This window comes from Rhizobium sp. Pop5, assembly GCF_024721175.1.
In the GTDB taxonomy this organism is placed as follows: Bacteria; Pseudomonadota; Alphaproteobacteria; order Rhizobiales; family Rhizobiaceae; genus Rhizobium.
Genome location: NZ_CP099400.1, coordinates 285,882 through 343,552, shown reverse-complemented (window position 1 = coordinate 343,552; position 57,671 = coordinate 285,882). Strand labels below are relative to the sequence as shown.

The window sequence follows — 57,671 nt, the reverse complement described above, 5'->3', positions numbered from 1 at the left end:
AGCGCATCATCGTCATCGAAGACACCTCGGAACTGCAGATCCGTAAGGAGCACGTGGTCTATCTCGAAGTGACCAAACCCGACCGCTTCGGCCGCGGCGGCGCCAGCATCCGCGACCTGTTCCGATCGTCGCTGCGTATGCGGCCAGACCGCATCATCGTCGGCGAGTGCCGCGGCGGCGAGGCGCTCGACATGATCCAGGCGATGACCTCGGGCCATAGCGGCAGCCTCTCGACGGTGCACGCGAACACGCCTTACGACGCTCTGCACCGGCTGGAGACCTTAGCGCTGATGTCTGATATCGACATGCCGCTCCGGCCGCTGCGCGCCCAGATCGCGTCGGCCGTCGACGTCGTCGTGCAGATCGCCCGCTTCAAGCGCACTGGCAGACGCCGGGTGATCGAGATTTCCGAGATCAAGGGCCTGAACGACGACGGCCAGTATATCGTCGAGAGCATCTACAAGCTGGAAGGCGACGGCCATTCCAATTCCGATGGGGCTCTGCTCTGGACTGGTGTCGTGCCGAGCTTCGCCACCGATGCCATCGAAGAGCTGCAAGGCGCCGAGCGCTCGGAGTGGATGAAGGCCGAAGCCGCCGCGCGGGCAACGGCTTGAAACCTGTTGGCGGACGCGGCCTGGGAACTGTCTGCCCGGCATGGTTCGAGGGAAGGCAAGCCTAGTTGCCTTCCCCGTGTTTACTGCCGCTTTTTGCGCCAGGGTGCGTTCTTCTGCCAGTCGCCGGCCATGATGCTCCCGTAGGGGATCACTTCGTCGACCACTTCGGCCAAGCCGTAATGCTCGATCTGTGCCCGCACGTTCGCAGCATTCTTGTAGGCACTCGGCAGTTCCGACACATCGGCGAAACCAGAGAAAAACTGCGCGTCGAGACCGCTTGTTTCCTTCTCCATAATGGCCGCGATGTTGTTCGGGCTGAGCCCTCGTGAATCCGCTCCATACTCCGCAGACAGCTGCCTCATATGCGCGCTGCGCGAAAAGTTGCGACCGGCACCATGCGGCGAGAAGCCGAGACCATGGGCAGCGTTCGAGCCCCGAACGATCAGGATCGGTTCCGCCATATTGAGCGGAATGATGGTCAGATCGGTCGCGTCATGCGCCCAGTTGTCGAAGGCAGGGGTCGCACCCTTTCCGTGGTAGAACAGCCCATCCGACTTCCGGAAGACGAAATTGTGTTCGTTCCAGAAGCGGTCCGCGACCTTGGCTGAGAGCTTTTCCGCCGCCATGTCGTGAAGGATATAGTGGTTTTCCCTGGTCCACTGGCGGATCGTCTGCAGCGCCGACCAGTAGAAGTCACCTTCCTCGGTATCCGCTGGAATCCAGGCATTTTCCCTATGCGTCTCAGGCGAGATGCGTTCCCGAAACCGGTTGGCGACCTTCATGCCCCTGTCGTAGAGCCGTGCCCCCGGTGCTCGCGATCCATGATGGGTCACAAGCGCGGTTTCGCCGGTCGACTTCATCGTCCCGACATAGGCGAAATGATTGCCGTCGCCCTGGGTCGCGAAATGCTCGATCCCAGCGCTCAGCACACCCTCGCGCAGATAAGGATTCTGCTGGAAGGCCGAAAGCGTTGCCTCAGAAGGCTTGAGTTGTGCGCCGCGCGGACGGCCGCCGGGACCGAAATGCGTCACGGCATGCACAGCGTCCAGAAGCGACTTCGGATCCACGCTGGGAAAGATCGAGATCGCCATGGAGCAGCAGATATCGGCCGAATGCATGCCCGGATGGATCGCTTCGGACGCAACCACACCACCGACCGGGATCGTTCCGACAGGACCTGCCGGGCAAGCGTCCGGCATGATCGCAGCGGCCCGGACGACGGGTGTGCGCACCAGCGCGCGCATCGTCGCGTTGACCTTCTCGACATTATCCTGCTCAAAGGCATTCTCGGCACGGATGTTGGAATAGATCTCGATGTCGTTATCGGCCCTCAAGGCAAGCGTCGGCCCGGGCTGGAAAGCTTTTGCCGCTTCCAGCGCATCCGTTACCGAGCCACCCTTGCTCAAAACCGCGTTGGCCGCGTCGAGAGCCGGGCGAAACCATTTCCCCTGGCTCATTCCGGCGTCGATCAAATCCTGTCCGCTCATTACCGCTATCATTGTCTTTTCTGCGTCTGCAGTCCTTCTTGTTCAGTTGCTTTTCTTCACACCGCCTGGGCGACGAGCATTGCCGGAGATCTATCTCACCGCACGCATTCCATGATCATGGCGCGATGCGGCCCCTGTAGTCACCGGCGGCATTCGCCCAGGGCTTTCTTCATCATCCCGGCGACGAGACATGGCAGGACAGTTTACTGAGCTACGTGTGCCCGACCTGAGACATAGGTGACGTTTTGTACCGGAGACATGGGTAACACTTTTCGGTTTTGGCGGGAGGTGTTGATGCCGTGGAAAGAGACTTCGGTGATGGAGGAACGTCTACGTTTTGTCGCCCGGCTGCTTGAGGGCGAAGGCATGAGCGATGTGTGCCGGGAGTTCGGCATCTCGCGCAAGACCGGTTACAAGATCTTCAACCGCTACAAGGATGATGGCCTGGAGGCGCTGACGGATCGGTCTCGCCGGCCGGTGCGTTACGCCAATCAACTGCCTGAGCCGGTCGAGGCGATGATCATCTCGTGCAAGAAGAACAAGCCGCATTGGGGTGCCAGGAAGATCAGAGAACTGCTGGTCAAGCGCCTGGCCGGCGATGTGCGCATTCCCGCCAAGAGCACGGTGCACGCGGTGCTCGACCGGCACGGGCTGGTCGCTCATGCCCGCAGGCGACACCGCTTTCGGGCTGAGGGAACGGCCCTATCGCAAGCATTGCTGCCGAACGATCTGTGGTGTGCCGACTTCAAGGGCGAGTTCAAGCTCGGTGACGGCCGATACTGTTACCCGCTGACGGTCACCGACCAGATGTCACGCTTCCTGCTCGCCTGCGAGGCCTTCGAATCGACAAAGGAGGTGGGTGTGTTCGAGGCGTTCCGCCGATTGTTTGCCGAACGCGGTCTGCCGGATGCCATCCGCAGCGACAACGGCCTGCCATTCGCCAGTCCCAACGGCCTCTACAATCTGTCGAAGCTGTCGGTCTGGTGGCTGCGGCTCGGCATCGGCCTCGAGCGCATCAGGCCGGGCCATCCGCAAGAGAATGGCCGGCATGAGCGCATGCACCTGACGCTGAAGAAAGAGGCGACGCGTCCACCCGGCAAAAATATCCTACAGCAGCAGGCCCGCTTCGATGCATTCGTCAGCGAATTCAATACCGAACGGCCGCATGAAGCCCTGGCGATGAAGGTGCCGGTCGATCTCTACACGCCATCGGCGCGCCGATATAACGGGCTACCGGAGATCGATTATCCGTTCCACGACCGTGACGCACTGGTGACCAATTGCGGCCGCATCTGCATGCACCGCAAGAAGATCAATATCTCCACCGTGCTGGCCGGACAGAAACTCGGCATCAAGGAAGTCGACGACGGTATTTGGCTCGTCAGCTTCATGCACTATGATCTCGGATATATCGACCTGGAGCAGAGGACCTTACAAACCATCGACAACCCGTTCGGCACGAGGTTGTCACCCATGTCTTAGGTACGATCTGTTACCTATGTCTCCGGGCTGGACAGTCCATGAACTGGAGGACCCGACGGGATTCGAACCCGCGACCAGGAGATTAACGATCTGTAGTTTCATCCGGCATTCGTCACGGCTCCCCGCGCCGTTCACGGCGGCGCGAGGATATTGCTTCCTGTGAGCCCGTCAGAGCTCGATTGCCTCGATCGCTTTGACCCAGCCATCCGCTCCCTTGCTATTGGCCGCGAAAGCCGTGATCACCCCATAGACGGCATCCGAGAAGCCACCGATATTGAGCACGTCTTCCCGCGTCGGCGCCTGCGTCGTCGCGTGGGGCTGGATGTCGAGGCAGACCAGCTTTGCAGCCGGGTTGACCCGCTTGATCCTTGCCCATTCCGTCATCACGGCCGTCGGCTGGCCGCTCCCGCGCGCATCCACCCAGGACTCATTGTCCGAGATGAACACCACCAGATCGACCTTGGCCCTCTCGTTTGCCAGCTTCTTCAGCGGTGCGGAGCAGTTGGTTCCGCCGCCGCCGATTTTCGCCAGCTTACCGGCATTGGTCATCACCGAATCCCGCTTGTTGAGGCTGACGCGCACCACGTCATTCTCGAACGGCAGCACCCGCGCCTTGGGGTTGCGCTGCAGGAATGCCGCGGTCATCAGGCCGGCGACATCAATGCAACGAACCGAGGACGTCGCCCCCTTCCGGTAACCGGTCACGGGCGAGCCCATGGAGCCCGACACGTCGGGGCACAGCACCACGTTGCCCGTCAGGGACGGTACGTTGGCGATGGCGATGTCCATCGCGTCCTGAAGCGCATCCCGCACGACATCCGGAACCTGGCCATCGACCATCTTCCACGCCATCATCAACTGATAGGGGAAGACCTTTGCCTTGCGGATTTCGTCCGGATCGGCAAGCCGCGCCGCCAGCGCCTCGGCAAAACCCTCAACCTCGAACACGCCGTTGCGTGCAAAGGTATTGAGGTTCTGCCGCACCATCTGCCAGCCGCCCTTGCGGGCGATGTCGACCCAATGCTCCCGCGTCAGCGGCAGCGAGGTCAGCATCTGGAACGGGACATCGGGCACCGGCGCCCTCTGGTCACGGCGGAACGCTTCCAAAACCTTGACGAGCTCAGGCAGTGCCGCGTAGTCGTACGGCTTGCCGATCGCCCAGGCATAAAGCGCCTTGCGCTCCTCCGTCGCCGGCTTCGGATGCACCATGCGGATGACGTCGGCGAGCGAGGGATCGTTTCCGACCATTGCACGCAGGATCTGCTCGGTGCTGGCCCGTTCGAGCCACGCCTGCACCACCTTTTTCGGGCGTGTGCCGAGCGACTTCCGACCCGTGGCGCCGGAGCGCATGACCTGGACGAAGCCGCGCAGCATCTTGCCGCTCTTTACCGCCCGCGGGAATGCGCGGGCGAAGGCATCGCTCTGAAGTCCGGAGAGCATGGCGAGCAGCGTCACCGGCATGTCCTTCATGTGACCTTTTTCAGCGGCATAAACAGCCACCTTGGCGAGAAATTCCGGCTCGACCTGAAGGGCAAGGGACTTTATCGCGTCGAGCTGCTCAGCTCCTTCAGCATAGAAGGTGCCGTTGAAGGTGCCGGTCACAGCATATTGCGCCAGCGCCTCGCGCGGCGTCAGCCGGTAGGCCGGGGCCGCTTCATGATTTTTTGTATCCGTTCCCGGGAGCAGCTTCCCGAGGTAGGTTTTGAAGATTGCCTTGTTGACCATGACAGCACCTGTTGTTTGGTTCGTGCCAGATACATTTCAAGACGCGTGCCAGTTTGGAGAAAAGAGCGGGAGATACGCGAGATTTTCCTTCATCTATCTGCTTTTAAAAGAGAAATTTTTATGCCTTTGCCGAACGCAATCATGAATTGCGAAAATCCGATCCCGATTATATTATCGCAAACTATCATGCTTTATAATTTTGGATAAGAGTGATGAAGCGCCGCGTCGCCATCAGCATATTGGGAACCACCTTAGATGCAGGGAAATGGGAAAATCGCTGGAGCCGCTGGCGGCCCAATATCGCGCTTTGCCAGCAACCGGGCCTGTTCATCGACCGACTGGAACTGATCCTCGACAACCACTCGCAAGCTCTCTGTCACCGCATCGTTGCCGACATCGAAGCCGTGGCGCCGGCAACGGAGGTGCGGAGCAACGTCATCAACTTCAAGGACCCCTGGGATTTTTCGGAGGTCTATACGAACCTCAGGGACTTTGCCCGCAACTACAACTTCGATCCCGAAACGGAAGACTATCTCGTCAACATCACCACCGGCACTCATGTCGCACAGATCTGCTGGTTCTTGCTGACCGAAGCCCGTATCATTCCCGGCCAGCTGTTGCAGCTCTCGCCGCCGCGGGACCGCGAACCGGAGCAGAATTTCGCCGGCACGCATCGGATCATCGACCTCGACCTTTCCCGCTATGACGAGATCGCCAAGCGCTTCGCTTCCGAGCGGGAAGACGCCGCCTCTTTTCTGAAATCGGGGATTTCGACCCGCAACGCCGCCTTCAACAGAATGATCGACGAGATCGAACGGGTGGTGATCCGCTCGACGGCGCCCGTTCTCCTGACCGGGCCGACCGGTGCCGGCAAGTCGCAGCTCGCCCGCAGGATCTACGAATTGAAGAAGAGCCAGCGCAAGGTCAGCGGTCCGTTCATCGAGGTCAACTGCGCGACCCTGCGCGGCGACCAGGCCATGTCCACCCTGTTCGGCCACGTAAAAGGAGCGTTTACCGGCGCTGCCGGCGAGCGTGCCGGCTTGCTCAAGTCCGCTGACAAAGGCGTGCTGTTCCTCGACGAGATTGGCGAACTCGGCCTCGACGAACAGGCCATGTGCCTGAGCGCGATCGAGGAAAAGAAGTTTCTGCCTGTGGGCGCTGATCGGGAGGCGTCCGCGGACTTTCAGCTGCTTGCCGGCACCAATCGCGATCTTGGCGAGGATGTCCGAAAAGGCAGGTTCCGCGAAGATCTCTATGCCCGCCTGAACCTTTGGACTTTCCAGCTGCCGGCCCTGCGCGAGCGCAAAGAGGACATAGAGCCCAATCTCGACTTCGAGCTCAGGCGCTATCTGGAACGAGAAGGCGAAAATGTTACTTTCAACAAGGAAGCTCGCGACCGCTATCTTACTTTCGCAACTGGCTCAAATGCCGTCTGGAGCGCCAACTTTCGCGACCTGTCGGCTTCGGTTACCCGCATGGCGACCCTCGCGCCGCATGGACGCATCACGACCGACGTCGTTGACGATGAAGTCCGACGGTTGAATGCGTTTTGGCGCAGCTCAAGTGACGACGGCAGAGTGGATCTGATCATTGAAGAAGTGCTGGGCGCGGAGGCTGCTGCTCGCCTCGATCGCTTCGACACAGCACAGCTTGCCACTGTTCTTCATACCTGCCGTCAACATGCCACGGCAAGCGCGGCGGGCAGAGCCTTGTTTGCGATCTCGCGACTGGAGAAAAAGAGCAGCAACGACGCCGATCGCCTGAGTAAATATCTCGCGCGCTTCAGCCTCAGATTCGAGGACATCAAGAAACCCGGATGAGGGCTTGTGTTGGGAATGACGCCAATCATCTCTTTCGCTCATGGGACAAATTGGCCGTTGCCGGGCCAAAGCTTCCAACCGAGAAGACCGAGCCTCCAACCTGAGTCATAGGTGAATACATATCAACCTAGACAGTGGCTCCGTTGCCGATTTCCCACTGCACCTGTGCGTCTTGTCGTCCAAAACTCGTCAGCGGGTTTGTTTTCGAACCTGATCCCATTATTTCTCGCCCCTTGATAGATCCGTAAATTCAACTTGTCCGCGAACACCGAAAGCCACTGAGAGAGCAATAGGGTCTGCCGAAAGCGGTTTCTTAATCTCGCACCCCATAAAGAAGCTCACATTTGGAAGCCGATCGCTTTCTGTCACCTCTATTCTGGAGCAATTCGCAAATTGCATCCGATCAACTTCTCCGGATTCAACAAGGTATTTTTTTAATACATCCATCGTCTGTTCCTCCGGACTCTTATGTGATTGGAGAGTTTCTCCATATACATATAAAGCCATCATAACGAATACGAAGGACACTATTATCCAGCGATACTTTCGAGACGGAAATTTTTACCTGCAGATGCGACGGTTTACGAGGGCGCATATTTTCCGCAAGCTCCGGTTTAATCCTCAAGTCAACTTGCTTAAAGCTGCCAAACAACAAAACGGGCTCGCTAGCATAGCGGCTATATTCACTGTGGCCTAACATCTTCCGCTCTGAACGGACCTTTGCCGAAACAGCAGGCTTTTTGCCGGTGATCCCGTGAACTCGGTCTTCACAGCCCAAATTTTAGTTTCTGCAAAAAAGCCCTAGCCCCCATCCTCTTCCGATGTAGCGAATTTCTCGTGTTGGCTCAATCGTTGACGGCTGTATGTCCCCGCCAGAAAATTGAACCTTCTAGCTAATTTCGGACAATCGTCGATCTTTGTGCCGGCAAGGCTGCCCTCTTATGCGCCGCCGTCCTTTTCAGCGCTCGCCGCCATATGCCTGAGTTCGTCCCACAGGCTTTCGGCGAAGCTGCGCAGAACCGTGAGCTCGAAGCTGTCGTCGCCGGTACGGGCGATCTGCACGGAGATATGACCGACCATCGTCATCACTGAGCGGCCCTGCGGGAAGACGGCGGCATCGAGATCGACGGCTGTGCCCCTGGCAAGGAGCGCGCGGGAATATCGGCCGGAAACGCGGATGCGCACGCGCCCGTGGCTCTGATCCATGACGAAGGCTTTTCCGGCGAGCGCGGTGGCCAGGGCGTAGATACTTGCCGGCGGAAGTGGCTCGTCGCCGGCGACGAACCATTGCCGGAAGCCGGCCTCACGGATCGCGCTTTTCGCAAAGCCCGCTTTCGCCAATTCCTGGCCAAGTTCGGCGGGCACGATGGCGCCGAGCACATGCAGCAGATGGCCTTCCGGCAGGGCTTCCAGCCGGATGCCTGCTCCGAGGATGCCGTTATGTGCCGTCCCGACAAGAACCGGTCTGTGCTGGGGAAGATCAGGCATGGAGCTTCTCGTTTTCAGGGTCGATGAAGACGGGATGGCAGAGCACCGCCTCGGTGAATTCGTTGCGCAGCCCATTCCAGACAGTCACCTTTTCGCCGATGCGTTCCGGCCCGCGCTTCACGAGCGCCAGGCCGATCGTATGGCCGAGCGTCGGCGAAAAGGCGCTTGATGTGATGTAGCCCTGGTCGTTTTCGAGCGTCGCCGCAGCGCCGTCGGCAAGGATATGCGAGCCGGTGCGGAAACCGCTTGCCGGATTAAGCGGCTTGACGCCGACGAGGCGCGGGCGCTCGGGATCCTGCAGCCCCTCGCGGGCCAGCATCGCCTTGCCGATGAAATCCGGCTTGGTGGATGAAACCATTCGACCGAAGCCGAGATCGCCTGGTGTGACCGTGCCGTTGATCTCGGCGTGGGTGACATGGCCCTTCTCGATGCGCATGACGCCGAGCGCTTCAACGCCATAGGCTGAGATGCCGTGCTTTTCACCTGCCGCCATGATGGCGTCGGCAACGCCTTCGCCGTAACCGGCCGGCACCGCCAGCTCATAGGCAAGTTCGCCGGAGAAGGAGATCCGGAAAAGCCGGCCTTCGAGGCTGCCGCCGAAGAGAGACACCTTGCGGGCGCTCATGAAGGGGAAGGCGGAGTCCGATATGTCCTCGTCGACGATTTCCGAGAGGATGGCGCGTGACTTCGGACCGGCAACCGCCATCTGCGCCCATTGATCGGTCGAGGAGGCGAAGCAGACATCGAGTTCCGGCCAGAGCGTCTGGGCGCAGAATTCGAGATGGGTGAGTACGCCGGCGGCAAGGGCTGTCGTCGTCGTCATGAAGAAATGATCGTCGCTGAACCGGCTGGTGGTGCCGTCATCATAGATGAAGCCGTCTTCGCGCAGCATGATGCCGTAACGCGCCTTGCCCGGAGCAAGCTTGGCGAAGCCGTTACAATAGATCCGGTCGAGGAAGGCCGCGGCATCCCTGCCGAAGATCTCAATCTTGCCGAGCGTGGAGACATCGCAGAGGCCGGCATTCTTCCGGATATTCAGCACCTCGCGGTCGACGCTTTCGCGCCACGTCGTCTCGCCGGCGCGCGGGAACCAGGAGGAGCGGTACCAAAGGCCGGTTTCGACGAAGACGGCGCCATTCTTCTGAGCCCAGCCATGCAGCGGCGATTTGCGCGCCGGCTGAAAATGTTTGCCGCGCGATGCCCCGGTCAAAGCGCCGAAGGAAACCGGCGTATAGAAGGGCCGGAAGGTCGTCGTTCCCACCTCGGCGGGCGACACACCGCGCGCCTCGGCGAGAATGCCGATGGCGTTGATGTTGGAAAGCTTGCCCTGGTCGGTCGCCATGCCTGATGTGGTGTAGCGCTTGGCAAGCTCGACATGGCCGTAGCCTTCACGTACCGCAAGGCCCAGATCCTTGAGGTGCACGTCGTTCTGATAATCGACAAAAGCCTTGCCCTTCGAGCCTTTGATCGACCAGAGCGGCTTTGCAGTCTGGGTCGTCTCGGTGACTGAGGCAAAGGCCGGTTTCGCGGCAAAACCGATCGCCTGCAACACGGCGGCAGCCTTTGCCGCACCATTGCCGAGGCAGGTCGCGATTTGCGCAAGGCCGGCCGCCGCGCCCGCCACGGCAAGGCCTTCCTGTGCATCCGGCGCCAGAAATGCCGAGGCCTCCTCCGACCATTGCGGTTTGCCGCCACGATGGCAGGCGAGATGGATGACCGGGCTCCAGCCGCCCGACATGGCGAGCGCATCCGCATCGATCCGGCGAATGCCGCCTGCGGTCTGGACGCTGACGCCGCGCAGGCGCTTACCCCCCTCTGCATCGATGACCCGGGCGCCCCGCAGAACCTCGGCGCGGCCCTGCCAACTCTTGCCGCCATCGGCGCGGCTGTCGACGATCGCTGCAACTTGAAGGCCGGCGGCTTCAAGATCGGCGGCGGTGTCATAGCCGGTATCGTTGGTGGTAAAGATCACCGTGCTTTGGCCCGGCGCGACCGCCTGCCGATTCAGATAGCTGCGCATGGCGCCTGCCATCATCACGCCGGGAATATCGTTGCCGCCGAAGACGAGCGGCCGCTCCTCCGCCCCCGTCGCCAGGATCGCCTGGCGGGCGACGATGCGCCACAGCCGTTCGACCGGACGATCCGGATCGGGCATCGCCACATGCTTCTGCACGCGTTCAACCGCGCCGAAAACATTGTCGTCATACCAGCCGAAAACAGTCGTGCGCGGCAGGCGACGTACATTTTCCAGCTTTTCGAGTTCGGCAAGCAACTCGCCGAGAAGGCTACCCGCCAGCACGCCTTCGATGGCACCGCTTTCCGAAAGTAGGCTGCCGCCGAGTTCGGTCCCCTCGTCGGCGAGGATGACACGAGCCCCAGCACGGCCGGCCGTCAGCGCTGCGGCAAGACCGGCAGGGCCGGCGCCGATCACCAGCAGATCGCAATGCGCCCAGCATTTCTCATAGGAATCGGGATCAGCGTCGTAGGAGGCCCGCCCGAGACCCGCCGCCTTGCGGATCACCGGCTCGTAGAGCTTTTCCCACAGCGCCGCCGGCCACATGAAGGTTTTGTAGTAGAAGCCGGCGCTGAGGAAGGGCGAGAGCAGCCCGTTAACGGCGCCGACATCGAAGCCGAGCGAAGGCCAGCGGTTCTGGCTCTTCGCCGTCAGCCCCTCATGAAGCTCGATCATCGTGGCGCGCGTGTTCGGTTCGGTGCGCCCGCCGCCACCTGTCGTCACCAGCGCGTTCGGTTCGGCAGCGCCCGCCGTCAGGATGCCGCGTGGGCGGTGATACTTGAAGCTGCGGCCGACGAGCTTGATACCGTTGGCAAGCAGCGCCGAGGCGAGCGTGTCGCCCGGATGGCCCGCGAGTGCCTTGCCGTCGAAGGTGAAGCCGAGCGAAGTGGCGCGGTCGATGCGGCCGCCGGAGGAAAGACGGAAGCTCGTCATGCTATTTCTCCGCCAAGCTTGGAAAGCGCGGCATCCCGCACGTCATGGACGGCATGGGTGATGGTATCGCGTTCGACGATCAGCCAGCGGCGGCATCCCGAGGAATGGTGCCAGTATTCGCTGTGCCGGCCCCTCGGATTGTCACGGAGATAGACGTAGTCGAACCAGGCGTCTTGACCGGCATCCGGCGCCGGCCTGACAAGCCCGGCATCGCCGCGGATCGAGAACTCTTCCTTGGGCCGGACGCCGCAATGGGGACAGGAAATCAGGCTTGCCATCGTCGAATGTCCTCAGTGCAGATTGGGCTGGGCGCCGACGCCCTTTTCGTCGATCTGATAGCCGCGCGCGAAACGGTCGAGCCGGAAGGCGCGGGCCGTCTGGTGCGGCGTATTGCGGGCAATCAGATGGGCGTAACAGAAGCCGGAGGCGGGGGTGGCTTTAAAGCCGCCATAACACCAGCCGGCGTTGAGATAGAGATTGTCGATATGGGTGCGGTCGATGATCGGCGAACCGTCCATGCTCATATCCATGACGCCGCCCCAGGAGCGGAGGTAGCGCACGCGCGATAGCGACGGGATCATTGCGAGCCCAGCCTCCGCGACGTGTTCGACGGTCGCCAGATTGCCGCGCTGGGCATAGGAATTATAGCCGTCGATATCGCCGCCGAAGACGAGGCCGCCTTTGTCGGACTGGGACACGTAGAAATGTCCGGCGCCGAATGTGACGACATTGTCGATGAAGGGTTTCAGCCCTTCGGAGACGAAGGCCTGCAGCACATGGCTTTCGATCGGGAGGCGAAGGCCGGCCATATCGGCGACGACGGTGGAATTGCCGGCCGCCGCAAGCGCCAGCTTGCCGCAGCCGATGAAGCCCCTGCTGGTTTCGACACCGGTGACCTCACCGTTTTCAGTGCGGATGCCGGTTACCTCGCACTGGGTGATGATGTCGACGCCGCGGCTGTCCGCGCCGCGGGCATAACCCCATGCGACCGCATCGTGGCGCACCGTCCCGCCGCGCTGTTGGAGCAGGCCGCCCATGACCGGGAAACGAGCATTGTCGAAATCGAGGAAAGGCAACTTTTTGCGCACTGCCTGCCGGTCGAGAAGCTCGGCGTCGACGCCGTGCAGCCGCATAGCATTGCCGCGGCGGGTATAGGCATCGCGCTGCGCGTCCGAATGGAAGAGGTTGAGGACGCCGCGCTGCGAGACCATGGCGTTGAAATTGAAGTCCTGCTCCAGCCCCTCCCAGAGTTTCATCGACAGTTCGTAGAAGGGATTATTGCCCGGCAGCAGGTAGTTCGAGCGAATGATCGTCGTATTCCTGCCGATATTGCCGGAGCCGAGATAGCCCTTTTCGAGGACGGCGACATTGGTAACGCCGAACTCCTTGGCAAGATAGTAGGCGGTGGCAAGGCCATGACCGCCGCCGCCGACGATGACGACATCGTAGTGCGGCTTCGGCGCGGGATCGCGCCAGGCGGGTGCCCAGCCTTTGTTGCCGCGAAGGCCGTTCAGGAAAATCGAAAGAGCGGAATAGCGCATGGGTCAACCCGAAAAGAACAGGTGCATGATGCCAGAACAGTCGCAATCGACTTGCACAATTGGGACATTAGCGATTAGAAAAGAGACATGTCCGCAACCGATACCAGACCCGATAGCAGAAATGCCCAGGAGATCGGCTTCATCCTGATCCCGGGATTCGCGCTGATGTCTTACGCCTCGGCGACGGAGCCGCTCAGGGCAGCCAATCTTCTGGCCGGACGCGAGATCTATCGGCTGTCAACCTTTTCACCGGACGGCGAGCCGGCGCTTTCCTCCTCCGGCGTCAGCGTTCCGGCCGAACCTCTTCCCGTCAGAGGGGCAGGCCTCGGCACGGCTTTCGTCTGCGCCGGCGGCTCACCGCGCGACTGGCGATATCCCGGCGTGCTTGCATGCCTGAGGCAATTGTCGCGCGAAGGTGTCAGGATCGGCGGCATATCGGGCGGTCCCTATCTGATGGCCGCCGCCGGTCTGCTTGGCGGTCGCGACTTCACCATCCATTGGGAGCATGCGGCCACCCTCCTCGAAGCTTTCCCGGATCTCACGCCGCGCCAGGCCCGCTTCGTGATCGACGGCAACCGCATTACCTGCGGCGGCGGCATTGCGCCGCTCGATATGATGCACGTGCTGATCGCCGAACGCATGGGACCGGATTTCGCGCGCAGGGTCAGCGACTGGTATCTTCACACAGAGGTCAACGAACCCACCGCCCCACAGCGCGCCTCGCTCGCCGAGCGTTACGGCGCCCATCATCCCGGCCTGCTCAGCGTTCTCGAGCGGATGGAAGAGACGATCGAGATGCCGCTCGACCGCGCCGCCATGGCGCGCATTGCCGGCGTCACCCCCCGCCATCTCGACCGGCTCTTTGCGGTTCACCTCGGCACGACCTTTCTCGACCAGTATCATGGGATCAGGCTTCAGCATGCCCATCGCCTGCTGAAGCAGAGCCCGCTTTCCGTCTCGGAAATCGCGGTCGCCACCGGGTTTTCCAGTTTGAGCCATTTTTCCCGCATGTTCCGAGCCGTTTACGGCATGGCTCCGCGTGAGGCGCGTCGGGATTGAGTTTTCTTCAAGGTTGAGGAAATTTCACTACCACGATAGGATTGCCTTCGAACGAAAGAGAAGGCGACAGCGGAAAATCCATGAAATCCAAACATGAAGCGGAAAAGCAACCGGAACCGGCGCATGGCGGACGCGCTCCTTTTTCGCAGGATCCGCATGCCGTCCGTGAGCCGAAAGAAAACAACCTCGAAATGGCGATCGGCCATGAGGTGCGCGCCTACCGCAAGAAACTCGGCATCACGGTCACCGATCTGGCGGCCGCGACCGGCATTTCGCTCGGAATGCTATCGAAGATCGAGAACGGCAATATTTCGCCGTCGCTGACGACGCTGCAATCGCTGTCGCGGGCGCTCGGCGTGCCGCTGACGGCCTTCTTCCGCCGATTTGAGGAACCGCGCAATGCCGTCTTCGTCAAGGCGGGGCAGGGGGTCGAGCTCGAACGGCGCGGCACGCGCGCCGGCCATCAATATAATCTGCTCGGCCATATCGACAACAATACCAGCGGCGTCATCGTGGAGCCCTATCTCATCACGCTGACGGCCGATTCCGACACGTTCCCAACCTTCCAGCACGAGGGAATGGAGTTTCTCTATATGCTCGAAGGCGAGGTCATCTACCGGCACGGCGACCAGCTTTTCCAGATGCAGCCGGGCGACAGCCTGTTCTTCGACGCCGACGCGCCGCATGGGCCGGAGCAGTTGATGAAGCTGCCCAGCAGATATCTCTCGATCATCAGCTATCCCCAGCAGAACTCCAAGAGCTGACTTGCCTTAGAAGAAAAGTTTATTCCTCCCAGTTGATGTACTGATATAGACCTGCTAGTCCTTTCTCAACATGAAAGGAGGCACAGGCTATGTGCGGCATTGTTGGATTGTTCCTCAAGGACAAGAGCCTTGAGCCTCAGCTCGGAAACCTGCTTTCGGATATGCTGATAACCATGACGGATCGCGGACCGGACTCGGCCGGTATTGCGATCTATGGCGGCTCTGCAGAGGGCAAGGCGAAAATCACCATCCAGTCCGGCAATCCGGGCGTGGACTTCGAAGGCCTAGCCGGCGACCTCGAAAATGCGGGCATCAAAGCCCACGTTTGGATCAAGAGCACGCACGCGGTCATCGAGCTGGATGCGTCCAAGCTTGGAGACGTGCGCGAAGCGCTCGAACGGATCCGCCCGGCAGTCCGCCTCATGGGCTCGGGCGAAAGCGTGGAAATCTACAAAGAAATCGGCCTCCCGAAAGACGTCGTTGCCCGGTTCGGCGTCCGCTCGATGAGCGGAACCCATGGCATCGGCCATACCCGCATGGCGACCGAATCCGCCGTCACCACGCTCGGCGCCCATCCGTTCTCGACCGGCGCCGACCAGTGCCTCGTGCACAACGGCTCGCTCTCCAACCACAACAACCTGCGCCGCGAACTGGTCCGCGAAGGCATGACCTTCGAGACGCAGAATGATTCCGAAGTCGCCGCCGCCTATCTGACGGCCGAAATGGCCAAGGGCAAGGATCTCGGCCAGGCGCTGACGGGGGCGCTGGACGATCTCGACGGTTTCTTCACCTTCGTTGTCGGCACCAAGTCCGGCTTCGGCGTGGTGCGCGATCCGATCGCCTGCAAGCCCGCCGTCATGGCCGAGACGGAGCAATATGTCGCCTTCGGTTCCGAATATCGCGCGCTGGTCAACCTTCCGGGCATTGAGAATGCCCGCGTCTGGGAGCCGGAGCCGGCAACCGTCTACTTCTGGGATCACGACAAGGCCGCCTGAGCGATGCCGGAAAAGCAGGAGGCGGCTCAGCCGTCTCCCGACCAACGAGGATTAAATGCCGACATTCGATCTTTCCAACACCCCTCTCCGCGAACTGAACAGCGCGCTGCACGCCCTTTCCAAAGGTGCCAACGACACTGAATTCGAAGTCATCAACCCGCGCGGCAGCCATGCTGTCGCCGTTGGTATCGACAGCCCCGTGACGGTCGCTGTCCGAGGATCTGTCGGCTATTACTGCGCCGGCATGAATGATGGCGGCAGGGTTACCGTTCATGGCTCGGCCGGCCCGGGCGTCGCCGAAAACATGATGTCCGGCACCGTCGTCATCGAGGGCGACGCGAGCCAATATGCCGGCGCCACGGGCCGAGGCGGCCTGCTCGTCATCAAGGGCAATGCGGCCTCGCGCTGCGGCATCTCGATGAAGGGCATCGACATCGTCGTTCATGGCAGCATCGGCCACATGTCGGCCTTCATGGGCCAGTCCGGCCATCTCGTCGTCCTTGGCGACGCCGGCGACGCGCTGGGAGATTCGCTCTACGAAGCCAAGCTGTTCGTCCGCGGCGAGGTCAAGAGCCTCGGCTCCGACTGCATCGAGAAAGAGATGCGGCCGGAACACCTGGAGAAGCTGGCCGAGCTGCTCGAGAGCGCTGGGGTCACGGGCGTCAGGCCGGAAGAGTTCAAACGCTACGGTTCTGCGCGCAAACTCTACAGTTTCAACATCGACAACGCCGACGCGTACTGAGGCGAGGGACACCCATGAGCTATCACAACCCTTACACCCCGCCCCGCAAGTCCGCGACGTTCGACGACTATACGCTCGCCGAAATCCGCCGCGCGGCCGCGACCGGGATCTATGACATCCGCGGCGCCGGCACCAAGCGCAAGGTCCCGCATTTCGACGACCTGCTGTTTCTCGGCGCCTCCATCTCGCGCTACCCGCTCGAAGGCTATCGCGAGAAGTGCGACACCACGGTGGTGCTCGGCTCACGTTTCGCCAAGAAACCGATCACGCTCAAGACGCCGATCACCATTGCCGGCATGAGCTTCGGCGCGCTTTCCGGCAATGCCAAGGAAGCACTCGGCCGCGGTGCGACGATATCTGGCACGTCGACCACGACGGGCGACGGCGGCATGACCGATGAGGAACGCGGCCATTCGCAGACGCTCGTCTACCAATATCTGCCGTCGCGCTACGGCATGAATCCTAGGGATTTGCGCCGCGCCGATGCGATCGAAGTGGTCGTCGGCCAGGGCGCCAAGCCCGGCGGCGGCGGCATGCTGCTCGGCCAGAAGATCTCCGATCGCGTCGCCAATATGCGCAATCTGCCGAAGGGCATCGATCAGCGCTCGGCCTGCCGCCATCCTGATTGGACCGGGCCCGACGATCTCGAAATCAAGATCATGGAGCTGCGCGAGATCACCGATTGGGAAAAGCCGATCTACGTCAAGGTCGGCGGCGCGCGCCCGTATTACGACACCGCTCTTGCCGTGAAGGCGGGCGCCGATGTCGTCGTGCTCGACGGCATGCAGGGCGGCACGGCGGCGACGCAGGATGTCTTCATCGAGAATGTCGGCATGCCGACGCTCGCCTGCATTCGTCCTGCTGTTCAGGCGCTGCAAGATCTCGGCATGCACCGAAAGGTGCAGCTCATCATTTCCGGCGGCATCCGCTCGGGTGCCGACGTGGCGAAGGCGCTGGCGCTCGGCGCTGACGCAGTCGCGATCGGCACGGCGGCGCTGGTCGCCATCGGCGACAACGATCCGCACTGGGAAGAGGAATATCAAAAGCTCGGCACGACGGCCGGCGCCTATGACGACTGGCATGAAGGCAAGGATCCGGCTGGCATCACCACTCAGGATCCGGAGCTTTCAAAACGCCTTGACCCGGTTGTGGCCGGCCGCCGCCTCGCCAACTACCTCAAGGTCATGACGCTCGAGGCCCAGACCATCGCGCGGGCCTGCGGCAAGAACCACCTGCACAATCTCGAGCCGGAAGACCTCGTCGCACTGACGATCGAGGCATCGGCCATGGCGCAGGTGCCGCTTGCCGGCACCAACTGGATTCCCGGCAAGGGAGGCTTTTGATTTCTACCGGCCGGGCAGCGTCCCGGCCGTTTCATATCCATAACCAAAGTGTCTCCAAGAAATCCAAAGGGGAACAAGAATGACACTGGACCTTGCTGCTTTTGCCAGAGACAAAGGCATCAAATATTTCATGATCAGCTATACGGACCTGTTCGGCGGTCAACGCGCCAAGCTGGTCCCGGCAGAAGCCATCGCCGACATGCAGAAGGATGGCGCCGGTTTTGCGGGCTTCGCAACCTGGCTCGATCTGACGCCCGCACATCCTGACCTGTTCGCGGTTCCCGATGCTTCCTCCGTCATCCAGTTGCCCTGGAAGAAAGACGTCGCATGGGTCGCTGCCGACTGCGTCATGGACGATCGGCCTGTCGAACAGGCGCCGCGTGTTGTGCTGAAACGACTGGTGGCTGAAGCTGCGAAGGAAGGGCTCCGGGTAAAGACCGGCGTGGAGCCGGAGTTCTTTCTCATCTCTACAGACGGCTCGGTGATTTCAGACCAGTTCGATACGGCCGAGAAGCCTTGCTATGACCAGCAGGCCGTGATGCGTCGGTACGATGTCATCGCCGAGATCTGCGACTACATGCTGGAGCTCGGCTGGAAGCCCTATCAGAACGACCACGAGGATGCGAACGGCCAGTTCGAGATGAACTGGGAATATGACGATGTCCTGAAGACCGCGGACAAGCACTCTTTCTTCAAGTTCATGGTCAAGTCGGTCGCCGAAAAGCACGGCCTTCGCGCCACCTTCATGCCGAAGCCCTTCATGGGCCTGACCGGAAATGGGTGCCATGCCCACATCTCGGTCTGGGACGTCGACGGCAGGGTAAACGCCTTCGCGGACAAGGAAATGGCCTTCGGGCTCTCGGCTCAGGGTAAAACCTTCCTCGGCGGCATTATGAAGCACGCCTCCGCGCTGGCTGCGATCACCAATCCGACGGTCAATTCCTACAAGCGCATCAACGCGCCGCGTACGACCTCGGGCGCGACATGGTCGCCGAACACCGTGACGTGGACGGGCAACAACCGCACTCATATGGTGCGCGTGCCGGGACCTGGACGCTTCGAGCTGCGCCTGCCGGACGGCGCGGTCAACCCATACCTCTTGCAGGCGATCATCATCGCGGCTGGCCTCGACGGCATCCGCAGCCAGGCAGACCCCGGCCCGCACTACGATATCGACATGTATGCCGAGGGGCACCTGGTGAAGGACGCGCCGCGCCTGCCGCTCAACCTGCTCGATGCGCTGCGCGCCTTTGATGCCGACGAAGGCTTGAAGGCGGCAATCGGGGCTGAGTTTTCCTCCGCCTATCTCAAGCTCAAGCACCGGGAATGGAATGCCTACTGCTCGCATTTCACCCAGTGGGAACGCGACAGCACGCTCGATATCTGAGCGGCCGGACCGATGTCTTCCGCCATGCCGGGTTGGAGAACTCGGCATGGCCGGATTCTCACCACCTGAAAGGCGAAGGGGCATGAAGAGCTTCGTACTCACCGTATCCTGCAAATCGACACGCGGTATCGTGGCGGCGATTTCGAGCTATCTGGCCGAGAAGGGCTGCAACATCATCGACTCCAGCCAGTTCGACGATCTCGATACCGGCAAGTTCTTCATGCGCGTCAGCTTCATTTCCGAGGAGGGACTGTCGGGCGCCGAGATCAGCGCCGATTTTTCAGCCGTCGCCGCACCCTTCGAGATGGACTACGAATTCCACGACAGCGAGAAGCGCATGAAGGTGCTCTTGATGGTGTCGCGCTTCGGCCATTGTCTCAACGACCTGCTCTACCGCTGGAAGATCGGCGCCCTGCCGATCGACATCGTCGGCGTCGTCTCCAACCATTTCGACTACCAGAAGGTCGTCGTCAATCACGACATTCCCTTCCACCATATTCCCGTCACCAAGGCCAACAAGGTGCAGGCCGAGGCGCGGATCATGGAGGTGGCCGAGCAGACCGGCACCGAGCTGATCGTGCTTGCCCGCTACATGCAGATCCTGTCGGACGAAATGTGCCAGAAGATGTCGGGCAAGATCATCAACATCCACCACTCCTTCCTGCCGTCCTTCAAGGGCGCCAACCCTTACAAGCAGGCCTATGGCCGCGGCGTCAAGCTGATCGGGGCGACGGCCCATTACGTTACCGCCGATCTCGACGAGGGTCCGATCATCGAGCAGGACACGGCGCGCATCACCCATGCGCAGTCGCCCGACGACTATGTCTCGATCGGCCGCGATGTCGAAAGCCAGGTGCTGGCGCGCGCCATCCACGCCCATATCCATCACCGCACCTTCATCAACGGCAACCGCACCGTGGTCTTCCCGGCAAGCCCCGGAAGCTACGCATCCGAACGCATGGGCTGAGAAATGGTCGAGATCATCGACGGCAAGCTTGTTGCTGCATCCGTAGTCGCGACGGTAAAGAGTGCGACGGCGGCGCTGGAAAAGGTAAGCGGCGTCACCGCCGGTCTTGCGGTCATCATCGTCGGCGACGATCCGGCAAGCCATGCCTATGTCGGCTCCAAGAGCCGCATGGCCAGGGAATGCGGTTTCAAATCGGTCCAGCACACGTTGCCGGCAGACACCCGCCAGGCGGAGCTGGCAGCCCTCGTCGCCACCCTCAACGCCGATCCGTCGATCCACGGTATTCTGGTGCAGCTGCCGCTGCCGAAGCCGCTCGACAGCGAACCGATCATCCAGTCGATCCTGCCGGAAAAGGATGTCGACGGATTGAGTGTCGTCAATGCCGGCAAGCTTGCCACCGGCGACCTGAAGACCGGGCTGGTCTCCTGCACCCCAGCCGGCGCCATGGTCTTCGTCCGCCGCACCCATGGCGAGGATCTCTCCGGCCTCAACGCCGTCGTCATCGGCCGCTCCAATCTGTTCGGCAAGCCGATGGCGCAATTGCTGCTCAATGCCAATGCGACGGTGACGATCGCTCACTCCAGGACCAAGAACCTCGCCGAGGTCTGCCGCAATGCCGATATCCTGGTGGCCGCCGTCGGCCGGCCGGAGATGGTGAAGGCCGATTGGGTCAAGCCGGGTGCGACTGTTATCGACGTCGGCATCAACCGCGTACCGGCTCCCGACAAGGGCGAGGGCAAGACCCGGCTGGTCGGCGACGTCGCCTTCCGCGAAGTCTGCGAAGTCGCCAGCACCATTACCCCGGTTCCCGGCGGCGTCGGCCCGATGACCATCGCCATGCTGATGGCCAATACCGTCATCGCCGCCCATCGCACCGCCGGGCAGACCCCACCGAAGTTTTGATTGGAATGCAGCTGGGCGGGCTTGCCACGGCGCGAAAGACTTATATAGTCAGGAAATAAATATTCCGTAGAGGAAATAAGAGGGAACGGAAATGGCTTTATCATGGCGTTTCTCCGCCTTGGCGGATCGGCATCGCGCTCTGGGATCGAAGCTTGAGGACTGGAGCGGCATGGGAACCGCCTGGACCTACGACAAGGACATGTCGGAAGAGCATGTCGCGGTCCGCACCAAAGCCGGCATCATGGATGTCTCGGGCCTGAAGAAGGTGCATCTGGTCGGCCCGCACGCCATCGCCGTCCTCGACTACATCACCACCCGCGACCTGACGAAGATCTATCCCGGCCGCTCGGTCTATGCAACCATGCTGAATGAGCGCGGCCACTTCACCGACGATTGCATCGTCTATCGCACCGGCCCGAATTCGTGGATGCTGGTACATGGTTCCGGCTCCGGCCACGAGGAGGTCGTCAAACAGGCGGCCGGCCGCAATTGCGCGGTGCTCTTCGACGACGACCTGCACGACCTGTCGCTGCAGGGTCCGCTTGCCGTTGATTACCTCGCCAAATATGTGCCCAGCATTCGCGACCTCAAATATTTCCACCACATGCAGACGACGCTGTTCGGCGCGCCCGTGATGATCTCGCGCACCGGCTATACCGGCGAGCGCGGCTACGAGATCTTCGTGCGCGGCCAGGACGCCGTCATGGTCTGGGACCGGATCGTCGAAGAAGGCAAGGAGATGGGCATCATCCCCTGCTGCTTTTCGGTTCTCGACATGCTGCGCGTCGAAAGCTACCTGCTGTTCTACCCCTACGACAATTCGCAGATGTACCCGTTCGCAGACCAGCCGCCCGGCGACAGCCTCTGGGAACTCGGCCTCGACTTCACCGTCAGCCCCGGCAAGACCGGCTTCCGCGGCGCCGAGGAGCATGCGCGCCTGAAGGGCAAGGAACGCTTCAAGATCTTCGGCATGCTGATCGATGCCGACGGCCCGGCCGATCTCGGCGACGAGGTCTTTGCCGATGGAAAGAAAGTCGGCGTCATCACCTGCCCGAGCTATTCGGCGCTGACGAAGAAATCCATGGCGATTGCCCGTCTCGACGTTGACAAGGCGGTGCACGGGGCGAAACTCGAAGTGCGCGGCAAGACCGTCAAGGCAAGCGCCACCGCCCACACGCTTCCCTTCGACGATCCGGAGAAGAAAAAGAGGATTGCCGTAGGTTAAGGAGCACGCGAATGCTCGTTGCAGGCATCAAGAGCCGACCAGTCTACAAGGGCCTGACCATCCAGCCGACCGCCCGGCGGCACGTTTTCGCGCTTGAAGGGGAGGGCGCCAAGGCTCTCCTCGACCAGCGTGCAGCCCTTGACGAGGCTGCTCTTTCCCGCAGCGAAATCCTCTATGTCGCCCGTGGCTCTCAAGGGTCCGGCCTGGACGAAGCACTCCGCCATCTTGGCGCCGACATGTTCTTCACGGCGCCGACAATCGCGACGCTGCTTTTCCGATTGAAGGGTTCGCTCGCCACCGCCCATATGGGCACCCGGCTTTACATATCGGGCACGGAAGGCTTCATCGGCCAGGCGATGCTGGTGGCGCTCGAATACGGCATGGACCATGCCTCTCTCATCACCGAGCATCGCGGCTCGCTGGCCAGGCGCGTGCAATGCGTCCATTGCAAGGGCATCACGGATGACGTCACCACCAGCCCCTTTGCCTGCAGCCATTGCGGGCTGACGCTTCTGGTGCGTGACCATTATTCGCGCCGGCTCGCCGCCTTCCAGGGCGTCAACATCGACGCGGAAGACCCCGGCAGCGCGCCTGAGCCAGAGGAGTTGTTCCTTTGAGCGGCGGCACTGAAATTCCCGTTCGCGTGACGCGGATCACGCCGATTGCCGAGCGCGTCAAGCGCTTCCGCTTCGAGCGCCTTGATGGCAAGCCGATGCCCTATTTTTCCGGTGGTGCCCATATCATCGTCTCGATGAACGATGGCGGCCATGTCAGACGCAACGCCTATTCGCTGATGTCACCGCCGCATGATTGCGCCGCCTATGAGATCAGTGTGCTGCATGTCGAAGATTCGCGCGGCGGCTCCACCTTCATGCATGAGAAAGTGAGCGAAGGCGACGAGCTGAAGGTCAGCTATCCCGTCAACCTCTTCCAGCCGGACTGGCGCGGGCGCAAGCACCTTCTGATCGCCGGCGGCATCGGCATTACGCCCTTCATCGCGATGATGGAGCAGTTTTCCCGCGAAGGCGCCAATTTCGAACTGCATTATGCCATACGCACGCGCGACCGCGGCGCCTACTGGCGGGAACTCCAGGAGCGTTACGGCCAGCATCGCATCAAGATCCATTGCGATGTCGAAGGCGGGGCCATTCCCCTGACGCGCCTGCTCGACAGCCAGCCGCTCGGCACGCATCTCTACGTCTGCGGCCCCTCCGGCATGATCGACGGCGTGCTGAAAACAGGGCTTAACGCGGGCTGGCCGGAACAGAACCTGCATTCGGAACGGTTCCTGTCGTCGCTGCCCGGCAAGCCCTTCGCGATCGAACTCCTGCGGTCCGGCAAGACCGTGAAGGTCGGGCATCACGAAAGCATGCTGGAGGCGATCGAGGCGGCGGGCGTCGATGCGCCCTTCCTCTGTCGCGGCGGGGCCTGCGGTCAATGCGAAACCGGGGTCGTCACCTGCGACGGCAAGCTGCTGCACAATGACGTCTATCTAACGAGCGAAGAAAAGGCATCCGGCCGCAAAGTGATGATCTGCGTTTCCCGTTTCGAGGGAAACACGCTGCATCTTGATCTCTAGCGGCGCCGGGAAAAGCGGAACAAGGAGACCGGATATGGCAATCGTCTTCAAACAGGAAACCTTCCGGAACGATTTCAGCTACCGGAACAGCCCGGAAAACATCCGGCGTTTCCCGTTTCCCTTCGACCGCGACGAATACATGTATTCGGTCAATATGGAGCCGCATGTGCACGGCCGGGCGGGAACGGTCTACGAAAGCCTGATCGATGTCGACGAACACTACGTCGCCGAGATGCACGACCGGGCGCTGGTGCTGAAGGAAGATCCGCTGCGCTACCAGGCGCTGCCGCACATGATGAGCGCGCAATGGGATACGCTCGAACTTTTGATGGAAGAGCAGGCGGCGGGTTATCCCGATCACTTCACGCTGATCCGCAACGGCGACCAGTGGCGCTGGATCAATCGCCCGCTCGGCATCGACGACAGCTTCACCTTCGGCGACGCTTCGACGCTGCCCTATGAGCCGTTCGAATATATTACCCGCCAGGCCCAGGGCGATTTCTGCATCGTCGACCAGCGCGACGGAAATCTGTGGATGGATGCCGGCATGGTGACGACGCAGGCCGACTGGTCGCTCGATTTCGACATCGGCATGAATTTCATGGAATGGCACGGGCCGGTGCCGCTCGCCCATCAGATCGGCGTCTTCGACCGAGCGCTGAAATTCCTCCTGAACCTGCAGCAGGGCAAGCCGACGCGGCGCTTCAACTGGACGATGACGATCAATCCGCGGCTCGACACCAGCCCGGAGAATTATCACAAATGGGGCCCCGACCGCACGACGGTGACATCAGACAATGTCGGCGAGAAAGTGCATCTGCGGGTCGAGCTGCAAAGCCTTTGGCGGCTGCCGCGTTCCAACGCGATCCTCTTCGTCATCCGCTGCTACCTGATGAACATGGAAGAACTCGCCACCGTGCCGAAATGGGCGCGGCGCTTCCCACGCGTGCTGAAGACGCTGCCGCCGGAGCTCATTGACTACAAGGGCCTCACCCGCTTCCGCGAGACCACGATCGACTGGCTTTCCAAATACGACGATGGGGCGCCGACCAGCCCCGGCATCTATCCGGACTGAGGCGCGGGGATGCGCACCAGCCGTGCGTCTTCTCACACGCCCAAACCAAGCAATGACATATAATCAAGAGGGGAATGCTTCATGACAAGAGTAGCCGTCATCGGTGCCGGTCCTTCCGGGTTGGCGCAGCTGCGCGCCTTTCAATCGGCCGCCCAGAAGGGCGCCGAAATCCCGGAGATCGTCTGCTTCGAAAAGCAATCGGACTGGGGCGGGCTCTGGAACTATACCTGGCGTACCGGCCTCGACGAATATGGCGAGCCGGTCCACGGCAGCATGTATCGCTATCTCTGGTCGAACGGCCCGAAGGAATGCCTCGAATTCGCCGACTATTCCTTCGAGGAGCATTTCGGCAAGCCGATCGCCTCTTATCCGCCACGCGCCGTGCTCTGGGACTATATCAAGGGCCGCGTCGAGAAGGCGAATGTCCGCCACTGGGTGCGCTTCAGCACGCCGGTGCGCATGGTCCGCTTCGACGAGGCCACGAAGAAATTCACGGTGACGGCGCACAACCGCGTCGAGGACCGGATGTATGACGAGGAATTCGACTATGTCGTCGTCGCCTCCGGTCATTTCTCGACGCCGAACGTGCCCTATTTCGAGGGTGTCAGGACCTTCAACGGCCGTGTGCTGCACGCCCACGACTTCCGCGACGCACTGGAGTTCAAGGGCAAGGACATCCTGCTCGTCGGTCGCAGCTATTCGGCCGAGGACATCGGTTCGCAATGCTGGAAATATGGCGCAAAATCGGTGACGACGAGCTACCGTTCAAAGCCGATGGGCTTCAACTGGCCAGAGAATTTCGAAGAACGGCCGCTGCTGACCCGGCTCGAAAACCGCACAGCGCATTTTCTCGATGGCTCGAGCAAGGAAGTCGACGCCCTGATCCTTTGCACCGGATACCAGCACCATTTTCCTTTCCTGCCCGACGAACTCCGGCTGAAGACGGCCAACCGTCTATGGGCCGACAGCCTCTACAAGGGCGTGATCTTCGACAAGAATCCGCAACTCTTCTATATCGGCATGCAGGACCAGTTCTACACCTTCAACATGTTCGACGTGCAGGCATGGTGGGCGCGCGACGTCATGATGGGCCGCATCACGCTGCCGCCGGAAGACGAGCTGAAGGCGAATTTCGACATGTGGCGCGCCCGCGAGGAGACGCTCGAAGATGCCGAGCAGATGATCTGGTATCAGGGCGACTATGTGAAGGAACTGCTCGTCGAGACCGACTATCCCTCCTTCGACATCGAGGGCACCAACCGGACCTTCATGGAGTGGGAACATCACAAGGCCCACAATATCATGGGCTTCCGCGACCATGCATACCGTTCGCTGATGACCGGCAACATGTCGCCGACGCATCACACGCCCTGGGTCGAGGCCCTCGATGACTCCATGGAGGAATATCTGCGCAACTGACGGTCGGCTGCTGCATAATTCCTTAAATTCGAATCGGATTGCAGGATAGAATTACTGCAATTCAAAGTGCAGCGTCCTTTGCGGCTCTGGAAAAGACCCGCGGCGCTGCAGGTTCCACGTATCAAGAAGAGAGCCGTTCGTCGCGGCTCCTTCCAGCGTAAAAGTGAAGCGAGTAATCCGATCTCGCAACTCCTCTTCTCGAGCGAGGCCTTCATGGATTTTCAAACGAGCATTCTCGGGCGCATGAGCGGTTTTCTCTATCGCTGCCGCGCCGATGAAAACTACACAATGCTTGAGATGACAGACGGCATCGAGCGCATCTTCGGTTATCCCGCCGACGAAATCATCGGCAACCGTACGCGGACCTTCACCTCGATCATGTACGAGGAAGACGTGCCTCTGATGGACGAGATCGTCGGGCAGGCGCTGGAGAAGCGCACGGACTGGACGATGGAATATCGCATCCGCCACGCCATGGGTCATCTCATCTGGGTAACAGAGACCGGCGGCGGCATCTGGGATCAGAAGGGTGAGCTTCTCTATCTCGAAGGAAGCATCATCAATATCGAATCGCTCTATCAGCGAATCGACGAACAGACCGCCGACATGCGCGTCACCGCTTCGAAGACCAACGAGATCCTGCAGTCGCTTCGCTATCTCAAGCTGCTCGCCGTCAATGCCGGTATTGAGGCCGCGCGCGCCGGCACCGCCGGATCGGGCTTTGCCGTGCTTGCCGCCGAAATGCGGACGCTCGCCAATTCCTCTGAAGAGGCCGCACGTGCCATTTCCGAGGCCCAGCGCAAGGCGCAAGGCTGAGCATTACCCAAGCGCCAGTTGATTTGCGGCTCACGATGAAAGCCGCACGATTAACTGTGCAGGGCATCTTCTAATTGCGATGCATTTACAATGACTTGTTGTGATTTCGGCCGCGAAGAATCTCGTGCAGCTGCAGGTAATGTTAGGGCCACGTTAACCATTTGTTAACCATACCGGCGGTAGACATGGTCAACGATTTCTTCACATAGATGACCAAAGTGCTAACAGACGCTCGCTCTATCCGCATCAAGGGCCGCTCTTTCCTGGCGGTCATGCTGTCCCCAGATCTGCCGATCGATGATTGGCTGAACAGACTGGACGATCTGGCTGCTCGTTCGGCCGGCTTCTTCCTTGGACGGCCTGTCGTGCTCGATTTGACGGACTTGCAAATCGACCGGCCGCAGCTGAAGGACCTCATCGCCGAACTTGCCAAGCGCAATGTCAGCATCATGGGCATCGAAGGCGCCCGGCCGTCTATCCTCGGCGCGGGCATGCCTCCGGCGCTCAAAGGCGGCCGCTCCGCTTCCGATATCGAGGTTCAGTCGAATGAGGCTGCAGATCCGGTGGCCAAGCCGGCAGCGCCCGAGACCCGCCCGGCAACGACAACACAATCCATCGTCATCAGGGAACCGGTGCGCTCGGGGCAGTCGGTGATCTTCCCGGAAGGCGACGTCACCGTCATAGGATCTGTCGCATCGGGCGCCGAGGTCATCGCCGGAGGGTCGGTCCATATCTACGGCGCGTTGCGCGGCCGGGCGATGGCAGGCTCCATCGGCAACGCATCGGCGCGGATCTTTTGCCGCAAGCTCGAAGCCGAGCTGGTGGCGATCGACGGCATCTACAAAATGGCGGAAGACATGGCCCCCAATCTTCGCGGACAGGCTGTTCAGCTCTGGCTCGAAGAGGACGCGATCATGGCGGAAAAACTGATCTGACCCGGCTGCGGCCACGGCAAAGGAGAGAGAAATGGGGAAAGTGATCGTCGTCACGTCAGGTAAGGGCGGGGTCGGAAAGACGACCTCTACCGCCGCTTTGGGAGCGGCGCTGGCGCAACGCAATGAAAAAGTAGTCGTCGTAGATTTCGACGTCGGTTTGCGCAATCTCGACCTCGTGATGGGCGCCGAACGCAGGGTCGTCTACGACCTGATCAATGTCATCCAGGGCGACGCTAAGCTCACGCAGGCCCTGATCCGCGACAAGCGCCTGGAGACGCTGTTCCTGCTGCCGGCTTCTCAAACCCGCGACAAGGACAATCTGACGGCCGAGGGCGTCGAGCGCGTCATCAACGACCTGAAGCGCTACTTCGACTGGATCATCTGCGACAGCCCCGCCGGGATCGAGCGCGGCGCAACGCTTGCCATGCGCCATGCCGACGTTGCCGTCGTCGTCACCAATCCGGAAGTTTCGTCGGTGCGCGATTCCGACCGCATCATCGGCCTGCTGGACGCCAAGACCGCCAAGGCCGAACGCGGCGAGCGGATGGAAAAGCATCTGCTGCTCACCCGTTACGACGCCAACCGTGCCGAACGCGGCGATATGCTGAAGGTCGACGACGTCCTGGAAATCCTGTCCATCCCGCTGCTCGGCATCGTGCCTGAGAGCATGGATGTGCTCCGGGCCTCCAATATCGGTGCGCCGGTTACGCTGGCGGAAAGCCGCAGCGCGGCTGCGATGGCTTATTTCGACGCCGCCCGCCGGCTCGCCGGCGAGTCTTTGCCGATCGCGATCCCTGAGGAAAAGCGGAATATCTTCGGCAAGATCTTCGGAAGGAGAGCGGCATGAATATTTTCCGTCTCTTCAACAAGCAGCGCACAGCGCCGGCCGCCCGCGAACGCCTCCAGGTACTCCTCGCCCACGAGCGCTCCTCGGCGGGATCGGACCTCGTCTCCCTGCTGCGTGAGGAAATCCTTGCGGTGATCGCAAAGCATGTCGAACTCGACCACGACAAGGTGCAGGTGACGATCGATCGCAACGAATATGTCTCGACGCTCGAGATCGATGTCGAAATCCCCTTGAACGCAGCCGTACAGGCCGCTTGAGGGCAACATCCAGGAGACGACGACGGAACCGATCGCCGTCTCCTGAACGAAAAACGGGTTACGAGCGCGGCCGTGTCTTCTGCGGATCGTAATGCGAAAGCGGCACGATCGTCGCCGGCAGGCGCTTCTGGTGGCCGTCGAGCTTGCCGATCTCGACCTCGGTGCCCGGGTTTGCATGCATCACGTCGATGCGGGCGAGCGCGATCGTCTTGCCGAGAACAGGCGAGCGCGTGGCGCTGGTGACGACGCCGACCTGGGCGCGGCCGATATGGATGCAGTCGCCATGGCCGACCGCCTCGTTGGCCTTGATGTCGAGGCCGACGAGCAGATGGCGCGGATGTTCCTTGCGCCGGATCAGCGCTTCGCGACCGATGAAATCGTCCTGTTTGGATTTCAGCGGCACGGTAAAGCCGACGCCGGCCTCGAAAGGGTCCGTCTGGTCGGTGAATTCGTGATGGGCAAAGATAAGGCCCGCCTCGATGCGGACCATGTCGAGCGCCTCCAGCCCCATCGGCTTCAGCCCGTGCGGTTGGCCTGCCTCCCAGACGGCGTCGAACACCGTCAACGCATCCTTCGGATGACAGAAGATCTCGTAGCCGAGCTCGCCGGTGTAGCCGGTGCGCGAGACGACGACCGGGGCGCCCTCGAAGCCGCCGATGCGACCGACGGTGAAGCGGAACCATTCGAGCTCGCCGATCGCGGGCTGGCGCGGCGCCGTCCAGATGATCTCCTTCAGGATGTCGCGGCTCTTGGGGCCTTGCAGCGCGATATTGTGCAGTTGATCGGTCGATGAGCGGACCCAGGCCTTGAAGCCCTTCTTCTCGGCCTGTTGACGCAGCCATATGCCGCTGAAATCATCGCCGCCAATCCAGCGGAAGTTCTTGTCGCCGAGCCTGAAGAGCGTGCCGTCATCGATCATTCCGCCATTTTCGTAGCACATCGCGGAATAGACGACCTGGCCGGTCGAGAGTTTACGCACGTCGCGCGTCAGGCAATATTGCAGCAGTTCCTCGGCATCCGGACCCGTCACTTCGAACTTCCGCAGCGGCGAGAGATCGATCACGGCGGCGCGCTCGCGGCAGGCCCAGTACTCCTCGACCGGACCTTCGGACGAGAAGCGGTTCGGCAGCCAGTAGCCGCGATATTCCGTATAATCTCGCGTCAACGCCGAAAGGCGGGGATGGAAGGCGGTTTCGCGCGTCAGTTCGGCTTCTGCATCTGGTGTCATGCGATAGGCTACCGCTCGTGAGAATTTCTCTTTTCCGGAAAAGGTGCGGACGTGGATATCCGTCGGATCCCAGCCGTTCGCCGCATCGATATCGTCAGGGCAAGACGATGAGACGCAGACGAGATCGGTCAGCGCCCGCATCAGCACGTAATCGCCGGGACGCGACCAGGGCTCGTCGAGATAGAGCTGGTTGTTGTGGTCGATATTGGTGTTGTAGAAATAATTCAGCGCTTCCCAGCCCTTGCGCCCGGCAATGCCGTAAGGCGCCAGCGCCGCATTGAAATTGTCCGTGCAGTTGACATGACCGGGATAACCCATGTCGTCGTAATAGCGCGAATTACAGGCGGTCGCGAAAGCGTCGTGGCGGCCGACCGTATCCTGGACGATCTCGACCAGCGGCTCGAAGTCGCGGTCGAAGGCCTTGGACGGCAGGCCGGGCGTGGGATAGCTGCGACCGAGCAGCGTGCGGGTGACGGTCGAATCGAGCGCGAGATCGAGACCCTTGTCGACCTTGCGGGCGGCAAAGGCCTGGAAATCGGTGCACTGGCGCCCATAGACGTCGATGATCTGAATGAATTCGCCGGCGCGTACGAAATAGGCGGCGGCACTCGCCGCCCGAATGCGGATATCCTCGATCGGATCGGCGACCGGCTCCGGCAGGGCCGAAGCGTAATCGCGGATGAGGAGGCTGCGCTTGATCCTGATCTCGATCGGCGTCGCCGTATCCTGCGCCTCAGGCGACATGGCGCCGGCGGGTGCCGCGACGATCAGCAGGCCCTTCATGGCGATCGTGAACTCTGCCCGGCTGCCCGGGCTCGACCCCGCCCCGAAGATACTCAGCGCTCCGGCCGCCGCAAGATCGGCGCCGCGCCGCTGAAGCGCCACGCGCATGCGGGCCGCACTCTCATCGTCCATCTGAAGAATGGTCTTCAAACCCTCGGCCGAATTGGTGAATGCCGTTCCGAGACCGGCTGCCTGGAAGCGACCTTTTTCGTCAAGGAAGGAGAGTTCGCAAATCTGCCCGCCTTCGCTGTCGATGACGCTCACGCGGTCGCCCGCCTCGACGCGCACGACGACCGACCCGCCGCCCTTTGCCCGGTAGCGTTCAGTGCCCTCAGGCAGGGCTGGAATACCGGGATAATGGACGAGGCTCGGAACGACCGTACGCAGGCTCGGCATGGCAGGATGAAGTTCTCGCATTCTACCCTCATGGGGGATCTGCACGCCCTTCGGCACACACCCATACAGGTTACAAAATGCCTGGGGAAAGTAAAGTCATGTTGACTAAAAAGAAAATATCTTCACTATGCATAAAGAGTTCAGACTCGGAGAATCCGTCGGGAGCGCGGATCGCCAAAATCATCCGAGCGGGCTTGAGACTGTCAGGGAGACACGTTCAGGGAGACGTACAGAGATACGTCCGGAACAATCGAATGGGGAATTTCACCGATGACAGATGTTGTGGAGGCCGGAATTGCATCCGGCACCGAAGGTAAGCTTATACGCGCGCTCGACTGGAAGGGCGCATTCTGGGTGGCCGCGGGCGTGCCGCCTCTCGTTCTTTTCTCCATTGGCGGCATCGCAGGCACGACGGGCAAACTCGCCTTCGTCGTCTGGATCATCTCGATGGTGATGGGTTTCCTGCAATCCTTCACCTATGCAGAGATCGCCGGCATGTTCGGCAATAAATCCGGCGGGGCCTCCGTCTACGGTGCCACCGCCTGGCTGCGCTATTCGAAATTCATCGCGCCGCTGTCGGTCTGGTGCAACTGGTTTGCATGGTCGCCGGTGCTTTCGCTCGGCTGCGCCATCGCCGCCGGCTATATCCTCAATGCATTCTTCCCGATTCCGGCAGCGGATCTCGCAAATGGTCCTCGACTGGATCGCAGCGCATGCCGCTTCCGTTACGGCCGATAGCCCCCGCGTCGCCGAATATATTGCAGCCCATGCCGGCACGACGCCTGATGATGCCGTCAAGGCGCTGCTCGGCGCCGACGGCGTCGCGGCGCTGACGCCGGCGATCCGCAGCTGGTCTCTCGCAAGCTTCAGCATCCCCTTCCTCGCCACTGCCAACATCAACGCCACCTTCTTCATCGGCGGCATCCTGATGCTGATCATCTTCGCGATCCAGCATCGCGGCATCTCGGAAACGGCAAGCGTGCAGAAATGGCTGGCGATCATCGTGCTGGTCCCGCTGCTGATCATCGGCCTCTACCCGATCATCAGCGGCCAGGTCGTCGCCGCCAACGTCACTGGCCTCGTGCCGCCGACGGCCGCCTATACCGCCTCCGACGGCACCTGGAGCAACGGCGGCTGGACGCTCTTCCTCGGCGGCCTCTATATCGCCGCCTGGTCGACCTACGGCTTTGAGACAGCCGTCTGCTACACCCGGGAACTGAAGAACCCGAAGACCGACACATTCAAGGCGATCTTCTATTCCGGCCTTGCCTGCTGCCTGTTCTTCTTCCTCGTACCCTTCGCTTTCCAGGGCGTTCTCGGCCATGCGGGCATGCTCGCGCCCGGCATCGTCGACGGCACGGGTGTCGCCGAAGCGCTCGGCGGCCTGATCGGCGCCGGCCGGGTCATCACCCAGCTCCTCGTCGTCCTCATGATCATGGCGCTCTTCCTTGCCATCATGACGGCGATGGCCGGCTCCTCGCGCACGCTCTATCAGGGTTCGAAGGACGGCTGGCTGCCGAAATATCTCGACCATGCCAACGAGCACGGCGCCCCGACGCGGGCCATGTGGACCGATTTCGCCTTCAACCTCTTCCTTCTGGCGATCGCCTCGGACACCGGCGGCTATTTCTTTGTGCTGGCCGTCTCGAATGTCGGCTACATCATCTTCAATTTCCTGAACCTCAATTCCGGCTGGATCCACCGGATGGATTCCGGCCATATCGAACGCCCGTGGAAGGCGCCGCGCTGGCTGATCGGCCTCAACACCGTGCTCGCTTTTGTCAACGCGCTCTTCCTCGGCGCCGGCGCCAAGGTCTGGGGTTACTCCAATGCGCTCTGGGTCGGTTTCATCTTCGCAGCCCTCATCCTGCCGGTCTTCGCCTATCGCCACTATGTGCGTGACGGCGGCAAGTTCCCGGCAGGCGCGATGGAGGATCTCGGCCTCATCGGCCAGGATCTCGGCGTCAAGAAAGCCGGCATGCTCCCCTATCTCGCACTTGTCGGCGGCCTGGCAATCGTCCTGATCGCCAACTGGATCTTCCAGCTTCCAGCCTGAAGTGCCTCCCAAGGCCAAAGAGCCGCCATGGAAACATGGCGGCTCTTTGCGTTGTTGGCGAAGATCAGCGGCCACCCTCGATCTTGCGGTGGCGCTGGTTGATGCCGCCCTTGCCATAGGGATAGTCTAGAGGTTGCGGGGCGCTGACCTCGTTGAGCCTCGCCATCTCCTCCTTGGAGAGTTCGACCTTCATCGCGCCGAGATTGTCGGCGAGTTGTTCGGGCGTGCGGGCGCCGAGGATGACCGAGGTCACGGCCGGCTGCGCCGCCGTCCAGGCGAGCGCCACCTGAGCCATGCTGACGCCGCGGATTTTGGCGATTTCCTCGACGGCCGCGATGATCGCCCAGGTCCGTTCCTGCGCATTGCGCGGCGCATAGGATTCACTGCCGCGATTGGGGTTTTCGCCGAGGCGGGTGGCGCCGGTCGGCATCTCGTCGCGCTTGTACTTGCCGGTCAGCCAGCCGCCGCCGAGCGGCGACCAGGGCAGCAGGCCCATGCCGGCATCCTGGCAGGCCGCGACGATTTCAAGCTCGATGTCCCGCGCCAGAAGACTGTATTGCGGCTGCAGCGTCACCGGGCGTGTATAGCCGCACGCCTTGGCGATCTCCGAAGCCTTGGCGATATGCCAGCCGACATAGTTGGAGAAGCCGTAATAGCCGATCTTGCCGGATGAAACCGCATCGTCGAGGAAGCGCAGCGTCTCTTCGATCGGCGTCAGAGCATCCCAGGCATGCATCTGGTAGAGATCGATCTGCTCGAGGCCGAGACGGCGCAACGAATCGTCGAGCGCCTGGCCGAGATGGCGGCGCGACAGGCCGATATCGTTGGGTCCATTGCCCATCGGAAAACGCCCCTTGGTCGCGACGATCGCCTGGCGGGCCTCGGTCGGGCGGGCCTTCAGCCAGCGCCCGATGATCTCTTCCGACTTGCCGGAACTATAGACATCGGCGGTATCGATGAAATTGCCGCCCCAGGCGAAATAATCGTCGAGCAGTTTGTGCGAGGCGGCCTCGTCGGCCTCCGCGCCGAAGGTCATGGTGCCAAGGCAATAAGCGGTGACGACGGTCCCGCTGGGACCGAGCTTGCGATAATCCATTTCTTCCTCCTGATGCGGATACCCGCAGCCGACGCAGAAAGCCGTCGGGGTAGAAGCCGGGGCTCCTGCAATCGATGACAATATCGTGCTTGAGGCGGCCGCTTGCCGCCGGATGACGTATGGCGCTCTGTGCTCTCAGCACAGGGGCCGAGAGGGAAGATAGCCAATCCGGCCCGCGCGACAAGTGAGAAAAAAATATTCCTGCCGACCGTCGCAGTCCGCGACGATCACGAAATTTGCGGAAACGATCCGGCGATCAGATCGGCTGCGGCGACGCCGGTCTCATAGGCGCCGTGCGCCGTCGAATAACGCGAGCGCGAGCAGGCTTCGCCCGCAAAGAAGATCCGTCCGTCATGCGGCGCGGCGAGACGGCCGCGCAGATCGGAGGCACCCGGTTCGGCGTAGGAATAGGAGCCACCGATATGAGGTATGGCCGCCCAGGCCGACATCGCCGCCACTGATAATCCTTTTTTGATATCCGCGCCGAAATGCGCCGCCAGTTCATCTCCCGCTAGGGAAAAGGCGGCATCTCTGCCTTCCCGCTCAAGATCATGCGCGAGGTCGCCGGCAAAATAGGCCTCGACGACAGGTGCGCTGAACGGCCGGAGCTGATAGGTGCCGGTCGCACCGCGGCTGGTGGAGCCGAGCATATGCGTATCCGCCGGCAACGCCTCCGGATGCGCGAGCCTCAGGAAGAGCTTGTCGGCAAGCCCGAGCGGCAAACGGGCGGCCGCCTCGGCCTTCTCGGGCAGGGGAGGGTCGAAGGTAATCTTCTCTAAAGCAAGCACGTTCGTCGATACGGTGACGAGCACGGCGCGGGCGCTGAGCGTCCCCTGGTTTGTCTCGATGTCGATACGGCCGGCACGGCGATGGTCGATGCGCCGGACTTCGGCGCCGAGCCTTGCCGGAACCGGCTTGCCGTAAAGGGAGACCAGTGTTCCGTAGCCCTCGCGCACCCGCCAATCCGGACCGGGGCCGGGATCATATCTCTTATAGTCGACGACCGAAGAGCGTTCCAGTTCGGCGCCGGTGATGTAAGTACCGATCGCCCGGATCTGACCGTTCCAGGGATTGCCCGGCTCCAGCATCCCGGCCATGTCGATGTCGCCGCCCTCGTGGCTTTCGAGCCGTTCGAAATAGGCGCCGATCGCCTCCTGCGCGGCATGGACATCCGCCTCATCCCGCTTAATCTGACGCCCGCCGTTCCAAGGTGCTGGCGTACGGTCGACCGTCAGCCCGACGTCTCCGGCGATATCAGTCCAGGCATTGGTCCGCGCGCCATGCAGCCAACCGCAGCCGAGATCGAGCGCGACATCGACAGTTCCCGCCAGCCCGACCGTCCAGGCCCTGCCACCGAGGCGATCGCCGGCTTCAAGCAGGAGGATGGAAAGATCCGGACGAAGCGTCTGCAGGCCGCGGGCGGCGGCAATGCCGGCAGCACCGGCGCCGATGATAACGACATCCTTATCGACGACCTTTCCGGTATCACCTGACATGCATTCTCCTTCGTCCGCCCATTCGCTTGGCACGGGATGCTATGCTGAAGCCATCTCCTTCTGCCAGGCGGAAAGCCTGTCCTTCAAATCCGGAACGAACCGTTGAATGCTATCGTCCGGCACGCTGAATTCCTCGATCTGCCGGAACATCGCCCAGCGCTGTTCGGCATCGGCCGGGAGTTGCGGTCCGCGCGCATTGGATCCGTTGACCTTCGCGGAAAACTCCTCACGCGAGCGCGTGTAATAATGATTGAACCGCACGGTATCGGCCTTGAGCTTCAAGGGATCTTCCCTTGGGAAACGCGGCAGCGGGTCGCCATCCTCGTTCACGCCAATCTTGTTCGTGCCCTTGAGGTTGAACCAGTGTACGCTCTCGATCGATCTGATCTGAGCCGGCTGAACGATCGACTTGACGTTCAGAAGCTTCGGATGTTCGCGCTGGAGGTCCATGGGAACCGCCTGCCGGTAATTCTCCGTAACCAACCCCTCGGGCCTGACGGCGTGGCCGCTCGTTCCAAAATTGACCCCAGTGACGCAGATCGCCTGCTGCTGCTCTCGCGCCTGCAAAAGCTCGGTCAATGAAGCGGCATGCACCGGAAACATGAATTCATCGAGATCAAAGAAGGCCATCCATCGGCTGCCCGCCCCAAAATTGCTGACGGCATGGGCATAGGCCATATTCTGTGTGTTCGCCCAAACGCTGAAGGGACGCCAAGGTACCACGGTCACGATACCTGCCTTCTCATAGGCTCTCAGCACCGATAGGGACTGATCCGTCGATCCGTTGTCATAAATATAAAAATGCGAAATGCCGACCAGCAGATGAAACTGAATCCACTCGTCGAGATAGGCGCCCTCGTTCTTTGCGATGGCAACACAGGTCAAATAATGATCGGGCTGCGTTGCCGCCGCGGATTGCGGGACAACGATCGGCTCCCTGACGAGAATTTTTTCGTTACGGGCCTGCCGGCGTTTTCTCAGCGCGGCCTTAAACCCGTGCCATACATGCATTTTTCTCTCCTGACAGGCGGGCCACGCGCGGAGCATCGAGCCTGAAATCAAACAGCTAAGCTCCATATCCGTTAAACGCAAGAGGTGCGCGACTTGCCGTTCCGCATTGACAGCCACGCCGGTCAGCAGGCCGCCTGCATTGGAAAAACAAGCGGTGAACTAACCACCTGTCAGGGTCGGCTGCGATGGATTCGACCGCCTCTCCGTGACATATAGATCCGATGAGCGTGCACAGAGATTCGCAACTCGATATGTTTGCCAAGGCATCGCCCGCGAGCGCCAAGACGCATGCTCCCTCGCGCCGGCGACCGTCGCAGCCGGCCGCACGCTCCGATGAAGAGATGGCGCGGACGCTCGAAGAGAGCGGCAACTATCGTATCCTCAGAAGATTGGCGCCCCGGCCGATTGCGGCAGTCCGACGGCCTGGATTTTCGCAGATCGGCGTCATTCTCGATACGGAGACGACAGGCCTCAGCCATCGGAGCGACGAAATCATCGAAATCGGCGCCGTCGCTTTCACGTTCAGCGATGACGGCGCAATCGGCGATGTCGTCGGCATCTATGGCGGCCTGCAACAGCCGTCCCGGCCGATCCCGCCCGAGATCACCCGACTGACGGGAATTACCGACGAGATGGTCGAGGGACAGATCATCGACATCCGGGCACTGAACGCCTTGATCGAACCGGCTAGTCTGATCATTGCCCACAATGCCGGTTTCGACCGGCCATTCTGCGAGGCATTCTCGAAAATCTTCGCCGGCAAGGCCTGGGCCTGCTCGGTTTCGGAGATCGACTGGGGCTCGCGCGGCTTCGAGGGCACCAAGCTCGGCTATCTCGTCGGTCAGGCCGGCTATTTTCATGAGGGCCATCGCGCCATCGACGATTGCCATGCGCTGCTTGAAATCCTCGACCGAGAGCAGCGCGACGGCGAAAGCCCGTTCGCGGAACTCTACCGCGCCAGTCAGCGCTCCCGCATCCGCATCTTCGCGGAACACAGCCCATTCGAGATGAAGGACCATCTGAAGGCGAGGGGCTATCGCTGGTCGGATGGAAGCGACGGCCGCCTGAAGTCCTGGTGGATCGAAATCGGCGAGGAGGATCTCGGCGATGAGCTTTCCTATCTGCGCGCGGAAATCTACCGGTGGAAAGAGGCCGATCCGCCGATTGTGCGGCTGACGGCCTTCGACCGGTTCAAAGCTTGAATCCTTCTTCTTTTATAAGGATCTATGCATGCGCTGCATAGGTGCACTGACGCATTGGCGCTGCAACAATCGCGAGTCCCGTATTATATGAAGCTCATCGAAGCGAACGAAGCGCCACGGACTGGCAGCTAAGCTTCGAAAGCCCACGGAAAGGGGATCATTATGAACGTAGCACGCTCTTTTAACAACTGGCGCAAGTATCGTCAGACGGTCGCTGAACTGGGCCGTATGTCCTCTCGCGAACTGGACGATCTCGGCATCGGCCGCGGCGATATCCACGCTATCGCCCGCGCGGCCATCGCCCGCTAACGGCCATACAGACCAGCCATCTCAGATGATTTTGCCGGCGCCTGCTTCCTCCCAAGCGGGCGCTTTGCTTTTGGGCTAGCGGCCGCTGCATCGCCATCGCAGAGCCCTCAGCTTTTCGCATAACGCATAGCTGCCCTGCAAAGAAATGCCTATCAACTGAGCAGGAAATAAGTATGATTATTTCAATCGAAGCGATGCACCTCCTCCCGCATCCCTTCGAGCATGCAGGCGCCCATCCTCCTCCCAGGGCCGCTTGCGGGAACGACAGCACTCCTCCTCCCAGCTGTCGTTCGGTTTTATCGAAAGCCTGCCGCACCTCCTCCCGCGGCAGGCTTTTTTTCGTTTTGGCCAATGAAAAGCTAGGCGCACCGAGAGTGGCCCGCGATTATCGCTTGGCTGTGAATACCCTCACAATCTCTCCATTTCTCCCGATCCGCCTCCGCGCTTCAACGGCCTCGCGTTCCCTCAAAGCGGACACCGGATAAAGCTGTTGACACCCAACTTGTCGTACAACTATGTAACTGGTCGGATACCACCGCAGCGGAGGATGGCCGCCGAGACCGGCTTCCGCGATAGCGTCAATGCTTGATGACAACGAAGCTGAAGGAAAATTGACATGCAGATCGACGTGAGGCACGCCTCCCACCCCGAGGCCGTGCGTGCTTTCGACACGGAGACGCTGCGGCGTCACTTTCTGGTGGAAACCATCTTCGAAGGCGGCAATATCCGGCTCACCTACTCCCATTACGATCGCATGGTCATTGGCGGAGCAATGCCGCTCGGCGCTGGGCTGACGCTGACGGCGCCGACGGCGATCGGGCAGGAAACCTTCCTTGCCGAGCGTGAACTCGGCGCGCTGAACATCGGCGGTGCCGGACGCATCGTCGTCGACGGCGCGAGCTACGATCTTGCCAAATATGATTGCCTCTATGTCGGCAAGGGTGCGCGCGACATCCGCTTCGAAAGCAGCGACGCCGCCGATCCGGCGAAATTCTACCTCGTCTCGACCCCGGCGCATGCCACGCATCCCACAGTGCTGCTCGCCCGCGACAAGGCAAGGCATCTGAGCCCCGGCGACCCTGCAACCTCCAACAAGCGCTCGATCTACCAGTATCTCCATCCGGAGATCTGCCAGTCCTGCCAGCTGACCATGGGCCTGACCATGCTTGAGACCGGCAGCGTCTGGAACACCATGCCGGCCCACACGCACGACCGGCGCATGGAGGCCTATCTCTATTTCGATCTCGAGGCCGACCAGCGCGTCTTCCACTTCATGGGCGAGCCGCAGCAGACCCGTCATATGGTCGTGGCCAGCGAGCAGGCGGTCATCTCGCCGCCGTGGTCGATCCATTCCGGCGCCGGCACCCGCAACTACAGCTTCATCTGGGCGATGGCCGGCGACAATAAGAGCTTTACCGACATGGATCACATCGCCGTTGCGGATCTGAGGTAAGCGCCGTGGCCAATCCCTTCGACCTTTCCGGCAGGACTGCCGTCGTCACCGGCGCCAACACTGGTATCGGCCAGGCCATATCAGCCGCGCTGGCGGAGGCCGGTGCGGCGATCGTCGCCGTCGGGCGTTCCTCGATGGACGAAACCGAAGCGCTGGTGAAGCAGGCGGGAAGCCGCTTTCATGTCATCAAGGCCGATCTTTCCACCATCGAACCGGTCAAGGGGATCGTCGATGAGACGATCCGCACCTTCGGCGGCCTGGATATCCTCGTCAACAATGCCGGCATCATCCGCCGCGCCGATGCGCTCGACTTCACCGAAGAAGACTGGGACGCCGTGATCGACGTCAACCTGAAGACCGCCTTCTTCCTGTCGCAGGCGGCCGGCCGTCACATGGTCGAGAAGGGCAGGGGCAAGATCATCAACATCGCCTCGCTGCTCTCCTTCCAGGGCGGCATCCGCATTCCGTCCTACACTGCCTCGAAAAGCGGGCTTGCCGGACTGACCAAGCTGCTCGCCTGCGAATGGGCCGGCAAGGGCGTCAACGTCAACGCCATCGCGCCCGGTTATTTCGTCACCAACAACACCACGGCGCTGCGCGAGGACCCGGACCGCAATGCCGCCATCCTTGCCCGCATTCCAGCCGGGCGCTGGGGAAAGCCGGCCGAACTCGGCGGTGCCGCCGTGTTCCTGGCGTCGTCGGCATCCGACTACGTGCACGGAACTGTACTGCCTGTCGACGGCGGCTGGCTGGCGCGATGATCCTTCCCGGTCGGCTGACCGGGCACGGAGCCGTTGTGGCTTACGCCGCTTTTGCCTTTCCCGCCGGCATGCGCTAGCAACAGGAGAACAGCCGGCGCAGCCGCATCGACACGCAGGACTTTGGGGATGACGGACAGGGACAAGGCGGTCTTCAACACCATTCGACAGCCGGCGAACCTGCGCAGCGGTCTGGCAGATACGTTGACGGCACAGATCGAGTCCGGCGACCTGCAGCCGGGCCAGCGCCTGCCAACCGAACAGGCGATCATGGCGGCGAGCGGGGTCAGCCGGACGATCGTGCGCGAGGCGCTCGCCACGCTGCGGGCGAAGGGGCTGATCACCACCCGCCAGGGCCTGGGGGCGTTCGTCTCGAACGACCCGAAGCCGAGATCCTTCTCCATCATTCCGAACGACCTGCAGTCGATCGACGAGGTTCTGCGCGTGCTGGAGCTGCGCATGGGCATCGAATACGAAGCCGCCGGCCTTGCCGCTTTGCGGCGCACGCAGGAAGACTTAGACCGGATGCAGGATCGCCTCGACGCCCTCGACAAGGCGCTCGAAGACGGCGGATATGGTGCGCAGGAGGACTACGCTTTTCACCGGTCCATTCTGGTCGCGACGCAGAATTCCTACTATGGCCGCCTCTTCGATACCTTTGGTAACATCATGGTGCCGCGACAATGGGCGCGCCTGGACAAGATGACATCAGCCGAGCGCAAGCGTCATGCGGCGCGCATGCGCAGGGAACACCACGCCATATTCGCAGCGATCCGCGATGGCAACGAGTCCGCCGCGCGCCGCGCCATCCGAACCCACCTGTCGAAGAGCACCGCGCGCTTTGAAGAGCTGCGCGACGCCAGCGCCTCGTCCTGAACCTCTCCTTATCGCTTCATCATCCGCCGCCAGGCGGCATGATCCGTTTGCAGATCGATAGCGGCATGAGCTTCGGGAAGAAGCGGTATGTGCCTGCGCCGGCCGAAGCGCCGTTTGAACCCGAGGATATTTTCGACGAAGCTTCGGGTATAGAGCCCTGGGCCGCTCGAATAGATGCGCCATCCACCATCGACGGCGATCTTGCCCGCCTTGACGCGCTCCCATTTCGCCGCCGCCTGATAGCGGTCATGGAAAGCGGCATCGCTGCTGCTGAAATAGGTATTGCGCTGGCGCAGCGAGGCATGCGGCAAGGACGTCGTGACGGCAATCGGATTGACGATCGCAATTGCCTTCCAGAGTTCGCCCGCCTCAGCTTCCAGCGCGAGGGTCTCGCAGTAGCGCAGATGCGCATGCACATACATCAGCCCAATCTCACGGCCAACGAAAGAGGAAGATTCAGCCCGGCGAAACAGCGTCTCAGGCCCGCCGGCATAGGTCGCCGGCTTCTCCATCAGCCGCACGCCGTCGGGGAACAGCAGGTGCTCTTCGATCAGCTTCATATGATCCCGCCTCTGGGCCGGCGTGAAGAGCTTGCCGAGCATCGCCTGCGTCATCGAGATCAGCGAGAAGTGCAGGCCCGTGCGCCGGTCGCTCGGATGCAGCAGCAATTCGACGCCGTCATGCTCGGGATCGAAGATGCCGTAGCCGGCGACAACACCGTCACGGATGAGATGGCGGTTGAAATCCCGACGCATCGCCGTGGCGATCTTCCTGAGCGCCTTGCCCTTTTTATCGTGGCCGAGGCGGCGCAGGATGGCGGAATAGCGCACGACTTGCTCGTAAAGCAGGGCAACGGTCCAGCTGCTCACCATCCAGTCGCGCAGGTGCGGATCGGCCGGCTGCAGGGAATCGTTCCAGTCTCCCTCGCCGTAGCGGATCAGATGCGTTCCCGGAATGAACTGTTGGCGAACGGTATCGAGCAGCTTCTCGACATGGATGGCGATGCTGTCGGTCTCGGGCGCCTTCTGCATGGTCTTTTCATCGCGCCAGGAGACCTTCTCGTCCAGAATGGCGAGATCGCCGGTCGCCTCGATATAATCGCAGAGCGCCTTCAGCGGCCAGACCACGATGTCGCCGTGGCTGTCGCCGGCCCGGATGTTGGAATAGGGCTCCAGCATGAACCATTGCGGCCAATCGCCTTTTTCCAGGTACTGTTCGCTGAAGATGGTCTTCAGCACCTCCTTGGCCTCGCGATCATGCTCGTAGGCGAGCATGAATTCGATCGGGCCCTGACAGGCATCGCGTGTGCCCCAGGCCGCACCCGTATATTGCTCGAGCCCGTGCGGCACGCTCAGGTGCACGATGGCGTCATGCGCGAGCCACGGCAGGAGGGTCGCCTGTGCGGCAAGATCGGGCGACGTGCTGCTGTCGATCGTCATGCCGCGTACGGTGTTTCGCCAGAATTTCGATGCCGGAGCCAGCATGGCCTCAACGGTGACGCCGGCCTCATAGCGTTGCGCCAGGCGCTCGGCCTCCGCCGCATCGGTCATCGAGCCGACGACCGCGAAGGAGAGAGCCTGCGTCGGCCGGGATCGAAACGCCACGTAGGCACCGTTGCGGGAAACGCCGTTTGTGTAGAGCAGTTCGTCGCCGCCGATTTCCTCGATTATATCGGGGGTCGAACTCACCAACCAGTAGCTGGCATCGGGATAACGCTCGCCCCATAGCCAGGCCGGGTCAGGCAGGAAGCGGATGCGCTTGCCTGACGTATCGAACTCGATCCGGCCGCCCGCATCATATTCGCGCTCGCCAAGGATGACATGGCCGAACACCAGGAAGCGGCAAGGCTTGCCCTCGACCTCGACGGTCCATTGCATCGCCGCATCCTCGCCGGAAGCGGCGGCTGCAACGGTGATTGTGCGATCGGCGCAACGATAGATCCAGCGGCAATCGCTGAGCCCCATTTCGAAGGCCGACGGCACCGCCAGAAGCTGCCAGCCTGCGCCGAGATCGGCCATGATGCGCAGCCCGCAGGCGCGCATCAGATTGTAGGGGTCGCGGGATACGGAAAAGAGCTTGTGAAAGGAGGTATTGCCGATCGTCAGCTGCGCGGCGAAAATGCCCTGCATCCAGCAGGTCGCGGCAAGCGTGGAATCATCGAGCAGCATGTTCTGGCCGCTGCGCACGATCGCTCCGTGGCGGCGCGCCACCAGGAGCTCCTTTTCGCTGAGAACGATGTGGCGGTTTAACGCACCATCCGGCACGAAAAAGGAAAGAAGCTTTCCGCCGGCGCGTTCTTCCAGGCTCCGTTCCGGATAAAGCCGGGCGATCGCCTTTTTATCGAACGGCTCGGCCGCGAGCAGGGCGGCATCCTGCAGCAGGCTGCGAACCGGTGCAGCTTCATCGACATCGCCACCGGCACCTTCCGTGGTCGCAAGCCCATCAAGCCGCGAAAGGTCGGCATCGTTCGACGCTTCGGGATGATCGGCGACGAACAGCGCAAAGAAGGTCGCGCTCGCGCCGTCTGCCGAAACCGAGAACGTTTTCGATTGAATGGCGGGACATGCCGTCTCCTGCTGCCGCCGTTCGCTCGGCAGGCTGGCACCGAAAGGACCGACCAGCAGGTCGCCGATGCGGTCTTTCGCCTGCACCAGCTGGATCGCATCCGTGGCATAGGCAGCTGCGCCGTCGAGGCAGCCTTGCGCGAGCCAGGGATTACGGCCCCCCGCCTGCTTGAGATTTTGCCGGTTCATCACGACAGCACCGAATGTCTTATGATCGGCGATGTGGTGATCGACATATTGCGAGGCATAGGCTTCGCTGTTCATCAGGAAGCCGCGGTCGCCGATGCCGACATCCTGGACCAGCACCAAGTCGGCCGGAAGCGCCCCCTTCTTCAGATGCCGGATCGAGGCGCGCCAGAACCACGCCGTTTCGGAAGGATGAAGCTCGAGGCGGACGTTATAGCCGATATCGCCTGTTTTGCCGCTCCAGGAGAAGCTCGTTGCATCCCGCCCGAAGCTGCCATTGGCGCGCGGGCCGACGATCTCGACGACCTCAGGCGCAGCACCGCCGATGCGCAGATAAAGGCGGCCAATGCCGCCAAAGAGGGGCGAGCCCTGGATCTGATTGATCTGTACCGATCCCTTGTCGTCGGCATATTCGATGGCAAACAGCGTGCCGTTCGGCAAGGCCGAAATCGACAGGCCGGAACCGTTGCTGATCGTGAACAAGCCAAGCTCTTCACGTCGGGGCATTTGCAAACTGCGCTTCAGGTCCAGGGCCATTGAAATCTCGTCGATTGGCTTCAAGGGGAATTGGAGGATGACGCAAAAAGATTGAGAGAAATCCTACCGGCGATCGGCAATCTGTCACAGGTGACGAACTCAAATTAGAACGTACCAAACACTGCTCTAAAGCGAAACTGATTCAACCAAAGCGAAGCGGAAAGCAAAATATATCACTTTGATTTCCCTCATTAGAATTTTAGGTGGAATTTCCGCCTGAGAAGGCCAGGGATCGCAGGGCGACCAGTCAACGGGCGGCTGACCATCAGCACCTAAGGCCAGGCTAGTCTCGCAACCTGAACATCGCCGTGAAATCGGTCCCGGGGCCTGAATAACTACCGCCATTTCTCGATGAGAAGTCCCGACCGTCCTTGAACGGGATCGGTATCGGGCAGGAGTACTGACGAGATTTTCGTCAGCATTTCGCTTGAAGCAGCCGAAGTCTGAATGTCTGCATGCTGTCCCTTGGGATATGCGCCGATTACCTGAAAGTCCGACGTGCAGCCGAGATTTTGGTGCCCGGTCCCGGCAGGAAGTACCAAGCAGTCTCCCGCTGCCACCTGCAGCGGTTGACCGCCGGGGCCGCCGATCAAGAGTGTGGCGCTACCACGCGCAATTCCCAGCACTTCATGGGCACCGGAGTGGTAATGCTGATAGTCGAAGACACCATTTGTCCAGATACCAGTCCAACCATTTGCCGCGAAGCGACCTTCGAAATCACGAGGTCCACCGTCGGCAAAAACATCCCGGTAAAGCAATACGGGAAGGCGCGGGTTGTTCGGAACCCAGCCGCTCTCTTGGAAAATAATCGTCTCGGTATTCATGCTGAAATCCCCCCGTAGGCAATGATGGCCGCGACACGATAGTCTGCGAGCCACCTGTGCTGGTGAACGAGTTCGATACGTTTCCCATTGAACTCATATCCGATGATGGCTTCACAAGGCTAAACCTTGGCGGCCGCCAGCGGTTCCTTCACACGATGAAGCCTCGCTATGACGGTTGTTTTCAACAAGACGCTTTTTGCTTGGCGAATTGGCGTGACTCTAGGTAAGACCCTCTCATTTGAGAGAGGGCAACATGCGAAAATTATTATCGATTCTGTTCAGCTCAGTCATTGTGGCGGGAACAGCGCACGCTCAAGCGAGAGTCCAGGCCACCCACAGCAACCACTTGATCGAGAGCTATCGCGCGTATATCGGCGATGCTGATCTTTACAATTCAAACGGGGATCGGCTTACCCAGCCGTGGCAGATCATCCGACAAGACCGGGCGAATTTTCATAAGTACCATGTGCGCGATTCTGACGATCAATCAGACTCGTTCTTCGCCGATCCGGCAAATCGCCAAGCTCTGGAGCAGATGCTTCAGAACGGAACGATGACGCGAGAGGCCGCCAATATGATCGTGCGTGGAAACGTATGGATTGACGTTGATATCTACGGTGGCCAAGGAACCGGTCGATGGATCGACGTTTCTGTATCTGATTGATATCTCCGGCAACAGGTAGCCGCTCTATGCCGCCGGCCGCCTGGCGAAGGGCACGGAGAGCAGGGCGCAGCCGGTCAGGACGGCGACGACCATCCAGGCTTCGTTGATGGCCTGAACGCTTGCCGCCGTCTGGACCAGCGGATCGAGCATTGCCGTCGTATCCGCATCGAAGCTGCCGCTATGTCCCGATATGGCCTGGAGAGGCGCACCGACGAATGCCGCGGCCGCGGCGTCGCCGGCCTGGAGACGAGCCCAGAGGTTCTGCCCCAGCGGCTCCGAGCGCGTATAGATGATGGTGTCGATCAGGGCGATGCCGATTGCCCCGCCAAGGTTGCGCATCAGGTTGAAAAGACCGCTGGCATCGGGAATACGATCCGGCGGAAGCGTGCCGAGCGCCAGCCGCGTCGGCGGCAGCAGGCAGAACATGATGGCGACGCCGCGCACGATCTGCGGCCAGAACATCGCATCGTAATCAGAACGGGGATCCTGAAACGCGCTCATTCCGACGCCGATCGCAAACAGGGTAAAACCGGCAGCCGACAGCAGCCGCGCATCCATGCGCTTCTCCAGCGCCACCGCGATCGGCGCGGTAATCAGCTGAGCGATGCCGGTGACCAGCATAGTGACGCCAATCTCAAGGGCGTTATGTCCCCTGATAAAAGCGAGAAAGACCGGCATGAGATAGACCGAGCCGAAAAGGCCTATGCCGAGGACGAAGCTCAAAATTGAGCCGACGAGAAAGTTCCGGTCGCCGAAATTGCCGAGATCGACGATAGGCCGGCGCCGGCGAAGCGTTCGTGCTATGAAGGCGCCTCCCGACGCAAGGCAGGTCGCAAGCAGGCTCAGGACATAGGTCGAGATCCAGCCGCTCGTCGGCGCCTCCTTCAGGCTGAGTTCCAGCGCCGTCAACGCGGCCGCCATCAGCAGCAGCGACAGGGCGTCGAGATGCCGGAGTTCGGTCGGATCGATCGCCTGCCGCGGCAGGAAACGCGCCGCGACAAGGGCCGAGGCAATACCCGGAAGGATATTGATCAGAAACAGCCAGTGCCAGGAGTAGGTCTCGGTCAGCCAGCCGCCGACGATCGGCCCGACGGTCGGCGCAAGCACCGCGAGCACGCCGCCGATCGTCGTCGCCAGCGCCTGCCGCTCGTTGGGAAAGAGGATGAACACGGCTGAAAATACCGAGGGGATCAGGGTCCCTCCGGAAAAACCCTGAAGCACCCGCCAGGCCACCAGTTCCGCAAAGCTGCTGCTGGCCGCGCAGCCGGCGGAGGCAGCAACGAAGAGGCCCACGGCAACCACGAACAGCCACCGCATCGTGAGAAGCCGCGTCAGCAGGCCGGTCAGCGGGATCGCGATAACTTCGGCAATCAGATAGGCCGTCTGTATCCAGCTCATCTGATCGGGATCGATATCGAGCGCCGACTGAATGGTCGGTAGCGACGTCGCCACCACCTGGACGTCGAGGATCGCCATGAACATGCCGACGCACATGGCCAGAAAGCCGAGCCAGACAATGGCGGGCGCTTCGTGACGTCGGGCAGGCTCCGTTCGTTCCAGCATACGATGATCCCGCGAGCGCGGCATTTCCGCCCCGATGCGAATATTCAAGATCGATCGGCTGCCCGAGGGGAAGGGCAGGCCGCGACCTCGTCGATGCCGACACCATAATTCGGATGAGGACGGCAGCGATAGGGTCTGCCGACACAAATCCATCACCAACGCGACCGAGCCCGACCGGGGAGGCCAGCTTCAGCCTTTCCGCGAATGGTCCGGGCGTTCTAAGCGCCCAGGTCCGTTTGCGTTGCCTGGTACGATTAGCCGCGGAAGAGCGACAAGGGGCGCAGCAGAAATTTGCGATCGGTAATTGACGGGTCAGCAGGAAACTGACTATCAATATTAAATCAATTTGATTGACTCCAAGAATAATAACGAGGGGATCGTTGAAATGAGATCGAGCAAGCGCGTTTTCCGCGACATTTCCGTGCATTCAGGCTGGGCGACGGCAACCGCCCTGACTGCGCTCGCCGCATTCGGGACGGGCAAGGCGGCCGCAGAGTCGGTGCTGACGATGCATATCGAGGAGCAGACCAGCTGGGTACAGAACTTCAATCCGTTCGACCTTGCCGGCCGCCGGCAAAGCACGATGGATTTCATCTACGAGCCGCTGGTCATCTTCAATGCGGAGCAGGGCGGCAAGCCGGTGTTTCGCCTGGCGACCGACTATAAGTTCTCGGAGGATATGAAATCGGTCACCTATACGCTGCGACCAGGTTTGAAATGGTCGGACGGACAACCGCTGACCGCAGCCGACGTGAAATACACGATCGACCTGATGCTGAAGAACGCAGCACTCGATACCGTCGGCGTTGGCGAGACCGTTGCCTCCGTCGAGGCGCCGTCGGCAACCGAGGTCAAGATCGACCTCAAGGCCGTGAACTCCGACTTTCCGGAAACGCTTGTGGATCTCGCCGTCGTTCCCGAACATATCTGGAAGGATGTTTCCGATCCGGTCGCCTTCAAGAACGAGAAGCCTGTGGGGTCCGGTCCGATGACGGAGCTGCGCCGCTTCACCCCTCAGGTCTATGAGCAGTGCCGCAATCCGAACTACTGGGATGCTGCCTCGCTGCATGTCGATTGCCTCAGGCTTCCGCAGATCTCGGGCAACGATCAGATGCTTGCCATTCTCCCGGAAGGCAACATGGACTGGATCGGATCCTTCATTCCACAGATCGACAAGACCTTCGTCGGGCTCGACTCCGACCATAACGGCTACTGGCAGCCGCCGGCCGAAACCGTCGCTTTCCAGATGAACTTCAAGAGCGGCAATGACGGCAACCTCGAAGCCTACAAGGACCTGAACTTCCGCCATGCCTTCAGTCTCGCCATGGACCGCAAGTCCATGGTCGATATCGCCGGTTTCGGCTATCCCGTCGTCAACGAGCATGCGACCGGCCTGCCACCGCGTTTCGAGACCTGGCGCAACAAGGACGCAGAAGGCGACAAGGACGCCTTCATGGGCTTCGATACCGAGAAGGCCAACAAGGTTCTCGACGATGCCGGCTACAAGAAGGGCGCCGACGGTTTCCGTACGACACCGAGCGGCAAACCGATCGCCTTCCCGATCATCGTTCCGAACGGCTGGACGGACTGGATCGATGCGGTGCAGATCGCCGTCGAAGGACTGCGTGCCGCCGGCATCAATGCGTCCGTCGCTACCCCGGAATATGAACAATGGCGCAAGCAGCTCATCGACGGCAGCTTCGAGGTCGTCATGAACTCCCGCGCCGACGGCGCAACACCGTTCCGCGGCTATTACCAGAACCTGTCGACCGCCTATGGGGGGCGCATCACCGGCGCGCCGTCGCGTTATTCGAACCCGAAGCTGGATGCGCTCTTCGATCAGTATCTGAAGGCGACGTCGGACGACGATCACAAGAAGATCTTCAACGACATCCAGATGCTGGTCGCCGAAGATTTCCCCGTCGTGCCCGTCTTCAACGGGCCGACCTGGTATCAGTTCTCCAGCAAGCGCTTCACCGGCTGGGTCACCGACAAGGATCCCGTCATGAACCCCGAGGATCATGACAACAACCGCATGCGTCTGATGCATCTGCTGCGCCTTAAGCCGGCCAGCTGAATCTGACGAGGGAGCGGAAATGCGCGTTTCGAGCCGGCGCCTCGGCGTCTATGCGGTCGCCCTGGTGTTCGCCATCGTTGTGAACTTCGTTCTTCCCCGGCTGATGCCGGGGAGTCCCGTCGATGCCATGGTTGCCCAGCTCGGCCCGCGGGCGACACCCGCCGCCATCGAGGCGATCAAGGCGCGCTTTGGCGCGGTCGATCAGCCGATGCTTTGGCAATTCGTCGATTATATCAAAGGGCTTGCGACCCTCGATCTCGGCGTCTCCGTCAAATATTACCCCCAGACCGTCGTCCAGGTCCTTGGACGCTCGACGATCTGGACCGTTTTCCTGGTGACGACCGCGATCATCTTCTCGCTTTGCGTCGGCGTCGTGCTGGGTGCGGTTTCGGCCTGGCGGCGCGGCGGGCGCTTCGACACGATCGTCTCGCCGCTTTCGGTGATCATGATTTCGGTGCCGCCCGTCATCGTCGCGCTGACGACGCTTTTCGTCTTCGCGGTTTCGCTGCGCTGGTTTCCTGTGGGCTATGCCTACGACCCCAATCTCGATCCCGCCTTCAACTTCACTTTTGCAGGCAGCGTCTTCGTCCATGCGATCCTGCCGGTGCTGACGCTTTCGCCGTTCCTGATCGGCGAATTCCAGACGACGATGCGCTCGTCGATGATCTCGGTGCTCGGCGAGGATTACGTGACCATGGGCCGCGCCAAGGGGCTCAGCCACCTCACGGTCATGTTCGGCTACGGCGCGCGCAATGCCATGCTTCCCGTCTTGACGAACCTGGCGCTGATGCTCGGCGCCGTCTTCGGCGGCTCGATCGTCACCGAGATCGTTTTCAACTATCCCGGACTGGGACTGACGCTCTATACCGCGAGTGTCGCCCGCGACTACCCAGTCATCCAGGGCCAGTTGCTGCTGATGACGCTCGCAACGCTCGGAGCCAACTTCCTCGTCGACATCATCTACGGCCTTGTCGATCCCAGATTGCGGGAGGCGGTCTAATGGGTTTCGGATTACGGTCTGTTCTCAGCCAGAAGAAAGCGTTGGCCGGCCTCGTCATTATTATTGCCCTGTGGCTGATGGCGCTGTTTGCGCCTGTTATCGCGCCCGGTGAGCCTGGAGCGCGTGTCGGACGCTCGCACCAACCGCCGTCGATCGAACATGTCATGGGCACCACGAAGATGGGCCGGGACGTCTATCGCCAGTTCGTCTGGGGCGCCCGCAGCTCTCTCTCCGTCGGTTTTGCCACGGGCATTGCCATCACCGTTCTCGGCACGGCGATCGGGCTCATCGCCGGCTATGCCGGAGGCAAGACCGATGCGGCGCTCGATCTCGCGACGAATGCAGTACTTGTTGTCCCGAACATGCCGCTTCTGATCCTGCTCGCCTCGTTTGCCGGCACCGTGGGGCCGATGACGATCATGACGATCATCGCGTTGACATCCTGGCCCTGGGGCGCCCGCATGACGCGGTCGCAGACGATGGCGCTTCGCAATCGTGATTTCGTCACTGCTTCCAAGATGATCGGCGAGCCGGCCTGGCGCATCATCTTCGTGGAAATCCTGCCGAACCTGACGACGCTGATCGGCATCAATCTCGTTGGCAGCATCATCTATGCGATCGTCGCCCAGACGACACTCGAATATCTCGGCTTCGGCGACCCGCTGAAAGTCTCCTGGGGCACAATGCTCTACAACGCCCAGAATTCTTCGGCGATCATGGTCGGCGCATGGTGGGATATCGGCGTGCCGGCGCTTGGCATCGCGCTGACGGGGCTTGGCCTTGCGCTTCTCAACTTCACCTTCGACGAAATCGCCAACCCGCAGCTTCGCTCCGGCCCGGCGCTGACGCGCTGGTTCCGCCTCACCCGCGCCCGCAATAGGGAACTGGAGCTGGGCCGATGACCGACAATCTGCTTGAGATCGAAAAGCTCAACGTCGATTACCTCGTCGACAAGGGAGAATTCCGCGCCGTCAAAGACGTCTCCTTCACTATCGGCCGCGGCGAGATATTCGGGCTCGCAGGCGAATCCGGCTGCGGCAAGAGCACGATCGCCTATGCCATCACCCGTCTTTCCAAGGCTCCGGCCTGGATCAGCGGCGGCAGCATCCGGCTGGACGGCCAAGATCTGCTCAAGCTGCCCGAACGCGAGCTGCAGAGAATTCGCTGGAAGCGCATCGGCATGGTCTTCCAGAGCGCGATGAATTCGCTGAACCCGCTGATGCGGGTCGAGGCGCAGTTCCATGACGTCCTGCGTCGGCACACTGGTTGCTCGCACGAGGAATCCCGGGCTCGCGCCGAAGACATGTTCCGCCTCGTCGGCATTCCTACCCATCGCATCAGCGATTACCCGCACCAATTCTCCGGCGGCATGCGCCAGCGCATCGTCATCGCCATCTGCCTGGCGCTGAGGCCCGAACTCATCATCATGGACGAGCCGACGACGGCGCTCGACGTCGTCGTGCAGCGAGAGATTCTCGAGCAGGTTGTCGATCTGCAGCGAACCTACGGCTTCTCGGTGCTCTTCATCACCCATGACCTGCATCTTATGGCGCAGCTCTGCCAGCGCATCGGCGTCATGCTGAAGGGCGAACTGGTCGAAGTGGGTGATGTCGGCCAGGTCGCCCATGCGCCGAAGCACGAATATACGCGGAAGCTCTGGAACGCCATTCCGCAGCTTCCCGGCAATCCGCATCTATCGGGAGTCGTGGCATGAAAGCGCAGGCTAATCCCGTCATCTCCGAAGCCGTGATCCGGCTCGAGGACATCACGCGCAATTTCGGCCCGGTACGCGCGCTGAAAGGCGTGTCCTTCTCACTCTTTCCCGGTCGGGCCCTGGCGCTCGTCGGCGAATCCGGCTGCGGCAAGACAACCTGCGCCCGTATCATCGCTCGCTTGGACAAGCCGACGGCAGGCAGGCTGTTTTTCCACGGGCAGGAACTCACCGCCCGTGGCGAGGCGAAGGACGAACATCGATACCGCCGCGAGGTACAGATGGTCTTCCAGGATCCGTTCTCCTCTCTCAACCCGGCTTTCACCGTCAGCCATCACCTGGCGCGGCCGCTGCAATTGCACCGGCAGGGCAGCTCCAGGGCCGATCTTGTCGAAGAGATTGCCCGCCTGCTGGCAAGCGTCGGGCTGGAACCCGGCCTGACCCGGCAGAAATTCCCGCACGAGCTTTCAGGAGGGCAGCGCCAGCGCGTCAACATCGCTCGCGCCCTTGCTGTCGCACCAAGCGTGCTGGTCGCCGACGAACCGACCTCGATGCTCGATGTTTCCATCCGCAAGGACATTCTTGATCTGCTCGCCAGAGTGAAGCGTGAAAACGATCTCGCCATGCTCTACATCACTCACGATATCGCGACGGCAGCGCATGTGGCCGAGGAGATCGTCGTCATGTTTGCCGGCCAGATGGTCGAATGGGGGAACACCGAGAGGGTTCTTTCCAATCCCAGCCATCCCTACACCCGGCTGCTGCTTTCGGCCGTTCCTGACGGCAGCAGGCCGTTCGTCACCGGCGGAAGCGCGCGTTTTCTCGAACAGGCGGAAAAGGTGCGTTCGCTGAGCCGCCCTGAATCAACGGTCGTCGAACAGGTTGGTCCCAACCACTTCATACGCGCACTCGGCGTTTCCAACGCCGGAACGCTCAAAAACTGATTTCAACAGGCAACCTTCAAAAGGCCTGACCTTCAAGAGGAAAGAGTGACCATGTCCACACCGCGACCGAAAGCCCTGCGGCTTGAAACCCTTTGGAACCCGCCGGCCGACGGCAAGGAATTTTCCTACGTCCTGCGCCTCAAGAACCTCGGCACCGAGCCGCTTTCGAATTTCTCCCTCTGCGTCAGCGGTCCGGGCCGCGTCGATCCCGCCGGCCGCGTCGAAGGCGCCACCATCTCGCAGCGGCTCTCGAATTTCACCGAATTCCAGCCGCCGGCCAATTTCGTTCTCGGTGCGGGCGAGACCTGGACGATATCCGTCTACGCGCTGAGCTGGCAGTTCCGCCACTGGACGGACGGCGCGACGAGCGCCTATCTCGCGCTTTCCGACGGCAGCACGATCGTGCTCTCTATCGAGCCGACGCGATCTTCGGTCAGCAACGCGCCACTGAAGCGCGGCGCCGAGATCTATCCCGTTCCCGCCAATGCCCCGGTTCAGGTATCAATCATTCCCTGGCCGAACCGCGTGGCCGTCACTTCCCGCCGGCCGCTGCCGGCCGGTTTTGCGCCACAGGCTCAGAGCGCCGAAGGGGAGGCCGCTGCTCAGGGCTTCGCGGCGTTGGTGAACCATCTCTTCGCCGTCGAAGGCATCATGCGCAGCGAAGCGGAAGGCGCGGTTCCGGTTGCCCTGAAGGATGCCGCTGGGTTTGCCCTGGAAGCCTACCGGCTGAGCTTCGATGAGGAAATGATCACCATCGAGGCGAGCGGCAAGACCGGCTTCCTCTACGGCCTCGTAACACTCGGCCAGATCTGGCGCGGCGTAAGGCTGCATCCCGGAGTTTTCCAGTTTCCCGGTTCCGGCGAGATCGTCGACGAGCCGTCGATGGGCTGGCGCGGGCTCCATCTCGACGTCGCCCGCCAGTTCTATGCCGCGGCCGAGGTCAAGAAGTTGATTGCTGTGCTGGCCTGGAACAAGCTCAACCGATTCCACTGGCATCTTTCCGATGACGAAGCCTGGCGCGTCGAGATCGACGCTTATCCAGCCCTGACCGAGATCGGCGCATGGCGCGGCCACGGTCTTGCCGTGCCGCCGCTGCTCGGTTCGAGCCCCGCCCGGACGGGCGGCTATTACACCAAGGCCGCCATCCGCGACATCGTCGCCTATGCAAAGGGTTTCGGCGTGGAAATCGTGCCGGAGATCGATATGCCCGGGCATTGCTACGCCATGCAGCAGGCCATACCGGAGCTGCGCGATCCCCAGGAAAACGGAAGCTACTATTCAGTTCAGGGCTTTCCCGACAATTGCATCAATCCGGCCCGTGAAAGAACCTACGAAATCGTCGAGACGATCCTTTCAGAGCTGATCGAACTCTTTCCGTTCAAGACGATCCATCTTGGTGCCGACGAGGTCCCCCTTGGCGCATGGTCCGGCTCACCGGAAGCGCTTGCGCGCCTGCGTGCCGTTGCCGGGGACCAAGTTGCCGATGCGCATGCCAAGCGGCTGAACGTCGTCACCAACACGCATGGCGCCGACGATATTCACGGCTCAGGTGCGGCTATCCTGCAGGCAGAATTCCTGGAGCGCGTCCAGCGCTTCCTGGCGAGCAAGGGCTGCATCACCGGCGGCTGGGAGGAAGCGGCCCACGGCGACGTCATCGACAAGTCGAAGAGCTATCTTTGCAGCTGGCGCAATGTCGAAGTTTCGGCCGAGCTCGCCGAGCGCGGCTACCAGATGGTCGTCTGCCCTGGACAGGTCTATTACCTCGACATGGCGCTCAGGCCCAACTGGGACGAACCCGGCGCCAGCTGGGCAGGTACCTCCGATGCGGAAAAGCTCTACAGTTTCGATCCCATCGGCAGCTGGACAGCGAGCCAGAAGGAGAAACTCCTCGGCATCCAGGCCTGCATCTGGTCCGAGCCGATGACGGATCGCGCCGTGTTCGACCGCCTCGTCTTCCCGCGCCTTTCCGCCCTTGCCGAAACCGGCTGGACGAAGCCGTCGTCCAAGTCGTGGGAGCGGTTCAAGGCGCTCGCGGGGTTGATGCCGCTGCTCTACGGATTGCAGGAGTCGTAAGCCGAGGATTGGGATCGAGGAAGCCCTTTGCGGCGGAGAGGCGCGCCCTCGGCATCACGCAAAATCCAGGCGTGACCATGGCTGAAGACGGTGAATAAGCCGTCTTCACGAGTCATTCGATCGCTATGGCCGAATGCCGCGAAGCCTGAAGGAAAATACCGAGGATCTGAAGATCAACAGCATTCCAGGCGCGACTCTGGTCTGCATTCTCACCAGCGCTTTTCGTTAAATGGGGATGTGCAACCCATACCAGTAGTATCAGATTTCTATCCTCGCCGCTCGCTGCTATAAAAGACTAGTAGTAGCAATGGCGAGGCGATGCCTAATTACCGGATCGAGTTCTTCAACACTGTCGCGGCGAAACGGTGCTACGCATCTCATCTGCCACGGCACCGGTCTCGCCAGATCTTTGCAGCCCAAGCTGAAGCGCCCAGTGCCGCCACTCCTCATGTGTTCGTGAGGTAGCGCCATGGGCAGAGAGTCATCAGCAGCCGCGCCTCCTCGCGACAGCCCACTTTGGCACAGGATGGTTCCATTGCGGAGCAACCAGCGCCGGCTGTTTTGGCCAGCGCTTTTGATATCCGTTTTGCTTCTTGCAGGCATCGCTGTTTTTATTCGTGAAGTCCGCCATGCCGAAGATCCGATCCGGCCTTTCGAATATCGAACTCTCAGTAAGACTGCCCGCTTGTCGAGCGCTGCCGTCCACCCCGCTACGGTGGCTTCTCCTCTTCCACCCATATCCCTCTCGCGGCATCTGATCGAGCTCCCGAAGCTCGAGTTGACAAGCCAGTTTCTGCGCATGTGGCTGGTCTCAGGGCCAAATATCTGCGGCGCTCTTCGTGAGGGTGGCATCGAGATGAGCGAATGGAAAGCCGCATCGATGCGCAATCGCAACTATGAATGCTACTTCCAGCGCATCTACGAACGGACCGAGGTGCGCCCCTTGAGTTCGACTTTCGTCAGGGTTCGCGGAAATGAAATGGGCGATATCGTTGAAATCGGTGCCAAGTTGGTTGGGCCGGAGACAGATGCCGAGGGGCGCCTCTCCCCCGCCGTCCTGCGCATTTTCGAGCTCATTGTGAAGCAGGCGTGCTGGCCTGATTTCGAGGATACGCTCGCGTCGATCCAAAACCTTCGCGATGTCGAACACGAACGGTTCGGCTCCTATCTCAGCTTCACGCGCGAAGCCGGCAGCGAAAATAACTTCAATTTCGCTCTTGGCCTGAAGGCGACTTCGGGTCCGCAGATGCGAACCAGAACCTATTTTTCGAAAGACCGCTGGCTGGCCGCGCCAAATCCCCTCAATGCTCCTGGGAGCTTCGTGCTCAGGGACAGTTTGAGCACGTCCATATCAGCCCGTTGCGCTCAATGACGGGCTGCCTCGAATCCATCGGCTGAACCGGATTCAACCGAGCGGCTTTTGCAGGACGTCGAACCTGGGATTCGT

At 61.2% G+C, this 57,671-nt stretch carries 48 protein-coding genes and 1 pseudogene (2 of these 49 cut by a window edge); 34 read left to right on the top strand and 15 right to left on the bottom strand.

All coding sequences use genetic code 11. The features are described 5' to 3' along the window. Positions 1 to 614, top strand: the 3' portion of a protein-coding gene (locus NE852_RS25455; RefSeq protein ID WP_008531423.1) for a CpaF family protein. The gene continues 535 nt to the left of window position 1, outside the view; the window shows 614 of its 1,149 coding nt (coding positions 536-1,149); its start codon lies off the left edge, out of view; its stop codon occupies positions 612 to 614. A gap of 80 nt (positions 615 to 694) precedes the next feature. On the opposite strand, the gene NE852_RS25450 is transcribed toward NE852_RS25455, so the two are convergent. Beyond that, entirely contained in the window at positions 695 to 2,101 is a 1,407-nt protein-coding gene (locus NE852_RS25450) for an RtcB family protein (protein WP_008531422.1), read from the bottom strand. A 294-nt stretch (positions 2,102 to 2,395) separates the two neighbouring features. On the opposite strand from NE852_RS25450, the gene NE852_RS25445 reads away from it, so the two are divergent. Then, the gene (locus NE852_RS25445; protein WP_037175932.1) at positions 2,396 to 3,583 is read left to right on the top strand and encodes a helix-turn-helix domain-containing protein; all 1,188 of its coding nucleotides are present in this window, start codon (positions 2,396 to 2,398) and stop codon (positions 3,581 to 3,583) included. Between the two features lie 168 nt (positions 3,584 to 3,751). On the opposite strand, the gene NE852_RS25440 is transcribed toward NE852_RS25445, so the two are convergent. Next, entirely contained in the window at positions 3,752 to 5,308 is a 1,557-nt protein-coding gene (locus tag NE852_RS25440; RefSeq protein WP_258156769.1) for an RNA-binding protein, read from the bottom strand. Positions 5,309 to 5,520: 212 nt separating this feature from the next. Between NE852_RS25440 and rtcR the strand changes: the two genes are divergently transcribed. Then, positions 5,521 to 7,128 carry an RNA repair transcriptional activator RtcR gene (gene rtcR, locus NE852_RS25435; protein ID WP_258156768.1) on the top strand — a complete coding sequence of 536 codons (1,608 nt, stop codon included), beginning with the start codon at positions 5,521 to 5,523 and terminating at the stop codon, positions 7,126 to 7,128. 219 nt (positions 7,129 to 7,347) lie between these two features. Here rtcR and NE852_RS25430 read toward each other — a convergent pair whose 3' ends face one another. The 5 genes from NE852_RS25430 to NE852_RS25410 all read right to left on the bottom strand — a co-directional run bounded on the left by NE852_RS25430 (position 7,348) and on the right by NE852_RS25410 (position 13,104). Beyond that, the gene (locus NE852_RS25430; RefSeq protein ID WP_128623592.1) at positions 7,348 to 7,575 is read right to left on the bottom strand and encodes a hypothetical protein; all 228 of its coding nucleotides are present in this window, start codon (positions 7,573 to 7,575) and stop codon (positions 7,348 to 7,350) included. A gap of 492 nt (positions 7,576 to 8,067) precedes the next feature. Then, positions 8,068 to 8,616, bottom strand: a complete 549-nt coding sequence (locus NE852_RS25425; RefSeq protein ID WP_258156767.1) for a sarcosine oxidase subunit gamma — start codon at positions 8,614 to 8,616, stop codon at positions 8,068 to 8,070. Further along, positions 8,609 to 11,563 carry a sarcosine oxidase subunit alpha family protein gene (locus NE852_RS25420; RefSeq protein WP_008531407.1) on the bottom strand — a complete coding sequence of 985 codons (2,955 nt, stop codon included), beginning with the start codon at positions 11,561 to 11,563 and terminating at the stop codon, positions 8,609 to 8,611. Before NE852_RS25420 ends, NE852_RS25425 begins: the two co-directional genes overlap by 8 nt. Next, positions 11,560 to 11,841 (bottom strand): sarcosine oxidase subunit delta, encoded by a 282-nt coding sequence (locus NE852_RS25415; protein ID WP_008531405.1) that lies wholly within the window; start codon positions 11,839 to 11,841, stop codon positions 11,560 to 11,562. Before NE852_RS25415 ends, NE852_RS25420 begins: the two co-directional genes overlap by 4 nt. A gap of 12 nt (positions 11,842 to 11,853) precedes the next feature. Next, complete coding sequence (locus NE852_RS25410; protein WP_008531404.1) at positions 11,854 to 13,104, bottom strand: sarcosine oxidase subunit beta family protein; 1,251 nt, start codon at positions 13,102 to 13,104, stop codon at positions 11,854 to 11,856. Positions 13,105 to 13,191: 87 nt separating this feature from the next. Between NE852_RS25410 and NE852_RS25405 the strand changes: the two genes are divergently transcribed. From NE852_RS25405 to minE, 17 genes are all read left to right on the top strand, one after another. Beyond that, the gene (locus NE852_RS25405) at positions 13,192 to 14,163 is read left to right on the top strand and encodes a GlxA family transcriptional regulator (protein WP_258156766.1); all 972 of its coding nucleotides are present in this window, start codon (positions 13,192 to 13,194) and stop codon (positions 14,161 to 14,163) included. Positions 14,164 to 14,243: 80 nt separating this feature from the next. Next, positions 14,244 to 14,927 (top strand): helix-turn-helix domain-containing protein, encoded by a 684-nt coding sequence (locus tag NE852_RS25400; RefSeq protein WP_258156765.1) that lies wholly within the window; start codon positions 14,244 to 14,246, stop codon positions 14,925 to 14,927. Between the two features lie 89 nt (positions 14,928 to 15,016). Next, entirely contained in the window at positions 15,017 to 15,922 is a 906-nt protein-coding gene (locus NE852_RS25395; protein WP_258156764.1) for a glutamine amidotransferase family protein, read from the top strand. 55 nt (positions 15,923 to 15,977) lie between these two features. Further along, positions 15,978 to 16,664, top strand: a complete 687-nt coding sequence (locus NE852_RS25390; protein WP_008531387.1) for a GXGXG domain-containing protein — start codon at positions 15,978 to 15,980, stop codon at positions 16,662 to 16,664. A gap of 14 nt (positions 16,665 to 16,678) precedes the next feature. Further along, on the top strand, positions 16,679 to 18,007 hold the full coding sequence (locus NE852_RS25385; RefSeq protein WP_258156763.1) for an FMN-binding glutamate synthase family protein: 1,329 nt from the start codon (positions 16,679 to 16,681) through the stop codon (positions 18,005 to 18,007). 79 nt (positions 18,008 to 18,086) lie between these two features. Next, positions 18,087 to 19,394, top strand: a complete 1,308-nt coding sequence (gene glnT / locus NE852_RS25380; RefSeq protein WP_008531382.1) for a type III glutamate--ammonia ligase — start codon at positions 18,087 to 18,089, stop codon at positions 19,392 to 19,394. A gap of 82 nt (positions 19,395 to 19,476) precedes the next feature. Then, the gene (purU, locus tag NE852_RS25375) at positions 19,477 to 20,361 is read left to right on the top strand and encodes a formyltetrahydrofolate deformylase (RefSeq protein ID WP_258156762.1); all 885 of its coding nucleotides are present in this window, start codon (positions 19,477 to 19,479) and stop codon (positions 20,359 to 20,361) included. A gap of 3 nt (positions 20,362 to 20,364) precedes the next feature. Next, complete coding sequence (gene folD / locus NE852_RS25370) at positions 20,365 to 21,264, top strand: bifunctional methylenetetrahydrofolate dehydrogenase/methenyltetrahydrofolate cyclohydrolase FolD (RefSeq protein WP_258156761.1); 900 nt, start codon at positions 20,365 to 20,367, stop codon at positions 21,262 to 21,264. Positions 21,265 to 21,355: 91 nt separating this feature from the next. Next, complete coding sequence (locus NE852_RS25365; RefSeq protein ID WP_258156760.1) at positions 21,356 to 22,489, top strand: aminomethyltransferase family protein; 1,134 nt, start codon at positions 21,356 to 21,358, stop codon at positions 22,487 to 22,489. Positions 22,490 to 22,500: 11 nt separating this feature from the next. Continuing rightward, positions 22,501 to 23,106: a dimethylamine monooxygenase subunit DmmA family protein gene (locus NE852_RS25360; RefSeq protein ID WP_008531370.1), complete on the top strand. Its 606-nt coding sequence runs from the start codon at positions 22,501 to 22,503 to the stop codon at positions 23,104 to 23,106. Next, entirely contained in the window at positions 23,103 to 24,068 is a 966-nt protein-coding gene (locus NE852_RS25355; RefSeq protein ID WP_008531369.1) for a PDR/VanB family oxidoreductase, read from the top strand. The genes NE852_RS25360 and NE852_RS25355 overlap by 4 nt, the downstream gene beginning before the upstream one ends. Positions 24,069 to 24,102: 34 nt before the next feature. Then, a complete protein-coding gene (locus tag NE852_RS25350; protein ID WP_008531368.1) occupies positions 24,103 to 25,143 on the top strand; it encodes a DUF3445 domain-containing protein in 1,041 nt (346 codons plus the stop codon). Between the two features lie 81 nt (positions 25,144 to 25,224). Then, positions 25,225 to 26,562, top strand: a complete 1,338-nt coding sequence (locus tag NE852_RS25345; protein WP_008531367.1) for an NAD(P)-binding domain-containing protein — start codon at positions 25,225 to 25,227, stop codon at positions 26,560 to 26,562. 213 nt (positions 26,563 to 26,775) lie between these two features. Then, positions 26,776 to 27,378, top strand: a complete 603-nt coding sequence (locus tag NE852_RS25340; protein WP_008531366.1) for a PAS domain-containing protein — start codon at positions 26,776 to 26,778, stop codon at positions 27,376 to 27,378. A gap of 209 nt (positions 27,379 to 27,587) precedes the next feature. Next, complete coding sequence (gene minC / locus NE852_RS25335) at positions 27,588 to 28,313, top strand: septum site-determining protein MinC (RefSeq protein ID WP_258156759.1); 726 nt, start codon at positions 27,588 to 27,590, stop codon at positions 28,311 to 28,313. Positions 28,314 to 28,344: 31 nt separating this feature from the next. Further along, a complete protein-coding gene (minD, locus tag NE852_RS25330; protein WP_008531362.1) occupies positions 28,345 to 29,160 on the top strand; it encodes a septum site-determining protein MinD in 816 nt (271 codons plus the stop codon). Then, positions 29,157 to 29,417, top strand: a complete 261-nt coding sequence (gene minE, locus NE852_RS25325; RefSeq protein WP_008531360.1) for a cell division topological specificity factor MinE — start codon at positions 29,157 to 29,159, stop codon at positions 29,415 to 29,417. Before minD ends, minE begins: the two co-directional genes overlap by 4 nt. A 58-nt stretch (positions 29,418 to 29,475) precedes the next feature. On the opposite strand, the gene NE852_RS25320 is transcribed toward minE, so the two are convergent. Then, on the bottom strand, positions 29,476 to 31,845 hold the full coding sequence (locus NE852_RS25320) for a DUF1989 domain-containing protein (protein WP_258156758.1): 2,370 nt from the start codon (positions 31,843 to 31,845) through the stop codon (positions 29,476 to 29,478). Between the two features lie 249 nt (positions 31,846 to 32,094). Between NE852_RS25320 and NE852_RS25315 the strand changes: the two are divergent. Continuing rightward, positions 32,095 to 33,880: pseudogene (locus tag NE852_RS25315) on the top strand (APC family permease). A gap of 64 nt (positions 33,881 to 33,944) precedes the next feature. Here NE852_RS25315 and NE852_RS25310 read toward each other — a convergent pair. From NE852_RS25310 to NE852_RS25300, 3 genes are all read right to left on the bottom strand, one after another. Then, entirely contained in the window at positions 33,945 to 34,976 is a 1,032-nt protein-coding gene (locus NE852_RS25310; protein WP_258156757.1) for an aldo/keto reductase, read from the bottom strand. A 227-nt stretch (positions 34,977 to 35,203) separates the two neighbouring features. Beyond that, positions 35,204 to 36,472 (bottom strand): NAD(P)/FAD-dependent oxidoreductase, encoded by a 1,269-nt coding sequence (locus NE852_RS25305; RefSeq protein ID WP_258156756.1) that lies wholly within the window; start codon positions 36,470 to 36,472, stop codon positions 35,204 to 35,206. A gap of 39 nt (positions 36,473 to 36,511) precedes the next feature. Next, positions 36,512 to 37,600 (bottom strand): glycosyltransferase family 92 protein, encoded by a 1,089-nt coding sequence (locus NE852_RS25300; RefSeq protein WP_258156755.1) that lies wholly within the window; start codon positions 37,598 to 37,600, stop codon positions 36,512 to 36,514. A 104-nt stretch (positions 37,601 to 37,704) separates the two neighbouring features. Here NE852_RS25300 and NE852_RS25295 point away from each other — a divergent pair, with 104 nt between their 5' ends. The 5 genes from NE852_RS25295 (at position 37,705) to NE852_RS25275 (ending at position 42,081) form a co-directional block, all read left to right on the top strand. Further along, complete coding sequence (locus tag NE852_RS25295) at positions 37,705 to 38,685, top strand: 3'-5' exonuclease (RefSeq protein ID WP_008531344.1); 981 nt, start codon at positions 37,705 to 37,707, stop codon at positions 38,683 to 38,685. Positions 38,686 to 38,847: 162 nt separating this feature from the next. Then, a complete protein-coding gene (locus tag NE852_RS25290) occupies positions 38,848 to 38,994 on the top strand; it encodes a DUF1127 domain-containing protein (protein WP_008531343.1) in 147 nt (48 codons plus the stop codon). A gap of 616 nt (positions 38,995 to 39,610) precedes the next feature. Continuing rightward, complete coding sequence (kduI, locus tag NE852_RS25285; protein WP_008531341.1) at positions 39,611 to 40,447, top strand: 5-dehydro-4-deoxy-D-glucuronate isomerase; 837 nt, start codon at positions 39,611 to 39,613, stop codon at positions 40,445 to 40,447. A gap of 5 nt (positions 40,448 to 40,452) precedes the next feature. Next, the gene (kduD, locus tag NE852_RS25280; RefSeq protein WP_008531339.1) at positions 40,453 to 41,208 is read left to right on the top strand and encodes a 2-dehydro-3-deoxy-D-gluconate 5-dehydrogenase KduD; all 756 of its coding nucleotides are present in this window, start codon (positions 40,453 to 40,455) and stop codon (positions 41,206 to 41,208) included. Between the two features lie 126 nt (positions 41,209 to 41,334). Next, positions 41,335 to 42,081, top strand: coding sequence for a FadR/GntR family transcriptional regulator (locus NE852_RS25275; RefSeq protein ID WP_008531336.1), 747 nt, complete (start codon positions 41,335 to 41,337; stop codon positions 42,079 to 42,081). An 8-nt stretch (positions 42,082 to 42,089) separates the two neighbouring features. Here NE852_RS25275 and NE852_RS25270 read toward each other — a convergent pair whose 3' ends face one another. Further along, a complete protein-coding gene (locus NE852_RS25270; protein WP_008531333.1) occupies positions 42,090 to 45,368 on the bottom strand; it encodes a GH36-type glycosyl hydrolase domain-containing protein in 3,279 nt (1,092 codons plus the stop codon). A 335-nt stretch (positions 45,369 to 45,703) separates the two neighbouring features. Next, positions 45,704 to 46,192 (bottom strand): hypothetical protein, encoded by a 489-nt coding sequence (locus NE852_RS25265; RefSeq protein WP_008531331.1) that lies wholly within the window; start codon positions 46,190 to 46,192, stop codon positions 45,704 to 45,706. 253 nt (positions 46,193 to 46,445) lie between these two features. Here NE852_RS25265 and NE852_RS25260 point away from each other — a divergent pair, with 253 nt between their 5' ends. Beyond that, positions 46,446 to 46,856 (top strand): hypothetical protein, encoded by a 411-nt coding sequence (locus NE852_RS25260; RefSeq protein ID WP_008531330.1) that lies wholly within the window; start codon positions 46,446 to 46,448, stop codon positions 46,854 to 46,856. A gap of 24 nt (positions 46,857 to 46,880) precedes the next feature. Here NE852_RS25260 and NE852_RS25255 read toward each other — a convergent pair whose 3' ends face one another. Further along, positions 46,881 to 48,419: a DHA2 family efflux MFS transporter permease subunit gene (locus NE852_RS25255; protein ID WP_008531329.1), complete on the bottom strand. Its 1,539-nt coding sequence runs from the start codon at positions 48,417 to 48,419 to the stop codon at positions 46,881 to 46,883. Between the two features lie 385 nt (positions 48,420 to 48,804). Here NE852_RS25255 and NE852_RS25250 point away from each other — a divergent pair, with 385 nt between their 5' ends. The 7 genes from NE852_RS25250 to NE852_RS25220 all read left to right on the top strand — a co-directional run bounded on the left by NE852_RS25250 (position 48,805) and on the right by NE852_RS25220 (position 57,596). Beyond that, entirely contained in the window at positions 48,805 to 50,496 is a 1,692-nt protein-coding gene (locus NE852_RS25250; protein ID WP_258156754.1) for an ABC transporter substrate-binding protein, read from the top strand. 19 nt (positions 50,497 to 50,515) lie between these two features. Next, positions 50,516 to 51,496: an ABC transporter permease gene (locus NE852_RS25245; protein WP_258156753.1), complete on the top strand. Its 981-nt coding sequence runs from the start codon at positions 50,516 to 50,518 to the stop codon at positions 51,494 to 51,496. Then, positions 51,496 to 52,398 carry an ABC transporter permease gene (locus NE852_RS25240; protein ID WP_258156752.1) on the top strand — a complete coding sequence of 301 codons (903 nt, stop codon included), beginning with the start codon at positions 51,496 to 51,498 and terminating at the stop codon, positions 52,396 to 52,398. Before NE852_RS25245 ends, NE852_RS25240 begins: the two co-directional genes overlap by 1 nt. Further along, positions 52,395 to 53,210: an ABC transporter ATP-binding protein gene (locus tag NE852_RS25235; RefSeq protein ID WP_258156751.1), complete on the top strand. Its 816-nt coding sequence runs from the start codon at positions 52,395 to 52,397 to the stop codon at positions 53,208 to 53,210. Before NE852_RS25240 ends, NE852_RS25235 begins: the two co-directional genes overlap by 4 nt. Further along, positions 53,207 to 54,151: an ABC transporter ATP-binding protein gene (locus tag NE852_RS25230; RefSeq protein ID WP_258156750.1), complete on the top strand. Its 945-nt coding sequence runs from the start codon at positions 53,207 to 53,209 to the stop codon at positions 54,149 to 54,151. The genes NE852_RS25235 and NE852_RS25230 overlap by 4 nt, the downstream gene beginning before the upstream one ends. 51 nt (positions 54,152 to 54,202) lie before the next feature. Beyond that, positions 54,203 to 56,224 (top strand): beta-N-acetylhexosaminidase, encoded by a 2,022-nt coding sequence (locus tag NE852_RS25225; RefSeq protein WP_258156749.1) that lies wholly within the window; start codon positions 54,203 to 54,205, stop codon positions 56,222 to 56,224. A 526-nt stretch (positions 56,225 to 56,750) separates the two neighbouring features. Next, a complete protein-coding gene (locus NE852_RS25220) occupies positions 56,751 to 57,596 on the top strand; it encodes a DUF6030 family protein (protein WP_258156847.1) in 846 nt (281 codons plus the stop codon). A gap of 33 nt (positions 57,597 to 57,629) precedes the next feature. On the opposite strand, the gene NE852_RS25215 is transcribed toward NE852_RS25220, so the two are convergent. Continuing rightward, on the bottom strand, positions 57,630 to 57,671 hold the end of the coding sequence (locus NE852_RS25215) for an ROK family transcriptional regulator (protein WP_258156748.1). 1,161 nt of this gene lie beyond the right edge of the window; 42 of the gene's 1,203 nt are visible here — the last part of the coding sequence; its start codon lies off the right edge, out of view; its stop codon occupies positions 57,630 to 57,632.

Bases quoted from the DNA above. Each gene is read 5' to 3' on its own strand.
- NE852_RS25450 (WP_008531422.1), bottom strand. From the start codon at position 2,101: ATGAGCGGACAGGATTTGATCGACGCCGGAATGAGCCAGGGGAAATGG.
- NE852_RS25445 (WP_037175932.1), top strand. From the start codon at position 2,396: ATGCCGTGGAAAGAGACTTCGGTGATGGAGGAACGTCTACGTTTTGTC.
- NE852_RS25440 (WP_258156769.1), bottom strand. From the start codon at position 5,308: ATGGTCAACAAGGCAATCTTCAAAACCTACCTCGGGAAGCTGCTCCCG.
- rtcR (WP_258156768.1), top strand. From the start codon at position 5,521: ATGAAGCGCCGCGTCGCCATCAGCATATTGGGAACCACCTTAGATGCA.
- NE852_RS25430 (WP_128623592.1), bottom strand. From the start codon at position 7,575: ATGGATGTATTAAAAAAATACCTTGTTGAATCCGGAGAAGTTGATCGG.
- NE852_RS25425 (WP_258156767.1), bottom strand. From the start codon at position 8,616: ATGCCTGATCTTCCCCAGCACAGACCGGTTCTTGTCGGGACGGCACAT.
- NE852_RS25420 (WP_008531407.1), bottom strand. From the start codon at position 11,563: ATGACGAGCTTCCGTCTTTCCTCCGGCGGCCGCATCGACCGCGCCACT.
- NE852_RS25415 (WP_008531405.1), bottom strand. From the start codon at position 11,841: ATGGCAAGCCTGATTTCCTGTCCCCATTGCGGCGTCCGGCCCAAGGAA.
- NE852_RS25410 (WP_008531404.1), bottom strand. From the start codon at position 13,104: ATGCGCTATTCCGCTCTTTCGATTTTCCTGAACGGCCTTCGCGGCAAC.
- NE852_RS25405 (WP_258156766.1), top strand. From the start codon at position 13,192: ATGTCCGCAACCGATACCAGACCCGATAGCAGAAATGCCCAGGAGATC.
- NE852_RS25400 (WP_258156765.1), top strand. From the start codon at position 14,244: ATGAAATCCAAACATGAAGCGGAAAAGCAACCGGAACCGGCGCATGGC.
- NE852_RS25395 (WP_258156764.1), top strand. From the start codon at position 15,017: ATGTGCGGCATTGTTGGATTGTTCCTCAAGGACAAGAGCCTTGAGCCT.
- NE852_RS25390 (WP_008531387.1), top strand. From the start codon at position 15,978: ATGCCGACATTCGATCTTTCCAACACCCCTCTCCGCGAACTGAACAGC.
- NE852_RS25385 (WP_258156763.1), top strand. From the start codon at position 16,679: ATGAGCTATCACAACCCTTACACCCCGCCCCGCAAGTCCGCGACGTTC.
- glnT (WP_008531382.1), top strand. From the start codon at position 18,087: ATGACACTGGACCTTGCTGCTTTTGCCAGAGACAAAGGCATCAAATAT.
- purU (WP_258156762.1), top strand. From the start codon at position 19,477: ATGAAGAGCTTCGTACTCACCGTATCCTGCAAATCGACACGCGGTATC.
- folD (WP_258156761.1), top strand. From the start codon at position 20,365: ATGGTCGAGATCATCGACGGCAAGCTTGTTGCTGCATCCGTAGTCGCG.
- NE852_RS25365 (WP_258156760.1), top strand. From the start codon at position 21,356: ATGGCTTTATCATGGCGTTTCTCCGCCTTGGCGGATCGGCATCGCGCT.
- NE852_RS25360 (WP_008531370.1), top strand. From the start codon at position 22,501: ATGCTCGTTGCAGGCATCAAGAGCCGACCAGTCTACAAGGGCCTGACC.
- NE852_RS25350 (WP_008531368.1), top strand. From the start codon at position 24,103: ATGGCAATCGTCTTCAAACAGGAAACCTTCCGGAACGATTTCAGCTAC.
- NE852_RS25345 (WP_008531367.1), top strand. From the start codon at position 25,225: ATGACAAGAGTAGCCGTCATCGGTGCCGGTCCTTCCGGGTTGGCGCAG.
- NE852_RS25340 (WP_008531366.1), top strand. From the start codon at position 26,776: ATGGATTTTCAAACGAGCATTCTCGGGCGCATGAGCGGTTTTCTCTAT.
- minC (WP_258156759.1), top strand. From the start codon at position 27,588: ATGACCAAAGTGCTAACAGACGCTCGCTCTATCCGCATCAAGGGCCGC.
- minD (WP_008531362.1), top strand. From the start codon at position 28,345: ATGGGGAAAGTGATCGTCGTCACGTCAGGTAAGGGCGGGGTCGGAAAG.
- minE (WP_008531360.1), top strand. From the start codon at position 29,157: ATGAATATTTTCCGTCTCTTCAACAAGCAGCGCACAGCGCCGGCCGCC.
- NE852_RS25320 (WP_258156758.1), bottom strand. From the start codon at position 31,845: ATGCGAGAACTTCATCCTGCCATGCCGAGCCTGCGTACGGTCGTTCCG.
- NE852_RS25310 (WP_258156757.1), bottom strand. From the start codon at position 34,976: ATGGATTATCGCAAGCTCGGTCCCAGCGGGACCGTCGTCACCGCTTAT.
- NE852_RS25305 (WP_258156756.1), bottom strand. From the start codon at position 36,472: ATGTCAGGTGATACCGGAAAGGTCGTCGATAAGGATGTCGTTATCATC.
- NE852_RS25295 (WP_008531344.1), top strand. From the start codon at position 37,705: ATGAGCGTGCACAGAGATTCGCAACTCGATATGTTTGCCAAGGCATCG.
- NE852_RS25290 (WP_008531343.1), top strand. From the start codon at position 38,848: ATGAACGTAGCACGCTCTTTTAACAACTGGCGCAAGTATCGTCAGACG.
- kduI (WP_008531341.1), top strand. From the start codon at position 39,611: ATGCAGATCGACGTGAGGCACGCCTCCCACCCCGAGGCCGTGCGTGCT.
- NE852_RS25275 (WP_008531336.1), top strand. From the start codon at position 41,335: ATGACGGACAGGGACAAGGCGGTCTTCAACACCATTCGACAGCCGGCG.
- NE852_RS25270 (WP_008531333.1), bottom strand. From the start codon at position 45,368: ATGGCCCTGGACCTGAAGCGCAGTTTGCAAATGCCCCGACGTGAAGAG.
- NE852_RS25265 (WP_008531331.1), bottom strand. From the start codon at position 46,192: ATGAATACCGAGACGATTATTTTCCAAGAGAGCGGCTGGGTTCCGAAC.
- NE852_RS25260 (WP_008531330.1), top strand. From the start codon at position 46,446: ATGCGAAAATTATTATCGATTCTGTTCAGCTCAGTCATTGTGGCGGGA.
- NE852_RS25255 (WP_008531329.1), bottom strand. From the start codon at position 48,419: ATGCTGGAACGAACGGAGCCTGCCCGACGTCACGAAGCGCCCGCCATT.
- NE852_RS25250 (WP_258156754.1), top strand. From the start codon at position 48,805: ATGAGATCGAGCAAGCGCGTTTTCCGCGACATTTCCGTGCATTCAGGC.
- NE852_RS25245 (WP_258156753.1), top strand. From the start codon at position 50,516: ATGCGCGTTTCGAGCCGGCGCCTCGGCGTCTATGCGGTCGCCCTGGTG.
- NE852_RS25240 (WP_258156752.1), top strand. From the start codon at position 51,496: ATGGGTTTCGGATTACGGTCTGTTCTCAGCCAGAAGAAAGCGTTGGCC.
- NE852_RS25235 (WP_258156751.1), top strand. From the start codon at position 52,395: ATGACCGACAATCTGCTTGAGATCGAAAAGCTCAACGTCGATTACCTC.
- NE852_RS25230 (WP_258156750.1), top strand. From the start codon at position 53,207: ATGAAAGCGCAGGCTAATCCCGTCATCTCCGAAGCCGTGATCCGGCTC.
- NE852_RS25225 (WP_258156749.1), top strand. From the start codon at position 54,203: ATGTCCACACCGCGACCGAAAGCCCTGCGGCTTGAAACCCTTTGGAAC.
- NE852_RS25220 (WP_258156847.1), top strand. From the start codon at position 56,751: ATGGTTCCATTGCGGAGCAACCAGCGCCGGCTGTTTTGGCCAGCGCTT.